Here is a 55,147-nt window from a genome sequence, read left to right as displayed (position 1 = left end):
CGTCGTCGAGTACGGCGTGCCGATCACCGACGTCGCCCACGACGTCCGCGAGAACGTCATCGCCGCCGTGGAGCGCATCACCGGCCTGGAGGTCGTCGAGGTCAACGTCGCCGTCAACGACGTGCACCTGCCCGAGGACGACAACACCGACAACGGCCCGGCCCGCGTGGAGTGAGGGTCCGTGCGCCCGTCGGCCGTGACGTCCTGCCCCTGACATGAGGTGAAGCGTGAGTACAGCCCTGGTGGGTTTGATCGTGGGCATGGCCCTGGGATTCGCCGGCTGGTTCGGCGGCTTCGGCGCCTTCCTGCTGGTGGCCGCGCTCGGCGCGGTGGGCTTCGTGGTGGGGCGGCTGGTGGACGACGGCGTCGGTCTGCACGAGTTCCTCACCGGTCGCGGCTCGGAGCGCCGGTGACCGCGCCGCCGCGCCCCTCGGCGTCCCGTACGCCCGCCACGGCGCGCGGCACGACGACCATTGCCGACCGGGCGGTCCGCCGTGTCGCGCAGCGCGCCGCGACGGAGACACCGCTCCCCGGCGGTGTCCGCGCCGACGGCGGGTCGGCGGCCGTGCGGGGCGCGAACGCCCGCGTCGGCGTCACCGTGGCGCTGCCGTACCCGAGCGGCCTCGACGCCGCGGCCCTGGCGGTGCAGCACCACGTCACCGCGCGCACCGCCGCACTCACGGGCCTGGCCGTGCCGCCCGTCAGCGTGCGCGTACGGGCCCTGGACCGGCCCGCGAGGGGCTCCGAGGAGCCGGGCGGCCCGCCGGGAGTCCCCTCCGCGTCCCCGCCCGTGTCCCCGGCCGGGCCGGGCCCGCACCCCGCGCGCCGGGCCCGGCGGCCCTGGTCCCCGCGCCGCCTGCCCGTCGCCCTGGGCGCACTGGCGGTCGCGTCCGGGTGCGCGGTGCTCCTGTACGACGTGGTGGCCGTGCACGCGGCCGGGCGCGCCCCCGCCGCGTGGCGGGTCCGGCTGGTCGCGTGGCTGTCGGCGCACGGGCCCGACGGCGGCACGGTCACCGGCCTCGCGGCGGCCGGGACCGTCCTGCTCGGCCTGTGGATGGTCGTGCTGGCCCTGACCCCGGGCCGCCGCGCGAGCCTGCCGATGACGCCGCCCGACGCGCACACGCACGCCGATCTCCCTCGGGGCGCGGTCGCCGTACTGCTGCGGGATTCCGTCGCCGCGCTGCCCGGGGTCACCCGGGTCCGGGCGCGCGTCGGCCGCCGTCGGGTCCGGGTGTGCGCGGAGCTGGCCTTCGGCGACCGGCGCGGTGCCGTGGAAGCGGTGACGCGCGCGGCGGAGGACGCCCTGACCGGGTGCGGCCTCGCTCGGCCCCCACGGCTGCGCGTGCGCCTGCGGCCGGGGCCGGGCGCCGCGGCCGATGTAGGGGCGCCGGAATGAGCGGCCTGCGCTCCGCCGCCAACAGGGCGGTTCTCCTGGTGACCGGGGCCCTGGCCGCGCTCGGTGGCGCGGCCCTCGCCTCGACGACCGACGCCGTGCGACGGCGGCTGCCCGAAGCCCTGCCCCGCCTGGACCCCGACCGGGTGTGGCTGGACGGCGCGGCCCTGGACCGGTGGCGGGCACACGGCTGGTGGGCCGCCGCCGTGATCGCCGCGCTCACGCTCGGGGTGCTCGCGACGGCGGCCTGGACGGCGTACGAAGTGCGGGCGGGCCGACTGCGGCACCTGCCCCTCGGAGACCCGGGGCACGCGCGGCACGGTGACATCACCCTCTCCGGTCCGGCCCTCGCCGCGGCGGTCTCCGACCGGGCCCGGTCCACGCCCGGTGTCGACCGGGCCCGGGTGCGCCTCCTCGGCCACCCGCGGCACCTGCGGGCCCACGTCACCGTGACGCTCGCGCCGGGCGCCGCACCGCAGGCCGTCCTCCAGCGGCTCACCCGCGGCGCCATCGCCGAGGCACGGGCGGCCGCGGCGCCCCGGGCGCTCCGCGCCGAGATCCACTTCGAGGTCCGTGCCCACGCCCCGCGCCGACTGCGGTGACCGCGACGCCCTTCAGCGGTCGGGCGCCGGGGCAGGAGGTGCGCGGCCGCTACGGCCGCTTGCCGCGCGCCTGCCGGAAGCGGTCGAGCCCGTACGAGAGCTCGACGATCGGGTCGGGGTAGTCGAGGGCCGCGCGGTCCAGGCCGGGCAGTTTCCACGGCTCGTGCACCGACGGGGCTTCGATACCGGAGAGTTCCGGCACCCAGCGCCGTACGTACGTGCCGTCCGGGTCGTACTTCTTGGCCTGGGTGACCGGGTTGAGGACCCGGTTGGGACGGGTGTCGGTGCCGGTGCCCGCCATCCACTGCCAGTTGAGCTGGTTGTTGGGCACGTCGCCGTCCACCAGCCAGTGCAGGAAGTGCTCGGCTCCCACCCGCCAGTCGACGTAGAGGGTCTTGGTCAGGAAGCTCGCGGTGAGCAGCCGCGCCCGGTTGTGCATCCAGCCCTCGTGGCGCAGTTGCCGCATCCCCGCGTCGATGAGCGGGTAGCCCGTGCGGCCCTCGCGCCAGGCGGCGATGTCGTCGGCGGCGGTGCGCTCCGTACGCCAGCGGTCGTGCTGGGTGCGGTAGTCGGCGTGGGCGGCGTCCGGCCGTGCGGCGAGGACCTGGCGGTGGAAGTCGCGCCAGGCCAGCTGCCGCACGAAGGCCTGCGCGCCCGGACCGCCGTGGCGGTGCGCGCGCCGCACGAGCTCCACCGGGGACAAGGTGCCGAAGTGCAGATGGGGCGAGAAGCGCGAGGTGGCGTCGGCCGCCAGGTCGTCGTGGGCGTCCTCGTAAGTGGCCAGTCCGCGGCGCCAGTACGCGCTCACCCGTTTGCGGGCCTCGCTCTCCCCGGCGGGCGGCAGCGCCGGCGACACCTCGGAACTCGCGTCGCGCGCGCCGACCTTCTCTCCCCTCACCTCGTCGGGTACGGACACCCCGCGCGGGGTGCCGACGACCGGCCGCAGCGGCACCTGCGCCCACTGCCGGTAGTACGGGGTGAACACGGCGAAGTGGTCGGACGCGGCGGGGGTCACCGTGCCCGGCGGCACGGCGACGGTGACCGCGTCGTGCACGAAAAGCCGACGGCCCGCGGTCTCCAGGGCCGAGCGCAGCCGCTCCTCCCGCCGCGCGGCGAACCGGGTGTGCCCCGCCGACATGTGCACCTCGTCGGCGTCCGCCTCGGTCACCACCCGGCACACCTGCTCCACCAGATCGCCGGAGCGCACCACGAGCCGCCCGCCCCGGTCACGCAGCGCGGCGTCCAGATCGGCCAGACAGCCGTCGAGGAACGCGGCGCGGTTGGGCGCCGCGAACCCGGTCGCGTCCACGGCGCTGTCCCGTACGAAGAGCGGCACCACGGCGTCCGCCGCGTCCAGGGCCGCCCGCAGCGGTGGATGGTCGGTCAGGCGCAGGTCGGAGGTGAACAGGACGACCGAGACGTGCATGCGTGTCAGCTTCTTTCGGTGGGCGGGGAGCGGCTACGGGCCCTCAGGAGCCGGACACCCAGGGCTCCGGACCACTCAAGGCTTCGGCCGGAAACCGCTGCCCGGATGCGGGGGGTGTCGTGTCCGGTCAGTGCCGTCGTGCCCGGACGCCGGAGGAGCCGCCCGCTCGGCCGCGCGGACGATGTTGCGGGCCATGCCGCCGAAGACCACCGCGTGGAAGGGCGAGACGCTCCACCAGTACAGCTGACCGAGGAGGCCGTGCGGGTGGAACAGCGCCCGCTGCCGGTAGCGCACGCCCCCGGCCCCGTCGTCGTCCACCCGCATCTCCAGCCAGGCGAGGCCCGGCAGGCGCATCTCGGCGCGCAGCCGAAGGAGTCGGCCGCGCTCGATCTCCTCCACCCGCCAGAAGTCCAGCGAGTCGCCCACCCTGAGCCGGTGCGCGTCACGCCGGCCCCGGCGCAGGCCGACGCCGCCGACCAGCCGGTCGAGCCAGCCGCGCACCGCCCACGCGAGTGGGAAGGAGTACCAGCCGTTCTCCCCGCCGATGCCCTCGACCACGCTCCACAGCGCCTCCGGCGCGACCTCGGTCGCCCGTTCGCGTACGTCGGTGTAGAGGCTGCCGCCCGCCCAGTCGGGGTCGGTGGGGAGCGGGTCGCTGGGCGCGCCGGGCACGGCGGCCGACGACCAGCGGGTGGTGACCTCGGCCTCGCGGACGCGTTGCAGGGCGAGGGCCACGGCACGGTCGAAGCCGAGGGGAGAGCCCGGCGGGGCGGGCACGTACCGCGCGATGTCGTTCTCGCCGCACACCACCTCGTACCGCAGCGACTCCGTCAACGGGCGGGCGATCCGGGTCGGCACCGGTGTCACCAGGCCCACCCAGTGGCTGGACAGACCGGGGGTGAGGACGGGGACGGGCAGGATCAGCCGCCGCGGGAGACCGGCGACGGCGGCGTAACGGCGCATCATGTCGAGGTACGTGAGGACCTCGGGGCCGCCGACGTCGAAGGCGCGGTTCACGTCCGGGGGCAGCCCCGTGGAGCCGACCAGGAGACGCAGGACGTCGCGCACGGCGATCGGCTGGATCCGGGTGTGCACCCAGCGCGGGGTGACCATCACGGGCAACCGTTCCGAGAGGTAGCGCAGCATCTCGAAGCTGGCCGACCCGGAGCCGATGATCACGGCGGCGCGCAGCACGGCCGTCGGCACCCCCGAGTCGAGCAGGATGCGGCCGACCTCCGCTCGGGAGCGCAGATGCGGCGACAGCTCCCGCTCGGGCACCGTGTCGGGGGTGAGGCCGCCCAGGTAGACGATCCGGCCGACACCGGCCCGGCGGGCCTGCTCCCCGAACACGCGGGCCGCCCGCCGGTCGGTCTCCTCGAAGTCCCGCCCGGTGCCGAGGGAGTGCACCAAGTAGTAGGCGACGTCCACGCCGCTCAGGGCGCGCGCGACCGCTGCGGGGTCCGTGACGTCTCCCCGGACCACCTCGGCCCGCCCGGCCCACGGATGGTCCCGCAGCTTCTCCGGAGTACGGGCCAGACAGCGCACCCGGTGGCCCGCGTCGAGGAGCTCCGGGACCAACCGGCCCCCGATGTAGCCGCTCGCGCCGGTCACCAGGCACGTGCGACCAGCGCCCGCCCGCCGCCCGGTCGGGGTGGTGTCGTCGTCACTCATCGTGGCTCCCGCCGCTCGCCCGCTCGTCATCCGTCGTCGCCGTGGCGTCCGTCATTACTTCTACGGTGCGAACGTGCCGGACGGATGCGCCCGGCACAGGGGCCTGCGCGGGTGACCGGGGCACCGCCCGATCGGCCCGGGCCGATCGGGCGGTGCCGCGAAAAAAACGTGCGTCGGGCCAATCCGTCAGGCCGTCGGCTCCGGAATACGGAACAACATCCACCGCTCTCCGGGAGGCCGTCGCGTGAAGGAAGTCGTGCACATCGGGTCCCGGGCGGCGCCGGGGCCCGACCTCCAGGAGCTGATGGCCCGGGTGGCCCGCGGCGACCAGCAGGCGTTCTCGTCCCTGTACGACGCGGTGGCCGCCGCCGTCCTCGGGGTGGTGCGCAGCGTGCTGCGCGACCACGCGCAGTCCGAGGAAGTCACCCAGGAGGTCCTGGTGGAGGTGTGGCGCACCGCGCCGCGCTACCGGCAGGACCGGGGCACGGCCATGAACTGGGTCCTGACCCTCGCGCACCGCCGCGCGGTCGACCGCGTCCGCTCCGTGGAGGCCGCCACCGCCCGCGAGCACAAGGCGGCGCTGCTCACGCACACCCCGGACTACGACGAGGTCAGCGAGCAGGTCGAGACCCGCCTGGAGCGCGAGCAGGTCCGCCGGTGCCTGCGCACGCTCACCGAGGTCCAACGGCAGTCCGTGACGCTCGCCTACTACCGCGGCCTGACCTACCGGCAGGTCGCCGAACTCCTCTCGCTGCCCCTGGGCACCGTCAAGACCCGCCTGCGCGACGGACTCATCCGGCTGCGCGACTGCCTGGGAGCGAACGCATGACCATCGGCGCGGACCCGCACACGCTCACCGGCGCCTACGCCACCGACGCCTTGGACGACGACGAGCGCCGTGCGTTCGAGGAGCACCTGGTCCGGTGCCCGTCCTGCGCCCAAGAGGCGCGGGAACTGACGGCCGCCGCGGCTCGGCTCGGCCTCGCGGCGGCCGTCGCCCCCCGCAGCGCGCTGAAGGACGAGGTGCTGCGGCGCCTCACCACAGTCCGCCAGGAAGCACCGCGGCCGCGGCCGGTACCGCAGTCCGGTACCGCGTGGCACCGGGCCCGCCGCGCGTCCCGGTGGGCCCTGGCCGCCTGCCTCGCCGCGGCCGCCGGTCTTGGCGGCACCGCCGTCTGGCAGCACCGGCAGGCCGACGAGGCGCGCGAGACGGCCCGCCGGGCCGAGGCGCGGTCCGAGGACCTGGCCGCCCTGCTGGCGGCGCCCGACGCGCGGGCGCGCACCGGGAAGCTCCCCGGCGGGGCGAGGGCGACGGTGGTCGTCTCCAGCAGCCGCGACCGGGCCGCGCTCCTGGCGTCCGGCATGGCGAGGCCGCCGCGCGGCAAGGTCTACCAGCTGTGGTTCGACGACAAGGGGTCCATGCGCCCCGCCGGACTCATGGACCCCGACCGCACGACCGCGGCGCTCCTGCTGACGGGCCCGGTCGGCCGGGCCACCGGCATGGGCATCACGCTGGAGCCCGCGGGCGGTTCGCCCGAGCCGACCGCACCGCCCGTGGCCCTGGTGCGCTTCCCCGCCTGACCGCCCCGGCAGGCGTCAGCGGACGGTGACGAGGACGGAGTGCCAGCCGCTCGCACCGTCGGGGATGGTGCGGGTGCGCTCCTCCGTCTGCGGGGTGCCGGTGCGGTCGGTGGCGCGCACGGTCAGGGTGTGGCTGCCGGACGTGGCGTTCCACGGGAGGGACCACTGGCGCCAGGTGTCCCGGGTGTCCTCCGCGGCGAGGTCGGCCCGGCGCCAGGGGCCGTCGTCGACACGGACCTCGACCTCGTCGATGCCGCGGTGCTGGGCCCACGCCACACCGGCGATCACGACCGTGCCGGGCTCGGGGCGGGCGAAGGGCCGGGGGGTGTCGATGCGGGACTGGGTCTTGACGGGGGCCCGCTGGGCCCAGTCCCGCTCGACCCAGTACGTGTCGTAGGCGTCGAAGGTGGTGAGTTCGATGTCCTCGATCCACTTGCAGGCGGACACGTACCCGTAGAGGCCGGGCACGACCATGCGGACCGGAAAGCCGTGGGCGAAGGGCAGCGGTTCGCCGTTCATGCCGAGCGCGAGCAGCGCGTCGCGGCCGTCCAGCACGTCTTCCACGGGTGTGCCGAGGGTCATCCCGTCGACCGAGCGGGCGACCAGCTGGTCGGCGGGCCCGCCCCGGGACGGCGGCTCGACGCCGCATCGGGTGAGGAGTTCTGCCAGCGGTACGCCGAGCCAGCGCGCGGTCCCCGCGTAGGGGCCGCCGACCTCGTTCGAGACGCAGGTGAGGGTGATGTCGCGCTCGATGAGGGGCATGCGTAGCAAGTCGTCGTAGGAGAGCCGCAGTTCGCGGGTGACGCCCTTGCCGTGGATGCGCAGGCTCCAGGACGACGGCACGACCTTGGGCACGACGAGGGCGGTGTCCACCCGGTAGAAGTCCGCGTTGGGTGTGGTGAACGGGCTGATGCCCGGCACGCGCAGCGCCGCTCCCCGGGGCACCGGGGCGGCGGGCGAGGACGGCGGCGGCAGGGTGACGCGGTCGCGGGCCTTCACCGCCCGCTCGGCGCCCGCACCGTGCAGCGCGCGGCCGAGCAGCCCGGCACCCGTCGACGCGGCGGCCGCGGCCGTGGCGGCGACGAGGAACCGGCGACGGTCCAAGCCGGGACCCCCGGACCCGGCGGCGCGCGGCGCGGGCCGAAGCTGCCCGACGAGCCAGTACAGCAGCGCCGCGCCGACCACGGCGCCCACGACGGAAGGAAGCGCGTCCTCCGCGCCCACGGAGTCCGGACGGCTGGTGGCGGCGAGCGCCCCGACGGCTCCGAAGAGGACGACGCCCGCGGAGCCGACCCGCCGGTACCGGGCGGCCAAGGCCCCCAGGACGAGGGCGAACAGGGCCAGGACGCCGAGGATGCCCAGCTGCAGGACGAGCTTGTCGTTCGTGCCGAAGGAGCGGATCGCCCACGTCTTGAGGGACGCCGGGGTCCGGTCGACGGCCGCGCCGCCGACAGCGACCACGGGCCCGGCCTCGGGGCGCACGGCCGCCGACACCAGCTCGGCCACGGCCAGGGCCGTGTAACCCGACAGGAGGCCGCTCAACGCCCCCAAGGCGCCCCGCCCGAGAGCCGATCGGTGCCCGGAGGTTATCAGTTCATCGCTCATACGGGACATCCGTAGCCGCTCCCAGGGGCGGATTGGTGCCGTGCCACGGGCGGAGTACACCGCGCCGCGCCACCCGAATTCCGGTGACGGCTCCCCGCTGACCTGCACGGATCCGGAACGCATTGATCTCCTCGGGTGAATCGCCAAGCCGGAAGGGCCACAGCTTCGAATCACCGGCGTGCGGAGCACACCAGAGGTTCCGCTTCCGCAGGTCCCCCATCGAGGAGCAGATGATGAGCAGCACCTTCCGTATCCGCCGTGTCGCACTGGCCCTGGCCGCGGCGGCCGTTCTGCCGCTGTCCCTCTCCGCCTGCTCGGACGACGGCGGCGGCAAGGACAGCGCCTCCGACAAGAAGTCCACCGCCGCGCGGGACGACGCGAGCAAGGACGCCTCCGCCGAGGGCACGAAGAGCGCGGACGAGCCGTTCGGCCCCGCCTGCGCCTCGGTTCCCAAGGACGGCGCGGGCAGCTTCGACGGCATGGCCAAGGACCCGGTCGCCACGGCCGCCTCGCACAACCCGGCCCTGTCGACCCTGGTCACCGCGGTGAAGAAGGCCGGACTCGGCGACACGCTCAACAACGCGAAGGACATCACGGTCTTCGCGCCCACCAACGACGCGTTCGCGAAGATCCCCAAGGAGGACCTGGACAAGGTCCTCAACGACAAGGCACAGCTGACCAGCATCCTGACCTACCACGTCGTGGGGAAGCGGCTCGCCCCCTCGGACCTCGCGGACGGCTCCTTCCCGACCCTGGAGAAGGGCACGGTCCGCACCTCGGGATCGGGTGAGTCGTACAAGGTCAACGGCTCTGCCGACGTCGTGTGCGGCAACGTACGGACCGCCAACGCGAACGTGTACATCATCGACACCGTCCTGATGCCGAAGAAGTGAGGAGCGTGCGGGCGGCACGCACGGTGTTCCCCGCAGCCGCCGGGCACGGTGATCCCCGTGGTCGGGCAGGGTGATCCCGCGGCCGGGACGGCGGTCAGCCGTCGGCCGCGGGCTCTCCGGGAGCCGCTGGGCCCAGGAGGTCGCCGTACAGGGCGCTGAGCGTCGACGTCGCGTCCCCCAGGCCGTGGCAGCGCACGAGCCCCGGCACGGTCCTGCCCGCCCAGCCGGGGCCCGCGGTCAGGACCGCCGGGCTGCGCCGCGCCCCCTTCACGCCCCACTCCATGGCGGTGAGGTGCTGGGCGAGCGGGACGCTGGCCGTGGAGCGCGCCTGCGACCACAGCACCACGGCCACCGGTCCGACGCGGCGCACCGACGCGAGCAGCGCCTCCACGGGAACGGCGGCGCCGAGGATGCGCGTGGGCACGCCCCGTTCCCCCAGGGCGGCGTGCAGCGCCTCCAGCGGCAGGGTGTGCTGCTCGTCCGGTACGCAGGCCAGCAGCACCGGGGCGGCATCGACGGGCGGCCCCGCCGGGACGAGCAGCGGAACGCTGCGCAGCGTGGTCGAGATGTGCCACGACAGCAGGTGCTCGACCTCTACGTAACGGTCCCCGGACGACGCCCACTTCCGGCCCACGGCCCGCAGGGTCGGCACCATGACCTCGTCCCAGGTGACGGCCAGGCCGTGGCCCCTGACCAGGGCGTTGAGTCGGCTCTGCACCTCCGGCGCGTCGAGCCGCACCGCCGCGCGGGCCAGGCCCCTGTACTCCTGCCGCACGTCCCCGAGCGACAGCCCGCCCCCGCCACGGTCGCCGCGCACGGGGGCGGACGGGGCCGTGCCGCCCGCCCGCTCGGACGGGCCGCGTTCCTTGGCGATGCGGGCCGCCTCCGCCGGTGGCACACCCGTGGCGGTGAGGCGGCACATCTCCTCGACCATCGCGACGTCCTGGCGGCTCCATCTGCGGTGCCTGCCGTCCGCGCGCACGGCGGGGCCCAGACCGTAACGCCGGTCCCAGGAGCGCAGGGTGGTCGGCGAGACGCCGAGGCGCCGTGCGAGGGCCCCGGTCGTCACGGCGGCACCGTCGTCCCCGTCCCGGTCCTCCTGCTGTGCGTCGACCACGCGGCCACCATACGACGCACAAACGACGCATGTTGCTCCGTTCGGCGAGGCCTGCGGACGATGGGAGTCCGGTCGCACCCCTTCGAGTGGACCGAGCCCCGGGCGGCCCGGCCGTGCGCCGCGCCGGTCCAGCCCCCTGCGTAAGGAGCCGCAGCCATGCCCTCCACCCACACCGCCCGGCGGACGCCCGGCACCCACGGCACAGGGGGACCGCGCGCGGCCGACCGACTGCCGCCCCGGCCGCGGCAGTCGGGCGCGGCCGGGGCCGAGGGGCAGCCGTGCGACGAGGACATCGCCCGCGGTTTCGTGTCCGGCGAGGAGGACGCCCTCGCCGCCGCCTTCCACCGCTGGGGGCCGCTGGTCCATGCACGGGGGCGGCGGGCACTGGGCGACGCGCGCGAGGCCGAGGACGTCACCCAGCAGGTGTTCCTCGCCGCCTGGCGGGCGCGCACCACCTACACGGTCGGCAGAGGCACGTTCCCCGGATGGCTCGTCGGGATCACCCGCCACAAGATCGCCGACGCCCTCGCGGCCCGCTCCCGCCGGGCGGACCTCGTCACGCTCGTGGCGACGGTGCCTCCCGCGTGCGCGGACCGGCGCGCCGAGCACCCGGAGGCCGTGCTCGACCGCGTGCTGATCAGCCACGAGGTGAGCCGTCTGTCACCCGCCCAGCGGCGCGTGCTCAGGCTCGCCTTCTACGACGACCTCACCCAGCCGCAGATCGCCGTCGTCACCGGCTGGCCGCTCGGCACGGTGAAGAGCCACGCGCGCCGGGGCCTGGAACAACTGCGCCGCCGACTGCGGGAGAGCGACGCCGTCGAAGCACGGGAGGAGGACGCTGACAGAAACCCGGGAGGACGCTGTCGCGATCATTGAGAACAGATCGGCCACCGTCACGTGCATACCTCAAGCATTGGCCAAGGCATTGGCCGTTAACCCGACATTCGCCGTTAACCGGAGAGAATTCCGCAGAGATGAAGAAGGGGAGAAGTTTCTGCCGGAAGCGTGAGCCCGCGCACAATGCGTGACTGTGCGCCCCTGTGCGCCCCCTATGGAATTCAGCCACACCCGCGTCCTGGTCCGGTGGGCCCACCGGGGACTGGACATCCCCGATCGGTCCATGTCGTGGGATGGAGGGCAAGTGGGCAGTGGGGGTGCGAATTCGGTCAGCATCTTCCATCGCGGCAGTCGTTCATGGCCGGGGCTCGGCTGCTGTTCCTGGTCGAAGGCGTTACTGGCCAGATGCGGGTGGACGGAAGGCGGCGATTTCTATGGTTGGGTGTTTGGCCATGGGGCGGCGGGGCACACGCGTGGCGGCGGTCCGTACTGGATTGTTGAGGCTCGAACGAGACCGTTCGAAAGCTACTCGACGGTTACGCAAAACAGACGGCGGAAGCACCCTTCGTTCAACTTCTGGGGGTTGCTATCGAGTGACCCACCGTGAAGACTGTGGCGAGGGTGCTCTGAATATGCGTGGTGCAAAGCACAGGACCGCATCCATGGGATGTGCGTACGTTCTCGTCCGCAGCTGGGAGTCCCGTCTTCGCGGGCCCGCGCCACCGATTCGTACGAGCAAGGGGAAATCTCGCGCAAAAGCCGCGAGGATCGTTTCACTGGGGGATGAGTGATGTCGGCTTGGTTCGCACACGAGGTGCCGCCCTTCGCCGAAGGGCGGACGGAAAGCCGAAGTGCGAAGGGGCGGACGTGTTGAGCCAGGCCAAGCGGCCCCGGTGACGGCGGAGAGCAGGCGTGCGGGTCGGTGAGGACACCGCCGCCCGCCACTAGGGCCTGCCCGCCCTCCGTGACGGACGCTCCATCGGCCTGCCCGCACACCGCGTTCACCGCGTGGGGCCCTTCGGCGCGCGCGGGGACATGCGGCCCGCGCACGGCCACGGCGGCCCCGCCCCGCGTGCCGGAGTCGACTCAGCCCGAGCGACCGCCCCACCCCCTGCTTTCGTCGTGCCTCCGCATCCCCCCACCCAAGGGAGAGAAGTGACCAGCAATTCGACCAACAGCTCCTCGACACAGGACCACTTACTGTTCGACGCGCTGACCGAACAGTGGCGATCCCTGCGCGAGGCCGGCCCGGTCCGCCACGACGAGGCGCAGGGGGTGTGGCACGTCGTAAACCACGAAGGGGTTGCCGCCGTGCTCGCCGACTCGGCGACGTACTCCTCGGACATGACCCCGATCGCCCCCTCCCAGGAGGACTTCGAAGCCTTCAGGCAGGGCAACTTCGTCGGCATGGACCCGCCCGAGCACCGCAAGTTCCGCACCCTGGTGAGCCAGGCGTTCACCCCGCGCGTGGTGCACGGGCTCGAACCGCGCATCGAAGCCGTGTGCGCCCGACTGCTCGACGCCGTGGCCGACCACGACCGGATCGACATGGTCGACGCGCTGGCCTACCCCCTGCCCATCATCGTGATCGCCGAACTCCTCGGCATCCCCACCGAGGACCACCCGCTGTTCCAGGAGTGGGCGGCCACCCTCTTCGGCGGCGACCAGCTCGGTGAGTCTCCCGACATGGCCGACCTGGAGCGCGCCCTCGAAGCCATCGCCCCGACCGTGCGCGAGATGAACGGCTACGTCCTGGACCACATCCGCCGCCGGCGCGCCGAGCCCGGCGATGACCTCATCAGCAAGCTCATCGCCGCCGAGGTCGACGGAGTCCGCCTGGAGGACCAGGAGATGGTCGGGTTCGTCGCCCTGCTCCTCGTGGCCGGGCACATCACCACCACCGCCCTCCTGGGCAACGCCCTGGTCGCCTTCGACCGCAACCCCGGCACGCTCACCGCCCTGCGCGCCGACCCCGGACGGCTGCCCGACGCCATCGAGGAAGTGCTGCGCTGGCTGCCGCCCTTCCCCGAACTGGGCCGCCGCGTCACCCGCCCCGTGGTCCTCGGCGGTCACGAACTGCCCACCGACACCCTGGTGATGGCCCACCTGGGCGCAGCCAACCGCGACCCCGACCGCTTCACCAAGCCGGACGTCCTGGACGTGACCCGCAGCCCGAACCCCCATCTGACCTTCGGCCACGGCATCCACTTCTGCTTCGGCGCGCCCCTGGCCCGCCTGGAGGCCCGCATCGCGCTGCGGATGCTGCTCGACCGCTTCCGCGACCTCTCCGTCTCCTCCTACGGCGACGTCACGTACCAGAACCCGGCCGTCCTCGTCGGCGTCCGCCACCTGCCGGTCGACGTCGTCAGACCGTAAGCACCCGCGCCCTCACGTCCGGCCCGGAGCCCGCCGGCCGTCGCGCCACCCGCCCTGAGCCACTGTTAACGGGAGCCACCTCGTCATGCCGTACACCACCGCCGCCACGATCATCGAGCGGTCGCCGTCCCGCTTACGCGAAGCCCTGCAGGACCGTCTCGACGTGCTCGCGCGCGCCCACCGGGTCCCCGGTGCCCACCTGACCGTGGACACCGGGACGGACGTGGTCAGCGTGCACACCGGCACCACCGACGCCTCCACCGGCACTCCGTTCACCGCGGACACCGCCGTGCCCCTGGGATCCGTCACCAAGGTCTACACCGCCGCCGCCGTGATGCTCCTCGCCGACGACGGCGATCTGGAGCCCGACGACCCCGCGGCCTCGTTCATACCCGAGCTACGCGCGTTACCTGAGGTAACGATACGTCACCTGCTCAGCCACACCGCCGGGCTGCCCACCGGACCCGACTCGGACACCGCCGCCGGGGCGACCGTCTCGCGCTACCTGGCGGAGGTCTGTGCCGCCCGGGACACGCTGTTCGCGCCCGGGGCCGGATTCTCGTACTCCAACGCCGGTTACATCGCCGCCGGACGGATCATCGAGTCCGTCACCGGCATGACCTGGAAGGAGGCCGTCCGCGCCCTGCTCCTGGAGCCCCTCGGCACCACGGCCGCCTACCTCGGCGAGCCCGCCGCCACCCGCAAGGCCGCCGTCGGCCACGCGCTGAACACCGCGACCGGACAGCCGCGCCCGGCCCGGCAGAACCTCGCCGCCGTCGAGGCACCGGCGGGCGCCCTGCTGGCCAGCGCCCTCGACCTGGCGGCCCTCGGGAGATCCCTGATAGGCCGGTCCGCCGTGCTGCCGCCCGCCGTCGCGGCGCTCATGCGCACCCCCGTGCCCGGCGCCGACCCGGGGGTCCTCGCGGACGCCTGGGGCCTGGGCGTCGCGCTGTTCAAGGAGGACGGCCGCTGGTGGTGCGGCCACGACGGGAACGCCCAGGGCACCTCCTGCCATCTGCGGGCCGAGCCCGACAGCGGCGTGGTCGTCGCCTTCACCGGCAACGCCGGCGGCGCCACCGCCCTCTGGCAGGACCTCGCCGACGACCTCACCCGGCTCACCGGTGTACGCGTGCCGACCGCTCCGGCACCCGCACAGCGGGGCGAACCCATCGCCCTGCCCGAGTGCGTCGGCACCTACCGCAACGGCGCCCTCGAATACCGCATCACCCTCGACGTCGACGGCTCCCCAGTGCTGTCCGTGGACGGCGACCTCCCGCTGCCCCTGGTCTGCTACGCCGACCTGACGTGCGACCTGGTCGACCCGGCCACCGGTCGCCGCGAGCCCGGCGGACGCTTCCACCGCGACGCCGCCACCGGCACCGTCGACCGCGTGCAGATCTCGGGCCGCACCGCCCGCCGCACCCGCACCTCCTGAGCACACCCAGCTCCGGCGTGAGCACGCCCCGGCCCTGCCCTGCCGGGGAGCAACCCGTGCCCGCGCGCACCCGCACCGTCCCCGCGCCGAAGGACATCCCCCCATGACGGACCTGCATGACAAGCCCACCGCGGCGACCAACCCGCCGTCGGCCGACCACGCCGCCGCAGGCGGCGGAGGCGGGAGCTCCGGTGCGCACCCGCACCCGTCGCTCGGTGAGCTGTTCGCCGCATGGGTGGCCCGCACGCCCGACGCGCCCGCGGTCACCGACGGCCGACGGACGTGGTCCTACCGGGAGTTGGCACAGCGAGCCGACCGCCTCGCCGCCGACCTCGTACGTCGCGGGGCCGGACCGGACCGCACGGTGGCGCTCGTCCTGCCGCGATCGATGGAACTGATCGCGGCAGAGATCGCCGTGACACGTGCTAGTGCCGCCTTCCTGCCCGTGGACCCGGGCTACCCCGCCGAGCGGCGCGCGCTGATGCTGGCCGACGCCGCACCCGTGGTGGTCCTCGACGACCCGGCCCGGGTCCGCGCCGTCCTCGACGACGCGACCGCGCCGGTGCCCGACCGGTGGCCCGGGCCGGTGGGCGCCGACCACGCGGCGTACGTCATCTACACCTCCGGCTCCACCGGCACCCCCAAGGGCGTGACCGTCACCCACCGGGGCATCGCGGGCTTCAGCCGCGGCTGCGCCGAGCAGTACGCCGTACGGCCCGGCGACCGGATCCTGCAGTTCTCCTCGCCCAGCTTCGACGCCGCCGTCCTCGAACTGTGCAGCTCCGTCCTGTCCGGAGCCACCCTCGTGGTGCCGCCTGACGGACCGTGGCTCGGCGACGAACTCGCCGCCGTCCTCGACGAGCACCGCATCACCCACGCCCTGATCCCGCCCGCCGCCCTCGCCACCCTGCCCGACCCGGCGCACAGCGCCGCGGGCAGCCACCTGAGCACCCTGATCGTGGGAGCGGAGGCCTGCCCGCCGGCCCTCGTCGACCGCTGGGCCCCCGGCCGCCGGATGATCAACTCCTACGGCCCCACCGAAGCGACCGTCGTCGCCTCCTGGACCGGACCGCTGGCCGCGGGCAGCGGCGCGCCGAGCATCGGCACCCCGCTGTCCGGCACCCGGGTACACGTCCTCGACGCGGCGATGCGCCCCGTCGCACCCGGCGCCGACGGCGAGCTGTACGTGGGCGGGGACGGCGTGGCCCGCGGCTACCACGGCCGCCCCGGCCTGACCGCCACCCGCTTCGTCGCCAGCCCCTTCGGCCCGCCCGGCACCCGGCTCTACCGCACCGGCGACCGCGCCCGCTGGAACGCCGAAGGAGAGCTGGAGTTCCTCGGCCGCGCCGACCGCCAGGTCAAGGTCCGCGGCTTTCGCATCGAACCCGGCGAGATCGAGGCCGTGCTCCTGCGCCACCCCGGCGTGCGCGAGGCCGTCGTCGTGGTGCGCGAGGACGACCCGGGACGGCGACGGCTCGTCGGCTACGTCACGCCCACCGACGCCGCCCGCGCCCCGGAGCCCGCGGCGCTGCGCGCGGCGACCGCCACCGCCCTGCCCGCGCACATGGTCCCGGCCGCCGTCGTCGTCCTGGACGAACTCCCCCTCACCAGCCACCACAAGGTGGACCACCGCGCCCTGCCCGCCCCCGTCCGCGAGACCGGCGACGGCTGGACCCAGCCGCGCACCCCGCAGGAAGAGGCGCTGGCGGCCATCTGGGCCGAGGTCCTCGCCGTCGACGCCGTGGGCGCCGACGACGACTTCTTCGACCTGGGCGGCGACTCCGTCCTCGCCGCCCGGACGCTGTCACGGATCACCGAGGAACTGGGCGTACGCCTCGCGGTGCGCGACGTGTTCACCGCCCGGACCGTCGCCGCTCTCGCCCCGCTCCTCGGCGACCCGTCCGCCACCGCACCGCCCGAGCCGATACCGACCGCCCCGCGCGGCGGCCCGCTGCCCCTGTCCAGCGCGCAGCAGCGGCTGTGGTTCCTGGACGACCTCACCGAGGGCGGCACGGAGTACAACACCGGCGTGGCCCTGCGGCTGCGCGGCGACCTCGACGGCGCGGCCCTGCGCCGCGCCCTGGACCGGCTCGCCGCCCGCCACGACGCGCTGCGCACCACGTTCGCCACGGTCGAAGGACAGGGCGTGCAGCACGTCAGCACGGCAGCCGAACTGCCGCTGCGCACGGCCGACGTGGCGCACGTGCCCGCCGCCCGGCGCGCCGAGGTCGCCGAACGGCTCCTCACCGAGGAGCTCGGCCGCGCCTTCGACCTGGCCACGGGCCCCCTCACGCGGGCGCTCCTCATCCGCGTCACCGACGGGGAACACCTGCTGCTCCTCGCCCAGCACCACATCGTCACCGACGGCTGGTCGGTGGGCCTGCTCACCCGCGAACTGGCCGCGCTCTACCACGCGGAGGCGACCGGAACCCCCGACGGTCTGCCCGCGCCCACCGTGCAGTACCCGGACTTCGCGGTGTGGGAGCGGCGACAGCGCTCCTCCGGCACCGACAGCGACGACCTCGCGTACTGGAAGCGGCATCTGACGGGCATGCAGCAGCTCGACCTGCCCACCGACCGGCCCCGGCCGCCGGTGCGCACCACCGCCGGCGCCGCGCACCGCCACCCGATCCCGGCGGACCTCGTCGAGCGGCTGCGGCAGCTGGCCGCGGGCCGCGGCACGACCTTGTTCACCCTGTTCGCCGCGGCGGCGGCCGTGCTGTTCTCCCGGTACTCCGGCCAGCGGGACGTGGCCTTCGGCACCGTCACCAACGGGCGTGGACGCCGCGACCTGGAGGACGTGACCGGCTTCTTCGCCAACACCGTGGTGCTGCGCGAGGAAGTCGACGACACCACCACCGTCGGCCGGTTCGTGGAACGCATGCGCGCGACCGTCCTGGACGCCTTCGCCCACGACGGGGTGCCCTTCGACCGCGTCGTGGAGGAACTGGCACCGCCTCGCGACCCCAGCCGTACGCCGCTGGTGCAGGCGCTCGTGGTCCAGCAGACGGCCCCCGCCCACCCGCCGCGGGCCGGTGCGGTGCGCGTCGAGGAGCACCCGCTGCCGCGCCCGGCCTCCCGCTTCGACCTGGTCCTTGAGTTCGCGCCGCGCCCGGACGGCGGCCGCGAGCTGACCGTCGAGTTCAACACCGATCTGTTCGACGTGGACACGGTCGCCCGGATGAGCCGCCATCTGCACCGCCTCCTGGAGGACATGGCGGACGGCCCGCACCGGACGCTGGCCGAGCTGCCCCTGCTCCTGGAGGGCGAGCGGCGCACCCTCCTGGAGACCTGGAACCCGCCCGCGCGCACCGGGCACGACGACACCGCGAGCACGCTGCCGACGCTCTTCGAGGCCCAAGTGGCCCGCACCCCCGAGCGCACGGCCGTGGACTGCGGCACCACACGCCTCGACTACGCCGAGGTGAACCGGCGCGCCAACCGCATCGCCCGGCAGCTCGTCGCCCGCGGCGCCGGGCCCGAGACGCTGGTGGCCCTGTGCCTGCCGCGCACCGCCGACCTGGTCCCGGCCCTGTGGGGCGTCCTGAAGTCCGGCGCGGGCTATCTGCCCGTGGACCCCGGCTACCCCGCCGAGCGCATCCGCTTCATGCTCGCCGACGCCGAACCGGCCCTCGTCGTCGCGGGCCGCGCGACCGCGGGCGCGCTGCCCGCGGACTGCGAGCCGCTGCTCCTGGAGGACTGCCTGGCCGACGGCGCGGACCTGCCGGGGGACACGGACCTGACGGCGGCGGACCTGGCACGCCCGCTCGTCCCCGACCATCCCGCGTACGTCATCTACACCTCGGGGTCGACCGGCCGCCCCAAGGGCGTCGTGGTAGCCCACCGCAGCGTGGCGGCGCTCGCCGAGTGGGTGGCGGAGCGGTTCGGGCCCGAGCGCCTCTCCCATGTGATCGCCTCGACGTCGCTCAACTTCGACGTGTCGGTGTTCGAGTTGATCTGCCCCCTGCTCGCGGGCGGCAGCATCGAGGTGGTCGCGGACCTCGCCGCCCTCGCCGAGGCCCCCGACCTGCGCAGCGCCGGACTCGTCAGCGGCGTGCCGTCCGTGATCGCGCGGCTGCTCACCGAGGGCCACACGGCGATCGCCTCGGACACGTTCGTCCTGGCCGGGGAGGCACTGCCCGCGCAGACCGTGCGCGACCTGCGGCGGGCCATGCCGTTCTGCGAAGTGGCCAACATATACGGCCCGACCGAGGCCACGGTCTACGCCACCGCCTGGTTCGCCGACGACACCGAACCCGACCAGGCCCCGCCGATCGGCAGGCCCGTGGCGCGCACCCGCGCCTACGTCCTCGACCACCTGTTGCGCCCCCAGCCCCCGGGCGTGACGGGTGAGCTGTACCTCGGCGGCGGCGGCCTCGCCCGCGGCTATCTGCGCCGCCCCGGTCTGACCGCGACCCGCTTCCTCGCCGACCCCTTCGGCGCCCCCGGGGACCGGATGTACCGCACCGGTGACCTGGTGCGCTGGACCCAGGCGGGTGAACTGGAGTACCTGGGCCGCACCGACCAGCAGGTCAAGGTGCGCGGCTTCCGCATCGAGCTGGGCGAGGTGGAGGAGGCCCTGCTGCGCTGCGAGGGCGTTGCACAGGCGGCCGCCGCCGCCCGCGAGAGCGAAGGACACCGGCGCCTGGTGGGCTACGTCGTGCCCGCCCCGGGCAAGCGGGTGGACCCGGACGCGGTGCGCCGGGAACTCGGCCGCGCCCTGCCCGACTACCTGGTCCCCGCCGTCGTCGTCGGGCTGAGCGCGCTGCCCCTGAACCCCAACGGCAAGCTGGACCGCGACCGGCTCCCCGACCCCGGGCCCGTCGGGCGCGCCGCCCGCCACGTGCCGCCGCGCACCCCCACCGAACGGCTCCTCGCCGGGATCTGGGCGGACGTCCTGCACGTGGAGCGGGTCGGGGCGGACGACAACTTCTTCGCGCTCGGCGGCGACTCCATCCTCAGCATCCAAGTCGTCGCCCGCGCCCGGCAGGAGGGCCTGACGGTCACCTCCCGCGATGTGTACCGGCACCAGACGGTGGCCGATCTCGCCCGCTGCGCGGACGCCGCGGAAGGCGGCAGGACCGCCGCCCCCGTGCAGGTGGCGGCCACCGGACCGGCGCCGCTGACGCCCATCCAGCACTGGCTGTTCGACAGCGTCGGCGACCGGTCCGGCCACTTCGCCCAGACCCTGTCGGCGGAGCTGCGCGAGGCGGTCGACGCGGCGGCCCTGGAGGACGCGCTCAACGACCTGGTCGCCCACCACGACGCGCTGCGCTCCCACTTCGTGACCGACGGCTCCACGGGCTCCGACGGCTCCACAGGCTCTGACGGCTCCACGGGTCCTGACGGCCCCGTCACCGCCCGTTGGCACATCGGTGAACGGACCCCGCGCCTGCGCCTGGCACGCCACACGGGCCCCGACGCCGACGCGCCGCACCTGGGCCCCTTCGACCTGCGCGAGGGCCCGCTGCTGCGCGCCGTCCTGCACGAGCGGGGCAGGGGGCTGCGGCCCGTCCTGCACCTGGCCGTCCACCACCTCGTGGTCGACGGCGTCTCCTGGCGCGTCCTGCTCGAAGACCTCGACCTGGCCTACCGCGCCCGCCGCGAGGGCCGCGACGCCACGGCGGCCCTGCCCGCCAAGTCGTCGCCGCTGCGCCACTGGGCACAGCGTCTTGCCGCGCACGCGGCCGACGGCGGCTTCGCCGACGAGACGGCGTACTGGACCCGCGCGCTCGCGGGCGCCGAGGCGGCCCTGCCCACGGACGGGGCGGGCCCCGACACCTACGCCTCGGCCCGCTCGGTGACCGTACGCCTCACGCCCGAGGACACCACCGCGCTCCTGCGCACGCTGCCCGACACCTACCGCACCCGGGTCAACGACGTGCTCCTGAGCGCGCTCGGCCGCGTGCTGTGCGCGTGGACCGGCCACGAGCGGCTCCTGGTGGACGTCGAGGGGCACGGGCGCGAAGAGCTGTTCGCCGACGTCGACACCAGCCGGACCGTCGGCTGGTTCACCACCCGCCACCCCGTCGCGCTCGCGGTCCCGGCCGATGCCGGCTGGGACGCCGTGCTCAAGCAGGTCAAGGAGCAACTGCGCGCGGTGCCCCGGCACGGCCTGGGGCACGACGCGCTGCGCCACCTGACCGGGCCCGAGACGGCGCCCGCCGGGCCCGCCGCGCAGGTCAGCTTCAACTACCTGGGCCGGTTCGGGCTCCCGGACGCGCCGGACGGCCTGTACGGCGGACCGTTCCGCCCCCTCGAACTGGACGCCGACCCGCTGTCCGCGCGCCCGCACCCGCTGGAGGTCGTGGGGCAGCTGGACGGCGACGCACTGGAGTTCACCTGGTTCTACTCCGACGCGCTGCACCACGAGGCGACCGTCGCGGAGCTCGCCGCCGGGTTCGCGGACGCGCTCGCCGGGATCGCCCGGCACGCGGCCCGGCCCGGCACCGGCGGCCGCACCCCGTCGGACTTCCCGTTGGCGCGGCTCGACCAGCGGGCCGTGGACCGCGTCGTGGGCGACGCCCCCGACGCGGTCGAGGACGTCCACGCGCTGACGCCCACCCAGGCGGGGATGCTCTTCCACGGCCTGTCGCAGGACGACCAGAGCGTGTACTTCCAGCAGGTGTCGTTCGTCCTGGACGGCGTGCCCGACCCCGCCGCCCTCGCGGCGGCCTGGCAGCACGTGACGGACCGCACCCCGGTGCTCCGCTCCCGCGCGGTGTGGCAGGACGTGCCCGAACCGCTCCTCGTGGTGCGGCGCCACGCGACCGTGCCGGTCACGCACCTGGACTGGCGCGAGCTGACCGACGACGAGCGGGCCGACGCGCTGCGGGACCTGCTCGACCGGGACCGCGAGCGCGGCGTCGACCTGGCGTGCGCCCCGCTCCAGCGCATCGCCCTGGCCCGGCTCTCCGAGACCTCCGTACGCGTGGTGTGGTCCTTCCACCACCTGATCCTGGACGGCTGGAGCCTGTTCCAGGTCCTGTCCGACGTGTTCGCCCGCCACGCGCGGCCGTCCGGCTCCGCGGACGAGGGAGACCCGCTGCCCGTGCGGCGCCCCTTCAGCGACTACGTGGCCTGGCTGCGCGACCGCGACGACGACCGGGCCGAGCGGCACTGGCGCGACCGCCTCGGGGGGCTGACCGAGGGCACCGCGCTGCCCTACGACCGCGAGCCGCGCGAGACCCACCACGCGGAGTCCACCGAGGCGGTCCGCGTCACGGTGCCGCAGGCCACGACGCGCGCCCTGGAGGACCTGGCCAAGGCCGCGGGCCTGACCCTGAACACCCTGGTCCAGGGCGCCTGGGCGCTCCTCCTGAGCCGTCTGGCGGGCCGGGACGAGGTCGTCTTCGGCACCACCGTCTCCGGCCGCCCGCCCGAGCTGCCGGGCGCCGACTCCATCACCGGCCTGTTCATCACGACCCTGCCCACCCGCGTCCGGGTGGCGCGCGACGGCACCCTCGCCGACTGGCTGGGCGCCCTCCAGTACGACCAGAGCGAGGACCGCCGCTTCGACCACGTGCCGCTCACACGGATGAAGGCCCTCACCGAACTCCCCGAGCGGGCCAGCCTGTTCGACAGCATCGTCGTCTTCGAGAACTACCCCGTCGACGACGACCTCGCCGCCGCCCACGGGCTGCGCCTGAGCGACCTCGACGGCATCGAGACCACCAACTACCCGCTCAGCCTGGTCGCCTACCCCGGTGCGGAACTCGGCCTGCGCCTGGGCTATGACCCCGCGCTCTTCGACGCCGCCACGGTCGCCCGCCTGGGCGAGTACCTCACCGTGCTCTTCGACGGCATGGCCGCGGGACCCGAGCGCCCGCCCGCGCGGCTGCCGCTGCTCACCCCCGCCCGCCGCCGCCAGGTCGTCGACGAGTGGAACGACACCGCCACCGCCCTCCCCGAGGCGACGGTCGCGGAGCTGTGGAGGGCACAGGCGCGCCGCACGCCCGACGCCGTGGCCCTGGAGGCCGGTGCCGACCGGCTCACCTACCGGGACCTGAACGTCCGGGCCACGGCGCTCGCCGCCCGGCTCGCCGCCCGGGGCGTCACGGCCGAAGTGCCGGTCGGCGTCCTCATGGACCGCTCGGCCGGCCTGGTCGTCGTCCAGCTCGCGCTCGCCCTCGCCGGGGGCGTCTACGTCCCCCTCGACGGCCGGGCTCCGAGCGAGCGGCTGCGGCGCATGCTCGCCGAGGTCGGCGCGGACCTCGTCCTGACGGACGCCGAGTGGGAGCGGACGGCGCGGGACGTGCTGCCCGACGGGACCGTGCTGCGGCCCGACCGCGAGCCCGAGGGCGGAGCGCCGGACGCTCCCACTCGGCGTCCGTCAGGACGAGGTCCGCGCCGACCTCGGCGAGCATGCGCCGCAGCCGCTCGCTCGGAGCCCGGCCGTCGAGGGGGACGTAGACGCCCCCGGCGAGGGCGAGCGCGAGCTGGACGACGACCAGGCCGGCCGAGCGGTCCATGAGGACGCCGACCGGCACTTCGGCCGTGACGCCCCGGGCGGCGAGCCGGGCGGCGAGCGCCGTGGCCCGGACGTTCAGGTCCCGGTAGGTGAGCCGGTCGGCACCGGCCTCCAGGGCCACGGCGTCGGGCGTGCGGCGCGCCTGTGCCCTCCACAGCTCCGCGACCGTCGCCTCGGGGAGGGCGGTGGCGGTGTCGTTCCACTCGTCGACGACCTGGCGGCGGCGGGCGGGGGTGAGCAGCGGCAGCCGCGCGGGCGGGCGCTCGGGTCCCGCGGCCATGCCGTCGAAGAGCACGGTGAGGTACTCGCCCAGGCGGGCGACCGTGGCGGCGTCGAAGAGCGCGGGGTCATAGCCCAGGCGCAGGCCGAGTTCCGCACCGGGGTAGGCGACCAGGCTGAGCGGGTAGTTGGTGGTCTCGATGCCGTCGAGGTCGCTCAGGCGCAGCCCGTGGGCGGCGGCGAGGTCGTCGTCGACGGGGTAGTTCTCGAAGACGACGATGCTGTCGAACAGGCTGGCCCGCTCGGGGAGTTCGGTGAGGGCCTTCATCCGTGTGAGCGGCACGTGGTCGAAGCGGCGGTCCTCGCTCTGGTCGTACTGGAGGGCGCCCAGCCAGTCGGCGAGGGTGCCGTCGCGCGCCACCCGGACGCGGGTGGGCAGGGTCGTGATGAACAGGCCGGTGATGGAGTCGGCGCCCGGCAGCTCGGGCGGGCGGCCGGAGACGGTGGTGCCGAAGACGACCTCGTCCCGGCCCGCCAGACGGCTCAGGAGGAGCGCCCAGGCGCCCTGGACCAGGGTGTTCAGGGTCAGGCCCGCGGCCTTGGCCAGGTCCTCCAGGGCGCGCGTCGTGGCCTGCGGCACCGTGACGCGGACCGCCTCGGTGGACTCCGCGTGGTGGGTCTCGCGCGGCTCGCGGTCGTAGGGCAGCGCGGTGCCCTCGGTCAGCCCCCCGAGGCGGTCGCGCCAGTGCCGCTCGGCCCGGTCGTCGTCGCGGTCGCGCAGCCAGGCCACGTAGTCGCTGAAGGGGCGCCGCACGGGCAGCGGGTCTCCCTCGTCCGCGGAGCCGGACGGCCGCGCGTGGCGGGCGAACACGTCGGACAGGACCTGGAACAGGCTCCAGCCGTCCAGGATCAGGTGGTGGAAGGACCACACCACGCGTACGGAGGTCTCGGAGAGCCGGGCCAGGGCGATGCGCTGGAGCGGGGCGCACGCCAGGTCGACGCCGCGCTCGCGGTCCCGGTCGAGCAGGTCCCGCAGCGCGTCGGCCCGCTCGTCGTCGGTCAGCTCGCGCCAGTCCAGGTGCGTGACCGGCACGGTCGCGTGGCGCCGCACCACGAGGAGCGGTTCGGGCACGTCCTGCCACACCGCGCGGGAGCGGAGCACCGGGGTGCGGTCCGTCACGTGCTGCCAGGCCGCCGCGAGGGCGGCGGGGTCGGGCACGCCGTCCAGGACGAACGACACCTGCTGGAAGTACACGCTCTGGTCGTCCTGCGACAGGCCGTGGAAGAGCATCCCCGCCTGGGTGGGCGTCAGCGCGTGGACGTCCTCGACCGCGTCGGGGGCGTCGCCCACGACGCGGTCCACGGCCCGCTGGTCGAGCCGCGCCAACGGGAAGTCCGACGGGGTGCGGCCGCCGGTGCCGGGCCGGGCCGCGTGCCGGGCGATCCCGGCGAGCGCGTCCGCGAACCCGGCGGCGAGCTCCGCGACGGTCGCCTCGTGGTGCAGCGCGTCGGAGTAGAACCAGGTGAACTCCAGTGCGTCGCCGTCCAGCTGCCCCACGACCTCCAGCGGGTGCGGGCGCGCGGACAGCGGGTCGGCGTCCAGTTCGAGGGGGCGGAACGGTCCGCCGTACAGGCCGTCCGGCGCGTCCGGGAGCCCGAACCGGCCCAGGTAGTTGAAGCTGACCTGCGCGGCGGGCCCGGCGGGCGCCGTCTCGGGCCCGGTCAGGTGGCGCAGCGCGTCGTGCCCCAGGCCGTGCCGGGGCACCGCGCGCAGTTGCTCCTTGACCTGCTTGAGCACGGCGTCCCAGCCGGCATCGGCCGGGACCGCGAGCGCGACGGGGTGGCGGGTGGTGAACCAGCCGACGGTCCGGCTGGTGTCGACGTCGGCGAACAGCTCTTCGCGCCCGTGCCCCTCGACGTCCACCAGGAGCCGCTCGTGGCCGGTCCACGCGCACAGCACGCGGCCGAGCGCGCTCAGGAGCACGTCGTTGACCCGGGTGCGGTAGGTGTCGGGCAGCGTGCGCAGGAGCGCGGTGGTGTCCTCGGGCGTGAGGCGTACGGTCACCGAGCGGGCCGAGGCGTAGGTGTCGGGGCCCGCCCCGTCCGTGGGCAGGGCCGCCTCGGCGCCCGCGAGCGCGCGGGTCCAGTACGCCGTCTCGTCGGCGAAGCCGCCGTCGGCCGCGTGCGCGGCAAGACGCTGTGCCCAGTGGCGCAGCGGCGACGACTTGGCGGGCAGGGCCGCCGTGGCGTCGCGGCCCTCGCGGCGGGCGCGGTAGGCCAGGTCGAGGTCTTCGAGCAGGACGCGCCAGGAGACGCCGTCGACCACGAGGTGGTGGACGGCCAGGTGCAGGACGGGCCGCAGCCCCCTGCCCCGCTCGTGCAGGACGGCGCGCAGCAGCGGGCCCTCGCGCAGGTCGAAGGGGCCCAGGTGCGGCGCGTCGGCGTCGGGGCCCGTGTGGCGTGCCAGGCGCAGGCGCGGGGTCCGTTCACCGATGTGCCAACGGGCGGTGACGGGGCCGTCAGGACCCGTGGAGCCGTCAGAGCCTGTGGAGCCGTCGGAGCCCGTGGAGCCGTCGGTCACGAAGTGGGAGCGCAGCGCGTCGTGGTGGGCGACCAGGTCGTTGAGCGCGTCCTCCAGGGCCGCCGCGTCGACCGCCTCGCGCAGCTCCGCCGACAGGGTCTGGGCGAAGTGGCCGGACCGGTCGCCGACGCTGTCGAACAGCCAGTGCTGGATGGGCGTCAGCGGCGCCGGTCCGGTGGCCGCCACCTGCACGGGGGCGGCGGTCCTGCCGCCTTCCGCGGCGTCCGCGCAGCGGGCGAGATCGGCCACCGTCTGGTGCCGGTACACATCGCGGGAGGTGACCGTCAGGCCCTCCTGCCGGGCGCGGGCGACGACTTGGATGCTGAGGATGGAGTCGCCGCCGAGCGCGAAGAAGTTGTCGTCCGCCCCGACCCGCTCCACGTGCAGGACGTCCGCCCAGATCCCGGCGAGGAGCCGTTCGGTGGGGGTGCGCGGCGGCACGTGGCGGGCGGCGCGCCCGACGGGCCCGGGGTCGGGGAGCCGGTCGCGGTCCAGCTTGCCGTTGGGGTTCAGGGGCAGCGCGCTCAGCCCGACGACGACGGCGGGGACCAGGTAGTCGGGCAGGGCGCGGCCGAGTTCCCGGCGCACCGCGTCCGGGTCCACCCGCTTGCCCGGGGCGGGCACGACGTAGCCCACCAGGCGCCGGTGTCCTTCGCTCTCGCGGGCGGCGGCGGCCGCCTGTGCAACGCCCTCGCAGCGCAGCAGGGCCTCCTCCACCTCGCCCAGCTCGATGCGGAAGCCGCGCACCTTGACCTGCTGGTCGGTGCGGCCCAGGTACTCCAGTTCACCCGCCTGGGTCCAGCGCACCAGGTCACCGGTGCGGTACATCCGGTCCCCGGGGGCGCCGAAGGGGTCGGCGAGGAAGCGGGTCGCGGTCAGACCGGGGCGGCGCAGATAGCCGCGGGCGAGGCCGCCGCCGCCGAGGTACAGCTCACCCGTCACGCCCGGGGGCTGGGGGCGCAACAGGTGGTCGAGGACGTAGGCGCGGGTGCGCGCCACGGGCCTGCCGATCGGCGGGGCCTGGTCGGGTTCGGTGTCGTCGGCGAACCAGGCGGTGGCGTAGACCGTGGCCTCGGTCGGGCCGTATATGTTGGCCACTTCGCAGAACGGCATGGCCCGCCGCAGGTCGCGCACGGTCTGCGCGGGCAGTGCCTCCCCGGCCAGGACGAACGTGTCCGAGGCGATCGCCGTGTGGCCCTCGGTGAGCAGCCGCGCGATCACGGACGGCACGCCGCTGACGAGTCCGGCGCTGCGCAGGTCGGGGGCCTCGGCGAGGGCGGCGAGGTCCGCGACCACCTCGATGCTGCCGCCCGCGAGCAGGGGGCAGATCAACTCGAACACCGACACGTCGAAGTTGAGCGACGTCGAGGCGATCACATGGGAGAGGCGCTCGGGCCCGAACCGCTCCGCCACCCACTCGGCGAGCGCCGCCACGCTGCGGTGGGCTACCACGACGCCCTTGGGGCGGCCGGTCGACCCCGAGGTGTAGATGACGTACGCGGGATGGTCGGGGACGAGCGGGCGTGCCAGGTCCGCCGCCGTCAGGTCCGTGTCCCCCGGCAGGTCCGCGCCGTCGGCCAGGCAGTCCTCCAGGAGCAGCGGCTCGCAGTCCGCGGGCAGCGCGCCCGCGGTCGCGCGGCCCGCGACGACGAGGGCCGGTTCGGCGTCGGCGAGCATGAAGCGGATGCGCTCGGCGGGGTAGCCGGGGTCCACGGGCAGATAGCCCGCGCCGGACTTCAGGACGCCCCACAGGGCCGGGACCAGGTCGGCGGTGCGCGGCAGGCACAGGGCCACCAGCGTCTCGGGCCCGGCGCCGCGGGCGACGAGCTGCCGGGCGATGCGGTTGGCGCGCCGGTTCACCTCGGCGTAGTCGAGGCGTGTGGTGCCGCAGTCCACGGCCGTGCGCTCGGGGGTGCGGGCCACTTGGGCCTCGAAGAGCGTCGGCAGCGTGCTCGCGGTGTCGTCGTGCCCGGTGCGCGCGGGCGGGTTCCAGGTCTCCAGGAGGGTGCGCCGCTCGCCCTCCAGGAGCAGGGGCAGCTCGGCCAGCGTCCGGTGCGGGCCGTCCGCCATGTCCTCCAGGAGGCGGTGCAGATGGCGGCTCATCCGGGCGACCGTGTCCACGTCGAACAGATCGGTGTTGAACTCGACGGTCAGCTCGCGGCCGCCGTCCGGGCGCGGCGCGAACTCAAGGACCAGGTCGAAGCGGGAGGCCGGGCGCGGCAGCGGGTGCTCCTCGACGCGCACCGCACCGGCCCGCGGCGGGTGGGCGGGGGCCGTCTGCTGGACCACGAGCGCCTGCACCAGCGGCGTACGGCTGGGGTCGCGAGGCGGTGCCAGTTCCTCCACGACGCGGTCGAAGGGCACCCCGTCGTGGGCGAAGGCGTCCAGGACGGTCGCGCGCATGCGTTCCACGAACCGGCCGACGGTGGTGGTGTCGTCGACTTCCTCGCGCAGCACCACGGTGTTGGCGAAGAAGCCGGTCACGTCCTCCAGGTCGCGGCGTCCACGCCCGTTGGTGACGGTGCCGAAGGCCACGTCCCGCTGGCCGGAGTACCGGGAGAACAGCACGGCCGCCGCCGCGGCGAACAGGGTGAACAAGGTCGTGCCGCGGCCCGCGGCCAGCTGCCGCAGCCGCTCGACGAGGTCCGCCGGGATCGGGTGGCGGTGCGCGGCGCCGGCGGTGGTGCGCACCGGCGGCCGGGGCCGGTCGGTGGGCAGGTCGAGCTGCTGCATGCCCGTCAGATGCCGCTTCCAGTACGCGAGGTCGTCGCTGTCGGTGCCGGAGGAGCGCTGTCGCCGCTCCCACACCGCGAAGTCCGGGTACTGCACGGTGGGCGCGGGCAGACCGTCGGGGGTTCCGGTCGCCTCCGCGTGGTAGAGCGCGGCCAGTTCGCGGGTGAGCAGGCCCACCGACCAGCCGTCGGTGACGATGTGGTGCTGGGCGAGGAGCAGCAGGTGTTCCCCGTCGGTGACGCGGATGAGGAGCGCCCGCGTGAGGGGGCCCGTGGCCAGGTCGAAGGCGCGGCCGAGCTCCTCGGTGAGGAGCCGTTCGGCGACCTCGGCGCGCCGGGCGGCGGGCACGTGCGCCACGTCGGCCGTGCGCAGCGGCAGTTCGGCTGCCGTGCTGACGTGCTGCACGCCCTGTCCTTCGACCGTGGCGAACGTGGTGCGCAGCGCGTCGTGGCGGGCGGCGAGCCGGTCCAGGGCGCGGCGCAGGGCCGCGCCGTCGAGGTCGCCGCGCAGCCGCAGGGCCACGCCGGTGTTGTACTCCGTGCCGCCCTCGGTGAGGTCGTCCAGGAACCACAGCCGCTGCTGCGCGCTGGACAGGGGCAGCGGGCCGCCGCGCGGGGCGGTCGGTATCGGCTCGGGCGGTGCGGTGGCGGACGGGTCGCCGAGGAGCGGGGCGAGAGCGGCGACGGTCCGGGCGGTGAACACGTCGCGCACCGCGAGGCGTACGCCCAGTTCCTCGGTGATCCGTGACAGCGTCCGGGCGGCGAGGACGGAGTCGCCGCCCAGGTCGAAGAAGTCGTCGTCGGCGCCCACGGCGTCGACGGCGAGGACCTCGGCCCAGATGGCCGCCAGCGCCTCTTCCTGCGGGGTGCGCGGCTGGGTCCAGCCGTCGCCGGTCTCGCGGACGGGGGCGGGCAGGGCGCGGTGGTCCACCTTGTGGTGGCTGGTGAGGGGGAGTTCGTCCAGGACGACGACGGCGGCCGGGACCATGTGCGCGGGCAGGGCGGTGGCGGTCGCCGCGCGCAGCGCCGCGGGCTCCGGGGCGCGGGCGGCGTCGGTGGGCGTGACGTAGCCGACGAGCCGTCGCCGTCCCGGGTCGTCCTCGCGCACCACGACGACGGCCTCGCGCACGCCGGGGTGGCGCAGGAGCACGGCCTCGATCTCGCCGGGTTCGATGCGAAAGCCGCGGACCTTGACCTGGCGGTCGGCGCGGCCGAGGAACTCCAGCTCTCCTTCGGCGTTCCAGCGGGCGCGGTCGCCGGTGCGGTAGAGCCGGGTGCCGGGCGGGCCGAAGGGGCTGGCGACGAAGCGGGTGGCGGTCAGGCCGGGGCGGCCGTGGTAGCCGCGGGCCACGCCGTCCCCGCCCACGTACAGCTCGCCGTCGGCGCCGGGTGCGACGGGGCGCATCGCCGCGTCGAGGACGTGTACCCGGGTGCCGGACAGCGGGGTGCCGATGCTCGGCGCGCCGCTGCCCGCGGCCAGCGGTCCGGTCCAGGAGGCGACGACGGTCGCTTCGGTGGGGCCGTAGGAGTTGATCATCCGGCGGCCGGGGGCCCAGCGGTCGACGAGGGCCGGCGGGCAGGCCTCCGCTCCCACGATCAGGGTGCTCAGGTGGCTGCCCGCGGCGCTGTGCGCCGGGTCGGGCAGGGTGGCGAGGGCGGCGGGCGGGATCAGGGCGTGGGTGATGCGGTGCTCGTCGAGGACGGCGGCGAGTTCGTCGCCGAGCCACGGTCCGTCAGGCGGCACCACGAGGGTGGCTCCGGACAGGACGGAGCTGCACAGTTCGAGGACGGCGGCGTCGAAGCTGGGCGAGGAGAACTGCAGGATCCGGTCGCCGGGCCGTACGGCGTACTGCTCGGCGCAGCCGCGGCTGAAGCCCGCGATGCCCCGGTGGGTGACGGTCACGCCCTTGGGGGTGCCGGTGGAGCCGGAGGTGTAGATGACGTACGCCGCGTGGTCGGCGCCCACCGGCCCGGGCCACCGGTCGGGCACCGGCGCGGTCGCGTCGTCGAGGACGGCGCGGACCCGGGCCGGGTCGTCGAGGACCACCACGGGTGCGGCGTCGGCCAGCATCAGCGCGCGCCGCTCGGCGGGGTAGCCCGGGTCCACGGGCAGGAAGGCGGCACTAGCACGTGTCACGGCGATCTCTGCCGCGATCAGTTCCATCGATCGCGGCAGGACGAGCGCCACCGTGCGGTCCGGTCCGGCCCCGCGACGTACGAGGTCGGCGGCGAGGCGGTCGGCTCGCTGTGCCAACTCCCGGTAGGACCACGTCCGTCGGCCGTCGGTGACCGCGGGCGCGTCGGGCGTGCGGGCCACCCATGCGGCGAACAGCTCACCGAGCGACGGGTGCGGGTGCGCACCGGAGCTCCCGCCTCCGCCGCCTGCGGCGGCGTGGTCGGCCGACGGCGGGTTGGTCGCCGCGGTGGGCTTGTCATGCAGGTCCGTCATGGGGGGATGTCCTTCGGCGCGGGGACGGTGCGGGTGCGCGCGGGCACGGGTTGCTCCCCGGCAGGGCAGGGCCGGGGCGTGCTCACGCCGGAGCTGGGTGTGCTCAGGAGGTGCGGGTGCGGCGGGCGGTGCGGCCCGAGATCTGCACGCGGTCGACGGTGCCGGTGGCGGCGTCGCGGTGGAAGCGTCCGCCGGGCTCGCGGCGACCGGTGGCCGGGTCGACCAGGTCGCACGTCAGGTCGGCGTAGCAGACCAGGGGCAGCGGGAGGTCGCCGTCCACGGACAGCACTGGGGAGCCGTCGACGTCGAGGGTGATGCGGTATTCGAGGGCGCCGTTGCGGTAGGTGCCGACGCACTCGGGCAGGGCGATGGGTTCGCCCCGCTGTGCGGGTGCCGGAGCGGTCGGCACGCGTACACCGGTGAGCCGGGTGAGGTCGTCGGCGAGGTCCTGCCAGAGGGCGGTGGCGCCGCCGGCGTTGCCGGTGAAGGCGACGACCACGCCGCTGTCGGGCTCGGCCCGCAGATGGCAGGAGGTGCCCTGGGCGTTCCCGTCGTGGCCGCACCACCAGCGGCCGTCCTCCTTGAACAGCGCGACGCCCAGGCCCCAGGCGTCCGCGAGGACCCCCGGGTCGGCGCCGGGCACGGGGGTGCGCATGAGCGCCGCGACGGCGGGCGGCAGCACGGCGGACCGGCCTATCAGGGATCTCCCGAGGGCCGCCAGGTCGAGGGCGCTGGCCAGCAGGGCGCCCGCCGGTGCCTCGACGGCGGCGAGGTTCTGCCGGGCCGGGCGCGGCTGTCCGGTCGCGGTGTTCAGCGCGTGGCCGACGGCGGCCTTGCGGGTGGCGGCGGGCTCGCCGAGGTAGGCGGCCGTGGTGCCGAGGGGCTCCAGGAGCAGGGCGCGGACGGCCTCCTTCCAGGTCATGCCGGTGACGGACTCGATGATCCGTCCGGCGGCGATGTAACCGGCGTTGGAGTACGAGAATCCGGCCCCGGGCGCGAACAGCGTGTCCCGGGCGGCACAGACCTCCGCCAGGTAGCGCGAGACGGTCGCCCCGGCGGCGGTGTCCGAGTCGGGTCCGGTGGGCAGCCCGGCGGTGTGGCTGAGCAGGTGACGTATCGTTACCTCAGGTAACGCGCGTAGCTCGGGTATGAACGAGGCCGCGGGGTCGTCGGGCTCCAGATCGCCGTCGTCGGCGAGGAGCATCACGGCGGCGGCGGTGTAGACCTTGGTGACGGATCCCAGGGGCACGGCGGTGTCCGCGGTGAACGGAGTGCCGGTGGAGGCGTCGGTGGTGCCGGTGTGCACGCTGACCACGTCCGTCCCGGTGTCCACGGTCAGGTGGGCACCGGGGACCCGGTGGGCGCGCGCGAGCACGTCGAGACGGTCCTGCAGGGCTTCGCGTAAGCGGGACGGCGACCGCTCGATGATCGTGGCGGCGGTGGTGTACGGCATGACGAGGTGGCTCCCGTTAACAGTGGCTCAGGGCGGGTGGCGCGACGGCCGGCGGGCTCCGGGCCGGACGTGAGGGCGCGGGTGCTTACGGTCTGACGACGTCGACCGGCAGGTGGCGGACGCCGACGAGGACGGCCGGGTTCTGGTACGTGACGTCGCCGTAGGAGGAGACGGAGAGGTCGCGGAAGCGGTCGAGCAGCATCCGCAGCGCGATGCGGGCCTCCAGGCGGGCCAGGGGCGCGCCGAAGCAGAAGTGGATGCCGTGGCCGAAGGTCAGATGGGGGTTCGGGCTGCGGGTCACGTCCAGGACGTCCGGCTTGGTGAAGCGGTCGGGGTCGCGGTTGGCTGCGCCCAGGTGGGCCATCACCAGGGTGTCGGTGGGCAGTTCGTGACCGCCGAGGACCACGGGGCGGGTGACGCGGCGGCCCAGTTCGGGGAAGGGCGGCAGCCAGCGCAGCACTTCCTCGATGGCGTCGGGCAGCCGTCCGGGGTCGGCGCGCAGGGCGGTGAGCGTGCCGGGGTTGCGGTCGAAGGCGACCAGGGCGTTGCCCAGGAGGGCGGTGGTGGTGATGTGCCCGGCCACGAGGAGCAGGGCGACGAACCCGACCATCTCCTGGTCCTCCAGGCGGACTCCGTCGACCTCGGCGGCGATGAGCTTGCTGATGAGGTCATCGCCGGGCTCGGCGCGCCGGCGGCGGATGTGGTCCAGGACGTAGCCGTTCATCTCGCGCACGGTCGGGGCGATGGCTTCGAGGGCGCGCTCCAGGTCGGCCATGTCGGGAGACTCACCGAGCTGGTCGCCGCCGAAGAGGGTGGCCGCCCACTCCTGGAACAGCGGGTGGTCCTCGGTGGGGATGCCGAGGAGTTCGGCGATCACGATGATGGGCAGGGGGTAGGCCAGCGCGTCGACCATGTCGATCCGGTCGTGGTCGGCCACGGCGTCGAGCAGTCGGGCGCACACGGCTTCGATGCGCGGTTCGAGCCCGTGCACCACGCGCGGGGTGAACGCCTGGCTCACCAGGGTGCGGAACTTGCGGTGCTCGGGCGGGTCCATGCCGACGAAGTTGCCCTGCCTGAAGGCTTCGAAGTCCTCCTGGGAGGGGGCGATCGGGGTCATGTCCGAGGAGTACGTCGCCGAGTCGGCGAGCACGGCGGCAACCCCTTCGTGGTTTACGACGTGCCACACCCCCTGCGCCTCGTCGTGGCGGACCGGGCCGGCCTCGCGCAGGGATCGCCACTGTTCGGTCAGCGCGTCGAACAGTAAGTGGTCCTGTGTCGAGGAGCTGTTGGTCGAATTGCTGGTCACTTCTCTCCCTTGGGTGGGGGGATGCGGAGGCACGACGAAAGCAGGGGGTGGGGCGGTCGCTCGGGCTGAGTCGACTCCGGCACGCGGGGCGGGGCCGCCGTGGCCGTGCGCGGGCCGCATGTCCCCGCGCGCGCCGAAGGGCCCCACGCGGTGAACGCGGTGTGCGGGCAGGCCGATGGAGCGTCCGTCACGGAGGGCGGGCAGGCCCTAGTGGCGGGCGGCGGTGTCCTCACCGACCCGCACGCCTGCTCTCCGCCGTCACCGGGGCCGCTTGGCCTGGCTCAACACGTCCGCCCCTTCGCACTTCGGCTTTCCGTCCGCCCTTCGGCGAAGGGCGGCACCTCGTGTGCGAACCAAGCCGACATCACTCATCCCCCAGTGAAACGATCCTCGCGGCTTTTGCGCGAGATTTCCCCTTGCTCGTACGAATCGGTGGCGCGGGCCCGCGAAGACGGGACTCCCAGCTGCGGACGAGAACGTACGCACATCCCATGGATGCGGTCCTGTGCTTTGCACCACGCATATTCAGAGCACCCTCGCCACAGTCTTCACGGTGGGTCACTCGATAGCAACCCCCAGAAGTTGAACGAAGGGTGCTTCCGCCGTCTGTTTTGCGTAACCGTCGAGTAGCTTTCGAACGGTCTCGTTCGAGCCTCAACAATCCAGTACGGACCGCCGCCACGCGTGTGCCCCGCCGCCCCATGGCCAAACACCCAACCATAGAAATCGCCGCCTTCCGTCCACCCGCATCTGGCCAGTAACGCCTTCGACCAGGAACAGCAGCCGAGCCCCGGCCATGAACGACTGCCGCGATGGAAGATGCTGACCGAATTCGCACCCCCACTGCCCACTTGCCCTCCATCCCACGACATGGACCGATCGGGGATGTCCAGTCCCCGGTGGGCCCACCGGACCAGGACGCGGGTGTGGCTGAATTCCATAGGGGGCGCACAGGGGCGCACAGTCACGCATTGTGCGCGGGCTCACGCTTCCGGCAGAAACTTCTCCCCTTCTTCATCTCTGCGGAATTCTCTCCGGTTAACGGCGAATGTCGGGTTAACGGCCAATGCCTTGGCCAATGCTTGAGGTATGCACGTGACGGTGGCCGATCTGTTCTCAATGATCGCGACAGCGTCCTCCCGGGTTTCTGTCAGCGTCCTCCTCCCGTGCTTCGACGGCGTCGCTCTCCCGCAGTCGGCGGCGCAGTTGTTCCAGGCCCCGGCGCGCGTGGCTCTTCACCGTGCCGAGCGGCCAGCCGGTGACGACGGCGATCTGCGGCTGGGTGAGGTCGTCGTAGAAGGCGAGCCTGAGCACGCGCCGCTGGGCGGGTGACAGACGGCTCACCTCGTGGCTGATCAGCACGCGGTCGAGCACGGCCTCCGGGTGCTCGGCGCGCCGGTCCGCGCACGCGGGAGGCACCGTCGCCACGAGCGTGACGAGGTCCGCCCGGCGGGAGCGGGCCGCGAGGGCGTCGGCGATCTTGTGGCGGGTGATCCCGACGAGCCATCCGGGGAACGTGCCTCTGCCGACCGTGTAGGTGGTGCGCGCCCGCCAGGCGGCGAGGAACACCTGCTGGGTGACGTCCTCGGCCTCGCGCGCGTCGCCCAGTGCCCGCCGCCCCCGTGCATGGACCAGCGGCCCCCAGCGGTGGAAGGCGGCGGCGAGGGCGTCCTCCTCGCCGGACACGAAACCGCGGGCGATGTCCTCGTCGCACGGCTGCCCCTCGGCCCCGGCCGCGCCCGACTGCCGCGGCCGGGGCGGCAGTCGGTCGGCCGCGCGCGGTCCCCCTGTGCCGTGGGTGCCGGGCGTCCGCCGGGCGGTGTGGGTGGAGGGCATGGCTGCGGCTCCTTACGCAGGGGGCTGGACCGGCGCGGCGCACGGCCGGGCCGCCCGGGGCTCGGTCCACTCGAAGGGGTGCGACCGGACTCCCATCGTCCGCAGGCCTCGCCGAACGGAGCAACATGCGTCGTTTGTGCGTCGTATGGTGGCCGCGTGGTCGACGCACAGCAGGAGGACCGGGACGGGGACGACGGTGCCGCCGTGACGACCGGGGCCCTCGCACGGCGCCTCGGCGTCTCGCCGACCACCCTGCGCTCCTGGGACCGGCGTTACGGTCTGGGCCCCGCCGTGCGCGCGGACGGCAGGCACCGCAGATGGAGCCGCCAGGACGTCGCGATGGTCGAGGAGATGTGCCGCCTCACCGCCACGGGTGTGCCACCGGCGGAGGCGGCCCGCATCGCCAAGGAACGCGGCCCGTCCGAGCGGGCGGGCGGCACGGCCCCGTCCGCCCCCGTGCGCGGCGACCGTGGCGGGGGCGGGCTGTCGCTCGGGGACGTGCGGCAGGAGTACAGGGGCCTGGCCCGCGCGGCGGTGCGGCTCGACGCGCCGGAGGTGCAGAGCCGACTCAACGCCCTGGTCAGGGGCCACGGCCTGGCCGTCACCTGGGACGAGGTCATGGTGCCGACCCTGCGGGCCGTGGGCCGGAAGTGGGCGTCGTCCGGGGACCGTTACGTAGAGGTCGAGCACCTGCTGTCGTGGCACATCTCGACCACGCTGCGCAGCGTTCCGCTGCTCGTCCCGGCGGGGCCGCCCGTCGATGCCGCCCCGGTGCTGCTGGCCTGCGTACCGGACGAGCAGCACACCCTGCCGCTGGAGGCGCTGCACGCCGCCCTGGGGGAACGGGGCGTGCCCACGCGCATCCTCGGCGCCGCCGTTCCCGTGGAGGCGCTGCTCGCGTCGGTGCGCCGCGTCGGACCGGTGGCCGTGGTGCTGTGGTCGCAGGCGCGCTCCACGGCCAGCGTCCCGCTCGCCCAGCACCTCACCGCCATGGAGTGGGGCGTGAAGGGGGCGCGGCGCAGCCCGGCGGTCCTGACCGCGGGCCCCGGCTGGGCGGGCAGGACCGTGCCGGGGCTCGTGCGCTGCCACGGCCTGGGGGACGCGACGTCGACGCTCAGCGCCCTGTACGGCGACCTCCTGGGCCCAGCGGCTCCCGGAGAGCCCGCGGCCGACGGCTGACCGCCGTCCCGGCCGCGGGATCACCCTGCCCGACCACGGGGATCACCGTGCCCGGCGGCTGCGGGGAACACCGTGCGTGCCGCCCGCACGCTCCTCACTTCTTCGGCATCAGGACGGTGTCGATGATGTACACGTTCGCGTTGGCGGTCCGTACGTTGCCGCACACGACGTCGGCAGAGCCGTTGACCTTGTACGACTCACCCGATCCCGAGGTGCGGACCGTGCCCTTCTCCAGGGTCGGGAAGGAGCCGTCCGCGAGGTCCGAGGGGGCGAGCCGCTTCCCCACGACGTGGTAGGTCAGGATGCTGGTCAGCTGTGCCTTGTCGTTGAGGACCTTGTCCAGGTCCTCCTTGGGGATCTTCGCGAACGCGTCGTTGGTGGGCGCGAAGACCGTGATGTCCTTCGCGTTGTTGAGCGTGTCGCCGAGTCCGGCCTTCTTCACCGCGGTGACCAGGGTCGACAGGGCCGGGTTGTGCGAGGCGGCCGTGGCGACCGGGTCCTTGGCCATGCCGTCGAAGCTGCCCGCGCCGTCCTTGGGAACCGAGGCGCAGGCGGGGCCGAACGGCTCGTCCGCGCTCTTCGTGCCCTCGGCGGAGGCGTCCTTGCTCGCGTCGTCCCGCGCGGCGGTGGACTTCTTGTCGGAGGCGCTGTCCTTGCCGCCGCCGTCGTCCGAGCAGGCGGAGAGGGACAGCGGCAGAACGGCCGCCGCGGCCAGGGCCAGTGCGACACGGCGGATACGGAAGGTGCTGCTCATCATCTGCTCCTCGATGGGGGACCTGCGGAAGCGGAACCTCTGGTGTGCTCCGCACGCCGGTGATTCGAAGCTGTGGCCCTTCCGGCTTGGCGATTCACCCGAGGAGATCAATGCGTTCCGGATCCGTGCAGGTCAGCGGGGAGCCGTCACCGGAATTCGGGTGGCGCGGCGCGGTGTACTCCGCCCGTGGCACGGCACCAATCCGCCCCTGGGAGCGGCTACGGATGTCCCGTATGAGCGATGAACTGATAACCTCCGGGCACCGATCGGCTCTCGGGCGGGGCGCCTTGGGGGCGTTGAGCGGCCTCCTGTCGGGTTACACGGCCCTGGCCGTGGCCGAGCTGGTGTCGGCGGCCGTGCGCCCCGAGGCCGGGCCCGTGGTCGCTGTCGGCGGCGCGGCCGTCGACCGGACCCCGGCGTCCCTCAAGACGTGGGCGATCCGCTCCTTCGGCACGAACGACAAGCTCGTCCTGCAGCTGGGCATCCTCGGCGTCCTGGCCCTGTTCGCCCTCGTCCTGGGGGCCTTGGCCGCCCGGTACCGGCGGGTCGGCTCCGCGGGCGTCGTCCTCTTCGGAGCCGTCGGGGCGCTCGCCGCCACCAGCCGTCCGGACTCCGTGGGCGCGGAGGACGCGCTTCCTTCCGTCGTGGGCGCCGTGGTCGGCGCGGCGCTGCTGTACTGGCTCGTCGGGCAGCTTCGGCCCGCGCCGCGCGCCGCCGGGTCCGGGGGTCCCGGCTTGGACCGTCGCCGGTTCCTCGTCGCCGCCACGGCCGCGGCCGCCGCGTCGACGGGTGCCGGGCTGCTCGGCCGCGCGCTGCACGGTGCGGGCGCCGAGCGGGCGGTGAAGGCCCGCGACCGCGTCACCCTGCCGCCGCCGTCCTCGCCCGCCGCCCCGGTGCCCCGGGGAGCGGCGCTGCGCGTGCCGGGCATCAGCCCGTTCACCACACCCAACGCGGACTTCTACCGGGTGGACACCGCCCTCGTCGTGCCCAAGGTCGTGCCGTCGTCCTGGAGCCTGCGCATCCACGGCAAGGGCGTCACCCGCGAACTGCGGCTCTCCTACGACGACTTGCTACGCATGCCCCTCATCGAGCGCGACATCACCCTCACCTGCGTCTCGAACGAGGTCGGCGGCCCCTACGCGGGGACCGCGCGCTGGCTCGGCGTACCGCTGGCAGAACTCCTCACCCGATGCGGCGTCGAGCCGCCGTCCCGGGGCGGGCCCGCCGACCAGCTGGTCGCCCGCTCGGTCGACGGGATGACCCTCGGCACACCCGTGGAAGACGTGCTGGACGGCCGCGACGCGCTGCTCGCGCTCGGCATGAACGGCGAACCGCTGCCCTTCGCCCACGGCTTTCCGGTCCGCATGGTCGTGCCCGGCCTCTACGGGTACGTGTCCGCCTGCAAGTGGATCGAGGACATCGAACTCACCACCTTCGACGCCTACGACACGTACTGGGTCGAGCGGGACTGGGCCCAGCGGGCCCCCGTCAAGACCCAGTCCCGCATCGACACCCCCCGGCCCTTCGCCCGCCCCGAGCCCGGCACGGTCGTGATCGCCGGTGTGGCGTGGGCCCAGCACCGCGGCATCGACGAGGTCGAGGTCCGTGTCGACGACGGCCCCTGGCGCCGGGCCGACCTCGCCGCGGAGGACACCCGGGACACCTGGCGCCAGTGGTCCCTCCCGTGGAACGCCACGTCCGGCAGCCACACCCTGACCGTGCGCGCCACCGACCGCACCGGCACCCCGCAGACGGAGGAGCGCACCCGCACCATCCCCGACGGTGCGAGCGGCTGGCACTCCGTCCTCGTCACCGTCCGCTGACGCCTGCCGGGGCGGTCAGGCGGGGAAGCGCACCAGGGCCACGGGCGGTGCGGTCGGCTCGGGCGAACCGCCCGCGGGCTCCAGCGTGATGCCCATGCCGGTGGCCCGGCCGACCGGGCCCGTCAGCAGGAGCGCCGCGGTCGTGCGGTCGGGGTCCATGAGTCCGGCGGGGCGCATGGACCCCTTGTCGTCGAACCACAGCTGGTAGACCTTGCCGCGCGGCGGCCTCGCCATGCCGGACGCCAGGAGCGCGGCCCGGTCGCGGCTGCTGGAGACGACCACCGTCGCCCTCGCCCCGCCGGGGAGCTTCCCGGTGCGCGCCCGCGCGTCGGGCGCCGCCAGCAGGGCGGCCAGGTCCTCGGACCGCGCCTCGGCCCGGCGGGCCGTCTCGCGCGCCTCGTCGGCCTGCCGGTGCTGCCAGACGGCGGTGCCGCCAAGACCGGCGGCCGCGGCGAGGCAGGCGGCCAGGGCCCACCGGGACGCGCGGCGGGCCCGGTGCCACGCGGTACCGGACTGCGGTACCGGCCGCGGCCGCGGTGCTTCCTGGCGGACTGTGGTGAGGCGCCGCAGCACCTCGTCCTTCAGCGCGCTGCGGGGGGCGACGGCCGCCGCGAGGCCGAGCCGAGCCGCGGCGGCCGTCAGTTCCCGCGCCTCTTGGGCGCAGGACGGGCACCGGACCAGGTGCTCCTCGAACGCACGGCGCTCGTCGTCGTCCAAGGCGTCGGTGGCGTAGGCGCCGGTGAGCGTGTGCGGGTCCGCGCCGATGGTCATGCGTTCGCTCCCAGGCAGTCGCGCAGCCGGATGAGTCCGTCGCGCAGGCGGGTCTTGACGGTGCCCAGGGGCAGCGAGAGGAGTTCGGCGACCTGCCGGTAGGTCAGGCCGCGGTAGTAGGCGAGCGTCACGGACTGCCGTTGGACCTCGGTGAGCGTGCGCAGGCACCGGCGGACCTGCTCGCGCTCCAGGCGGGTCTCGACCTGCTCGCTGACCTCGTCGTAGTCCGGGGTGTGCGTGAGCAGCGCCGCCTTGTGCTCGCGGGCGGTGGCGGCCTCCACGGAGCGGACGCGGTCGACCGCGCGGCGGTGCGCGAGGGTCAGGACCCAGTTCATGGCCGTGCCCCGGTCCTGCCGGTAGCGCGGCGCGGTGCGCCACACCTCCACCAGGACCTCCTGGGTGACTTCCTCGGACTGCGCGTGGTCGCGCAGCACGCTGCGCACCACCCCGAGGACGGCGGCGGCCACCGCGTCGTACAGGGACGAGAACGCCTGCTGGTCGCCGCGGGCCACCCGGGCCATCAGCTCCTGGAGGTCGGGCCCCGGCGCCGCCCGGGACCCGATGTGCACGACTTCCTTCACGCGACGGCCTCCCGGAGAGCGGTGGATGTTGTTCCGTATTCCGGAGCCGACGGCCTGACGGATTGGCCCGACGCACGTTTTTTCGCGGCACCGCCCGATCGGCCCGGGCCGATCGGGCGGTGCCCCGGTCACCCGCGCAGGCCCCTGTGCCGGGCGCATCCGTCCGGCACGTTCGCACCGTAGAAGTAATGACGGACGCCACGGCGACGACGGATGACGAGCGGGCGAGCGGCGGGAGCCACGATGAGTGACGACGACACCACCCCGACCGGGCGGCGGGCGGGCGCTGGTCGCACGTGCCTGGTGACCGGCGCGAGCGGCTACATCGGGGGCCGGTTGGTCCCGGAGCTCCTCGACGCGGGCCACCGGGTGCGCTGTCTGGCCCGTACTCCGGAGAAGCTGCGGGACCATCCGTGGGCCGGGCGGGCCGAGGTGGTCCGGGGAGACGTCACGGACCCCGCAGCGGTCGCGCGCGCCCTGAGCGGCGTGGACGTCGCCTACTACTTGGTGCACTCCCTCGGCACCGGGCGGGACTTCGAGGAGACCGACCGGCGGGCGGCCCGCGTGTTCGGGGAGCAGGCCCGCCGGGCCGGTGTCGGCCGGATCGTCTACCTGGGCGGCCTCACCCCCGACACGGTGCCCGAGCGGGAGCTGTCGCCGCATCTGCGCTCCCGAGCGGAGGTCGGCCGCATCCTGCTCGACTCGGGGGTGCCGACGGCCGTGCTGCGCGCCGCCGTGATCATCGGCTCCGGGTCGGCCAGCTTCGAGATGCTGCGCTACCTCTCGGAACGGTTGCCCGTGATGGTCACCCCGCGCTGGGTGCACACCCGGATCCAGCCGATCGCCGTGCGCGACGTCCTGCGTCTCCTGGTCGGCTCCACGGGGCTGCCCCCGGACGTGAACCGCGCCTTCGACGTCGGCGGCCCCGAGGTCCTCACGTACCTCGACATGATGCGCCGTTACGCCGCCGTCGCCGGTCTCCCGCGGCGGCTGATCCTGCCCGTCCCCGTCCTCACCCCCGGTCTGTCCAGCCACTGGGTGGGCCTGGTGACACCGGTGCCGACCCGGATCGCCCGCCCGTTGACGGAGTCGCTGCGGTACGAGGTGGTGTGCGGCGAGAACGACATCGCGCGGTACGTGCCCGCCCCGCCGGGCTCTCCCCTCGGCTTCGACCGTGCCGTGGCCCTCGCCCTGCAACGCGTCCGCGAGGCCGAGGTCACCACCCGCTGGTCGTCGGCCGCCGTGCCCGGCGCGCCCAGCGACCCGCTCCCCACCGACCCCGACTGGGCGGGCGGCAGCCTCTACACCGACGTACGCGAACGGGCGACCGAGGTCGCGCCGGAGGCGCTGTGGAGCGTGGTCGAGGGCATCGGCGGGGAGAACGGCTGGTACTCCTTCCCACTCGCGTGGGCGGTGCGCGGCTGGCTCGACCGGCTGGTCGGCGGCGTCGGCCTGCGCCGGGGCCGGCGTGACGCGCACCGGCTCAGGGTGGGCGACTCGCTGGACTTCTGGCGGGTGGAGGAGATCGAGCGCGGCCGACTCCTTCGGCTGCGCGCCGAGATGCGCCTGCCGGGCCTCGCCTGGCTGGAGATGCGGGTGGACGACGACGGGGCCGGGGGCGTGCGCTACCGGCAGCGGGCGCTGTTCCACCCGCACGGCCTCCTCGGTCAGCTGTACTGGTGGAGCGTCTCGCCCTTCCACGCGGTGGTCTTCGGCGGCATGGCCCGCAACATCGTCCGCGCGGCCGAGCGGGCGGCTCCTCCGGCGTCCGGGCACGACGGCACTGACCGGACACGACACCCCCCGCATCCGGGCAGCGGTTTCCGGCCGAAGCCTTGAGTGGTCCGGAGCCCTGGGTGTCCGGCTCCTGAGGGCCCGTAGCCGCTCCCCGCCCACCGAAAGAAGCTGACACGCATGCACGTCTCGGTCGTCCTGTTCACCTCCGACCTGCGCCTGACCGACCATCCACCGCTGCGGGCGGCCCTGGACGCGGCGGACGCCGTGGTGCCGCTCTTCGTACGGGACAGCGCCGTGGACGCGACCGGGTTCGCGGCGCCCAACCGCGCCGCGTTCCTCGACGGCTGTCTGGCCGATCTGGACGCCGCGCTGCGTGACCGGGGCGGGCGGCTCGTGGTGCGCTCCGGCGATCTGGTGGAGCAGGTGTGCCGGGTGGTGACCGAGGCGGACGCCGACGAGGTGCACATGTCGGCGGGGCACACCCGGTTCGCCGCGCGGCGGGAGGAGCGGCTGCGCTCGGCCCTGGAGACCGCGGGCCGTCGGCTTTTCGTGCACGACGCGGTCACCGTCGCCGTGCCGCCGGGCACGGTGACCCCCGCCGCGTCCGACCACTTCGCCGTGTTCACCCCGTACTACCGGCAGTGGGCGCAGGTGCCGCTGCGGCCGGTCGTCGGCACCCCGCGCGGGGTGTCCGTACCCGACGAGGTGAGGGGAGAGAAGGTCGGCGCGCGCGACGCGAGTTCCGAGGTGTCGCCGGCGCTGCCGCCCGCCGGGGAGAGCGAGGCCCGCAAACGGGTGAGCGCGTACTGGCGCCGCGGACTGGCCACTTACGAGGACGCCCACGACGACCTGGCGGCCGACGCCACCTCGCGCTTCTCGCCCCATCTGCACTTCGGCACCTTGTCCCCGGTGGAGCTCGTGCGGCGCGCGCACCGCCACGGCGGTCCGGGCGCGCAGGCCTTCGTGCGGCAGCTGGCCTGGCGCGACTTCCACCGCCAGGTCCTCGCCGCACGGCCGGACGCCGCCCACGCCGACTACCGCACCCAGCACGACCGCTGGCGTACGGAGCGCACCGCCGCCGACGACATCGCCGCCTGGCGCGAGGGCCGCACGGGCTACCCGCTCATCGACGCGGGGATGCGGCAACTGCGCCACGAGGGCTGGATGCACAACCGGGCGCGGCTGCTCACCGCGAGCTTCCTGACCAAGACCCTCTACGTCGACTGGCGGGTGGGAGCCGAGCACTTCCTGCACTGGCTGGTGGACGGCGACGTGCCCAACAACCAGCTCAACTGGCAGTGGATGGCGGGCACCGGCACCGACACCCGTCCCAACCGGGTCCTCAACCCGGTCACCCAGGCCAAGAAGTACGACCCGGACGGCACGTACGTACGGCGCTGGGTGCCGGAACTCTCCGGTATCGAAGCCCCGTCGGTGCACGAGCCGTGGAAACTGCCCGGCCTGGACCGCGCGGCCCTCGACTACCCCGACCCGATCGTCGAGCTCTCGTACGGGCTCGACCGCTTCCGGCAGGCGCGCGGCAAGCGGCCGTAGCGGCCGCGCACCTCCTGCCCCGGCGCCCGACCGCTGAAGGGCGTCGCGGTCACCGCAGTCGGCGCGGGGCGTGGGCACGGACCTCGAAGTGGATCTCGGCGCGGAGCGCCCGGGGCGCCGCGGCCGCCCGTGCCTCGGCGATGGCGCCGCGGGTGAGCCGCTGGAGGACGGCCTGCGGTGCGGCGCCCGGCGCGAGCGTCACGGTGACGTGGGCCCGCAGGTGCCGCGGGTGGCCGAGGAGGCGCACCCGGGCCCGGTCGACACCGGGCGTGGACCGGGCCCGGTCGGAGACCGCCGCGGCGAGGGCCGGACCGGAGAGGGTGATGTCACCGTGCCGCGCGTGCCCCGGGTCTCCGAGGGGCAGGTGCCGCAGTCGGCCCGCCCGCACTTCGTACGCCGTCCAGGCCGCCGTCGCGAGCACCCCGAGCGTGAGCGCGGCGATCACGGCGGCGGCCCACCAGCCGTGTGCCCGCCACCGGTCCAGGGCCGCGCCGTCCAGCCACACCCGGTCGGGGTCCAGGCGGGGCAGGGCTTCGGGCAGCCGCCGTCGCACGGCGTCGGTCGTCGAGGCGAGGGCCGCGCCACCGAGCGCGGCCAGGGCCCCGGTCACCAGGAGAACCGCCCTGTTGGCGGCGGAGCGCAGGCCGCTCATTCCGGCGCCCCTACATCGGCCGCGGCGCCCGGCCCCGGCCGCAGGCGCACGCGCAGCCGTGGGGGCCGAGCGAGGCCGCACCCGGTCAGGGCGTCCTCCGCCGCGCGCGTCACCGCTTCCACGGCACCGCGCCGGTCGCCGAAGGCCAGCTCCGCGCACACCCGGACCCGACGGCGGCCGACGCGCGCCCGGACCCGGGTGACCCCGGGCAGCGCGGCGACGGAATCCCGCAGCAGTACGGCGACCGCGCCCCGAGGGAGATCGGCGTGCGTGTGCGCGTCGGGCGGCGTCATCGGCAGGCTCGCGCGGCGGCCCGGGGTCAGGGCCAGCACGACCATCCACAGGCCGAGCAGGACGGTCCCGGCCGCCGCGAGGCCGGTGACCGTGCCGCCGTCGGGCCCGTGCGCCGACAGCCACGCGACCAGCCGGACCCGCCACGCGGCGGGGGCGCGCCCGGCCGCGTGCACGGCCACCACGTCGTACAGGAGCACCGCGCACCCGGACGCGACCGCCAGTGCGCCCAGGGCGACGGGCAGGCGGCGCGGGGACCAGGGCCGCCGGGCCCGGCGCGCGGGGTGCGGGCCCGGCCCGGCCGGGGACACGGGCGGGGACGCGGAGGGGACTCCCGGCGGGCCGCCCGGCTCCTCGGAGCCCCTCGCGGGCCGGTCCAGGGCCCGTACGCGCACGCTGACGGGCGGCACGGCCAGGCCCGTGAGTGCGGCGGTGCGCGCGGTGACGTGGTGCTGCACCGCCAGGGCCGCGGCGTCGAGGCCGCTCGGGTACGGCAGCGCCACGGTGACGCCGACGCGGGCGTTCGCGCCCCGCACGGCCGCCGACCCGCCGTCGGCGCGGACACCGCCGGGGAGCGGTGTCTCCGTCGCGGCGCGCTGCGCGACACGGCGGACCGCCCGGTCGGCAATGGTCGTCGTGCCGCGCGCCGTGGCGGGCGTACGGGACGCCGAGGGGCGCGGCGGCGCGGTCACCGGCGCTCCGAGCCGCGACCGGTGAGGAACTCGTGCAGACCGACGCCGTCGTCCACCAGCCGCCCCACCACGAAGCCCACCGCGCCGAGCGCGGCCACCAGCAGGAAGGCGCCGAAGCCGCCGAACCAGCCGGCGAATCCCAGGGCCATGCCCACGATCAAACCCACCAGGGCTGTACTCACGCTTCACCTCATGTCAGGGGCAGGACGTCACGGCCGACGGGCGCACGGACCCTCACTCCACGCGGGCCGGGCCGTTGTCGGTGTTGTCGTCCTCGGGCAGGTGCACGTCGTTGACGGCGACGTTGACCTCGACGACCTCCAGGCCGGTGATGCGCTCCACGGCGGCGATGACGTTCTCGCGGACGTCGTGGGCGACGTCGGTGATCGGCACGCCGTACTCGACGACGACGTCCAGGTCGATGGCGGTCTGCCGCTCGCCGACCTCCACCTTCACGCCGCGCCCCACGTTCGAGCGGCCGCCGGGGACGCGGTCGCGCACGGCGCCGATGGCGCGGGACAGGCCGCCGCCCATGTCGTACACGCCGGGGATCTCACGGGTGGCCATGCCCGCGATCTTCACCACGACCACGTCGGCGATGGACGTCCTGCCGCGCGTGGCGGCCGGCTCGTCGGCTCCGGTGCGGCCGGTGAGGGTGGTGACGCCCGGCGCGTTCTGCCGGGTGCCGCCGGTGTGCTCCGCGGTCTGGGGGGTGTTCGCCTTCGCGGCCAGCTCTTGTGTCGCCATGGGGGCCGTCTCCTCGTCTCACGGTGTCCGTAGGTGCCTTCCTTCTGCTCTGACCCGTGTGCCCGGCCGGTTGTTACGCATCCGCGCGCACTTCTTCGACCGAATAGGAATCGGTCAGGGTCGCGTAACATCCGCGCCCCCGGCCGTGTCGTAAGGAGAGGACCACCAGAGAGGAGCGAGCGTGCCCGGGGACGAGGACGGGACACCGTGGGAGGCCGGCCCTTCCCCCCGGCACGACGACGCGTTGCTCGCGGTGCGTGCGGCGGAAGGGGACGAGGAGGCCTTCGAGGCGCTCGTCCTGCGCCACGGACCCCGGCTGCTGCAGCTGGCCACCCGGCTGCTCGGCAGCCCGACGGAAGCGGAGGACGCCGTGCAGGAATCGTTCGTGAGCGCCTGGCGCAAGCTGCCCGAATTCCGCCGCGACGCCCGCTTCGGCACCTGGATGCACCGCATCGTGACGAACCGGTGTCTCAATCTGCTCCGCGCCCGGCCGCGCGTCGCGGGCCTCGACGACGTGCCCGAGCCCGCCGCGCCCGAGCACCAGGTCTCGCCCCCGCGGGCCGTGGAGGGCATCGCCGCCGTCGAGGACCTGACGAAGGCCATGGAGGGCCTGTCGGTGGAGCAGCGCGTGTGCTGGGTCCTGCGCGAGCTCGACGACATGCCGTACGAGTCCGTGGCCGAGACGGTCGGCATCACGACGGGAGCGGCCCGCGCCCGGGTCTTCCGGGCGCGCCGCCACTTGATGGAGACGATGGCGGCATGGCGGTGAACGAGCACGGCGGGCCCGGAGCGGGCGAGGGGACACCGGTCCCGTACGAGGGTGACGGGCTTGGGCCCTCGTACGACAGGGGCGGTCCGCTGCCCTCGTACGACGGCGCGCGGGACGACGACGAGGCGCCCGAGGACGAGCGGCTGCCCTGCGGCCGCCGACTGGCCGCCGTGTGGGAGGCCGGGGAGGCGGGCGAGCCGGATCCGCACATCGCGGACTGCCCGTACTGCCTCCCGGCTCTCGACGGCTTCTACGAGTTGCAGCACGTGGTCTGGCGGGCCCGCGACGCGCAGCGCTCCGCGTGGCCCGCGGACGCCTCGGCGCTCAGTGCCCGGATCATGGACGTGGTCCGCCTCGAACTGCGGCCCGGCCGCACGCTCCCCTTGGGCGAGGCGGACGAGGACGCGTGGATCGTCGAGGCGGCGGCCGCGCGCACCTTCCGCGCGGCCGCCGAAACGCTGCCGGGCGTGCGGGCGGGCAGCTGCCGCGTGACCCCGGCGGGGCCGGGCGGCGCCGCGCGCGCGCCGGTGACCGTGCGCGTCGAGGTCCAGGTCGCCCCGTCCTGGGACCTGCCGGACGTCGCCGACCGCGTACGGCACCGGATCGCCGACGCGGCCGCGGACGCCCTGGGCCTGCGGGTGGCGGCCGTCGACGTGGTCATCACCGATCTGCTCGACGGGAACGGAGACGGCACATGGTGACCCGGGCACACGACGAACGGCGGCTCGTCGAGGCCGTCGCCGCGGCCGTGGGTGAGGTCCCCGGGGTGGCCTTCCTGCGGCCGGGCCTCGCGGCACGCCTGCGCGCCACCGCGGCGTCGGCGCGCCGCGTCAACGGCGCACCGACGGCGTCGACTTCGGGCATACGCGTCCGTGGCACGGGCAGCACCCGCGACGCCGACGGGCTCGCCCTGGAGGTGTTCGTGGTGGTGCACCGGGGCCACCGTGCCCTCGACGTGACCCGCGCGGTCCGCGAGGCGGTGACGCGAGCCGCGCGGACCACGCCGGCGGGACCGGTCCCGGTACGCGTGACGGTGACGGTCAGCGGCATCGTGTGACGGCTGCGGCGCATCACCTCCAGCCCGTTCGTCCCGCACACCGACTCCGTCCGCGGCTTCGTCCTCGACGTCGCCACGGGCCGCCCGGCCGAGGTCGGGCAGGGCGGTGTTCCGCCGGGCGGAACGCCGCTCCAGGGCCGGTGCGAGCCGAGGTCAGTGACGCTCGGCGGCCAGCCACCCGGCGAGCCCCAGCATCGCGGCCCCGGTGCACGCGTCCAGGGCCCGCCGGGTCCGCTGGGTGATTCCCAGGCTCTTCAACCGCCCGCCCAGGGCGGCGTAGCCGCACGCGCAGAGGAACTCCACGGCGATGTACGCGGCGCCGAGGAGCAGCAGCGGCACCGCCGCCTCTTCGACGCCGTCCCCCAGGAACTGCGGCAGGAACACGGCGAACAGGAGGAGCGCCTTCGGGTTGGACGCCGCGACGGCGAACTCCTGCCGGGCGAGCCGTCGGCCCGTGCGCCCACCGCCGTCCTCGGCCGGAGCGGCTTCCCGCTCCGTGTACGGGGTGGGGCTCGCGCCTCGCTGTCGGCGCACCGCCGTGTGCAGCGTGCGTCCGCCGAGCCAGACGAGACAGACCACGCCGCACCACTTGATGACGTTGAAGGCCACCGCGGAGCCGGTCAGTACGGCCCCGAGGCCGGTGGCGACGGCGACGACCATCAGCGCGAACGCGCCGAAGCGGCCCGCGAGCGCGCCCACGGCGGGACGCGGACCGTGCCGCAGTCCGTTGCGCAGGGCCAGCAGTTGGTTCGCCCCGGGGGTGGCGGCGAGCAGCAGCGCGGCGGGAAAGAAGGAAGCCCACTGGATACCGGAGACCATGCGACTCCGTGTACCCCCGCGGGCGCGTGGGACGTCACCCGGGCCGCGGCGGACGCCCCGGCCGTGACGTTCAGCCGTCGCGCGCGGGGTCGTGGTCGGTGTGCGGCGCGGCCGTGTGCGGGGTGTCGACCTGGGCGAGCAGGCCGAGCAGGGAGGCCACGGTGAGCCCCGCCTCGGCGGGGTGGCGCAGAATCGTTCCCGGCTCGATCTGGTACGCGTTGGTGCGCCCCTCACGGGTGTGGGACAGATAACCGCTGTGCTCCAGATCGGAGATGATCTTCTGCACGGCGCGTTCCGTGAGTCTGCAGTGAGCAGCGATGTCCCGGACCCGTGCGTTCTGGTTGTCGGCAATGACAGCGAGTACCCGCGCGTGGTTGGTGATGAACGTCCATCCCGTGTGCGGCTCCGGTGCTCCACCCATGGGCAGATCGTACGCCAGCCAGTTCAGGCAAGAAAATACGTGAACCATATTTCGTGTATCCGTTGACGTGGATCCACCGGGCGGCGAACCTGGTGGCGGCAGAGACACAGGTGCTCCACCCCAGGGGAGAAGACCATGCCGCAGGCGGCGCAGTCAGGGACCGGGCAGGCCGACAGCCGCACGGGACTCGCCGACCCTCGCAGCCCGGCACCACGGTCCGAGCTGACGGTCCACCTCCGCCCCGAGGGCGACCGCCTGGTGGTCGCCGTCGGCGGCGATCTCGACCTCGACACGGACCAGGAGCTGCACCGTGAGCTGCGCTCGGCCCTCACCCGCTCCGTCCGGGGCATCGACGTGGACCTCAGTGGCGTCGCGTTCTGCGACTGCTCCGGGCTCAACACCCTGCTGACCATGCGCCAGCAGGCCCTGGACGAGGCGAAGACGGTGGCGATCCGCGCGCTGAGCCCGGCCGCGGAGCGGGTCTTCTCGCTCACCGACGCCCTGCCCCTGTTCACGCCGGAAGCCGGCGCCGAGGCGGGTGACCCGCCCGCCACCGACGCCTCGGACGACTCCGAGAACGGCCTGCGCGTCAAGGTCGTACAGCTGCGGCGCGCGATGCAGACCCGGGGACCCATCGACACGGCCCGCGGCATCCTGATGGCCGTCTTCGCCCTCGGCGAGGAGGAGGCGTGGGACGTCCTGGTCATGACCTCGCAGAACACCAACGTCAAGCTGTACTTGCTGGCTCAGCAGGTGGTGGGGTCCATCAAGGGCGCCCCGCTGCCGGACACCGTCCAGGCCCAGCTGTCCGCCGCCGTCACCCACGTCACGGCCGTGAACGACCGCGCCGGGCGTGAGGAGTGAACCGGCGCTCCGGCACGGCTGACGGGCCGAGGCCGCGCACCTCGCGGGCTTACGCGGCGCCGACGATGCGGGCCGAGACGCAGAGGTCCTCGTCGCGGTAGCCGAGCCGGTCGTACAGCCGCCGCGCGGGGACGTTGTCGGCGATCTGCCACAGGGTGCAGAAGCCGTGCTCGCGGACCGCGTACCTGGTCAGCCAGGCGGTGAGCGCGGCGCCCAGGCCCTGGCCGCGCTGGGCCGCGTCAGTGGCGACGGACGCCATCAGCGGCGCACCGCTGTCGCGCAGGCTGCTCAGGGCGCCGCAGGCGACGAGCCGCCCGTCGGCGTCGCGGATCCCGGCCCAGAGGCTGACGTCGGCGGATCCGGGGCCCGTGGAGTGGCTCGGGCTGTGTGCGCGGAGGAAGGCGGCCAGTTCCTCGTGGTGCTCCGCGCCGAGCTCGACCACGCGCTCCTCATTGCGCATCACGGGCGGCTCCACGAGCGTCCAGCGGAAGACCCACTCCACCACATCGGAGAGCTCGCGGCGCTCCCCCACCAGCGCGTCGCTGCCGCGCGGCCCGGTGAACTCATGTACGGCACCGGGCAGTTCGCGCTCGGCGTTCAGCACGAGTTCCGCGGCCGCCGCCGCGTCGCCGACGCTCCACACGTGTCCGCGCCCGGCGTCCAGCCAGGCGACCGCGCCGTCGCCGGACCAGCCGGTCCGGTCGTCCTGGCGGCTCCGGGCGGCGCCGAAGCGCAGCAGGGCGGCACCGGACCGACGCTCCAGGCCCTGGTCGAACAGGTCGGCGGTCCGGGAGACAAGGGTCGTAGCCTGCATCGTTCTCTGCCAAGGAAGGGGGTACGGGTACACGGGAACGTCAGGCGCGCGGCCGACAGGACGGCCACTGTGACATACGGGCCCCGGGGTGGGGCAAATCTGCTCTGACGTGGCCTTATGTGAGATCGACCGCAGCGGAACGGTGCACGGGCGGCCCCGTTTGGACCCACCCCCGCTCGACCGTGCGTTCCCGCCCTCGAATGGTGTGCGAACTGCCTTACCCACACGGGTGATGACAGGAGTCGGCCCTTCAAAAGACCTTGAAATCAGCGGACTCTCGCGGACATAGGGCCTTTCGTACGGACGAAGGCCCAGAAAGGGGGAACACGCCATGGACACCCCGAGGCGTACCGGGCGACGTGCCGCGAGGGCCGTCGCGGCCGTCGGCGGCGCACTCGCACTCGTCATCGGCCTCTCCGCCCAGGCACAGGCGGCCAACGGCACGCTGAGCTTCCGCGACGCGAGCGGGATCGACCACGCGAGAGACAACCCGACCAACGGCGTCTGCTACAGCTTCACGGCGGAAGCGGTCAGCGTCGCCAACCTCACCGACACCGACGGCAGGCTCTTCACCGGCAGCCTCTGCGAGGAGAACACCTTCCTCATCCCCATCCACGCGGGATCGTCCCTGGTCTTCGGTGCGACGAAGCCCCGCAGCGCCAAGTTGGGAGCGTGACGGCCATGGGCGCCACCCTGCGACGCGCGGGCCGGGCGGCCCTCGCCCCGGCCCTGTCCTTCGCGCTCCTCGCCGGTTTCCCCGGTGAATCCGCCGCGGCCGTCGGCGTCCTCAAGTACACGGACGCACAGGGCGTGGAGCACCGCAAGGAGAATCCGTCGGACGGAGTCTGCTCCTACTTCGAGTCCCCGGCGGTGAACGTCACCAACGGCACGGGAACGGACGCCGCGCTGTACCGGGACCAGGAATGCACCGACTTCCTGATCTACATCTTCAAGGGGACGCGCCTTGACTTCGGCGGCGACCGGCCGCAGGGCATCAGGTTCGGCTGACCGCACCGACGGAGCCGTCGGCTTCGGTGAGCTTCGCCAGGCGCTGGCGCACGTCCTCACGGGCGCCGTCGCTGCCGGTGACCCGGGTCCGCAGGCTGAGCAGTTCGGTGCCCAGCTCGCGGATCCGACCGGTGTCGGTGACCCGGTGCCAGGCCTGGTGGGCGCGGTCGACGGCCTCCACGACGGCCGGGTCGCTCTCGGGCTGCTCGGCCATCAGGCGCGTCACGGCCCCGCGCATCCACAGCTCGCAGGCCCGGTCGAAGGCGCCCTCGGCGAAGGCCAGGAAGGCGCGGACCTCGATCCAGTGCGCCACCTCCGGCGAGGTCGCGCCGTGGCCGCGCAGGGCGTTCTGCTCGCACGCGGCGGCGATGGCGGCGGCCTCGGCGTGCCGCCCGGCCCGGCTCGCCTCACTGATGGCGCGGTGCGGATCCGCGACGGCCAGGGCCGCGGCGGGCGGCGCAGGGGCGGCGGCCATGAGCGGCGCGGCGGGCGCCACCGGTGCCGTCCCGGGCGCGGGGACACCGAGCGGGGGCTGCGGCGCCGCGCCTGCCGGAGCGATGCCTCCCAGCCAAAGAGTGGCGGCGGCGTCGACATCGGGGGCGGCCGCCTCCACGGCCAGCTCGTGCAATACGGGCGCGGGAGGCGTGGCCGGAACCGTGCGCAGGAGGTGCGCGAAGGCCCGCGTGTAGGCAGGGGCCGGCCGGTGGTGGCGGTCCTCCCACTGCACGGCTCCGTACAGGGCGTAAGGGCCGTCGAGCACCTGCTCACGGCGGACGAGCGCCTGCCAGACGGCGGTGTCGGCGGCCAGGTCGGCGACCACGGTCGTCGTGCCCGGCGGCCGGTGCCGCAGCTCGGCGGTGAGCCAGTGCCACGGCAGGGCCGTGTAGCGCACCGTACGTGCCGTGGTGCGGGCGAGCGCCAGGTGGAGCAAGTGCTGGCGGGTGTCGACGACCAAGTGCCCGGCGACGTGGACGAGCAGGTGCCCCTCGGCGGCCGCGGCCGTCCGCAGACACGTCAGCACGGTCTGGGGATCCTCGGGATTGGCCAATTGGACCGCGCTCGCCTGCCGGGTGCCGACGAGCCGCGCCGGCGGCAGAGCGGCGAGGGGCGGCAACTGGGCGGTGACGGCGAACGGGTGGCGCACCGGTGGCTCGGCGGCAATCAGCAAGGCGTATCCGGGCAGGTCGTAGTCGGTGCTCGTGCTGTTCGCCATGCCCAGCACCGTATCTGGCCAGCCAGTCGGCGCCAGGGCCTTTCGTGCGACTCCCCCGCCGCGAGCGCGCCACTTGTCTCCTTCCAGGCCGAATGGTCCAGAACGCGGCGGGCCCGGCACCGGAGACACTCGGCCAAATCCGAAACCCGGGGCGCATGGCCGGCGCTCGCTCGGGCACACTGATGGCCGGGCCCGCCGTGCTCCCCCGTCGCGGCGGGCCCACCTCTCGGCCCGGCTCTCCTGCGGGCAGCACGGGCGTCGGCGCCCCGGAGGACCGACCGTCTCAGTCCGCTTCGTAGGCCGCCCTCGCCGCGACGATGTCCGGCACGTGCGTGCGCGCCCAGTCGCAGGCGACGTCCAGCGGCTCCAGGAGCGAACGCCCCAGGGCGGTCAACTCGTACTCCACGCGCGGCGGGTTCTCGTCGTGCACGGTCCGGCTCAGGAAGCCGTTGCGCTCCATCGAGCGGAGGGTCTCGGTGAGCACCTTGGGGGTGACCCAGTGCAGCGGGACCCGCAGCTCGGTGAACCGGCGCGGGCCGCCCTCCAGACAGCGCAACACCATTCCCGTCCACTTGTCACCGACGCGGAACGGCGCCGCGCGGTCGGAGCAGCCGGGATCGTCGAACATCTCCGCGGACAACGGCGTCTGTGCAGGCAGGGGGATCCGCGCGGGCAAGGGCTGGTTCATCCGCCCGACGCTAACCCAGTACCTTTGCAGTAACCAGCCACCCCCGTCCTAACGTCGGCGCCATGAACAACGACCTCATCATTTTCGGAGCGGGTGGACGCGTCGGCCGGGCAGCGGTGGCCGAGGCGGTGGCGCGCGGCCACCACGTGACAGCCGTGGTCCGCGACCCCGCCAAGTACCAGGACCTGAGCGGCGAGCGGGTCACCGTCGTCCAGGGTGACGTGACCGATCCGCGCTCGGTGGCGGCGCTGGCCCCGGGTCACCGTGCGGCGGTCAACGCGTCGGCACGCCTCGACATCGGCTCCGAGGACTACTTCACCGCGGCGGCGAACGCGCTCATCGCGGGGCTCGTGGAAGCGGGGGTGCGACGGCTGCTGGTCCTGGGCATCGCCACGACACTGGAGACCTCCCCCGGCGTACGGATCATGGACGGCCCGGACTTCCCCGCGGAATGGCGGGCCTTCGCCCAGGGGCACGTCGCGGAGTTCGAGCTCCTGTCCACGGCGGGGCCGGAGCTCGACTGGCTGATGGTCGTGCCACCGCTCGACCTGAACGCCGACGCCGAACCCACCGGCGGCTACCGAACAGCTGTCGGCACCGTCCTCGAAGGGCCCGGGCGGATCTCCCACGCGGACCTCGCGATCGCCCTGCTCGACGAGATCGACACGCCCCGCCACAGCCGCGTGCAACTGGCGGTGACGGCGGCCACCGCCCACGGGGCCTGACGCCCA

Annotated in this window: 41 protein-coding genes and 1 pseudogene; 22 read left to right on the top strand and 20 right to left on the bottom strand. The window is 74.5% G+C overall.

The window, feature by feature from the left end; translation table 11 throughout:
* The 4 genes from MQV74_RS40260 to MQV74_RS40245 form a co-directional block, all read left to right on the top strand.
* The coding region (locus tag MQV74_RS40260) for an Asp23/Gls24 family envelope stress response protein (RefSeq protein ID WP_242729390.1) at positions 1-175 on the top strand (175 nt) is incomplete at its 5' end.
* Between the two features lie 52 nt (positions 176-227).
* Positions 228-413 (top strand): hypothetical protein, encoded by a 186-nt coding sequence (locus MQV74_RS40255; RefSeq protein ID WP_030677279.1) that lies wholly within the window; start codon positions 228-230, stop codon positions 411-413.
* On the top strand, positions 410-1,396 hold the full coding sequence (locus tag MQV74_RS41275; protein WP_242728445.1) for a DUF6286 domain-containing Asp23/Gls24 family envelope stress response protein: 987 nt from the start codon (positions 410-412) through the stop codon (positions 1,394-1,396). The genes MQV74_RS40255 and MQV74_RS41275 overlap by 4 nt, the downstream gene beginning before the upstream one ends.
* On the top strand, positions 1,393-1,995 hold the full coding sequence (locus tag MQV74_RS40245) for an alkaline shock response membrane anchor protein AmaP (RefSeq protein WP_242728446.1): 603 nt from the start codon (positions 1,393-1,395) through the stop codon (positions 1,993-1,995). The genes MQV74_RS41275 and MQV74_RS40245 overlap by 4 nt, the downstream gene beginning before the upstream one ends.
* A gap of 49 nt (positions 1,996-2,044) precedes the next feature.
* On the opposite strand, the gene MQV74_RS40240 is transcribed toward MQV74_RS40245, so the two are convergent.
* Together MQV74_RS40240 and MQV74_RS40235 are read right to left on the bottom strand one after the other, a co-directional pair.
* A complete protein-coding gene (locus tag MQV74_RS40240; RefSeq protein WP_242728447.1) occupies positions 2,045-3,421 on the bottom strand; it encodes a cryptochrome/photolyase family protein in 1,377 nt (458 codons plus the stop codon).
* A 75-nt stretch (positions 3,422-3,496) separates the two neighbouring features.
* Positions 3,497-5,092: an SDR family oxidoreductase gene (locus MQV74_RS40235; RefSeq protein ID WP_242728448.1), complete on the bottom strand. Its 1,596-nt coding sequence runs from the start codon at positions 5,090-5,092 to the stop codon at positions 3,497-3,499.
* Positions 5,093-5,336: 244 nt separating this feature from the next.
* Here MQV74_RS40235 and MQV74_RS40230 point away from each other — a divergent pair, with 244 nt between their 5' ends.
* Positions 5,337-5,921 (top strand): sigma-70 family RNA polymerase sigma factor, encoded by a 585-nt coding sequence (locus MQV74_RS40230; protein WP_242728449.1) that lies wholly within the window; start codon positions 5,337-5,339, stop codon positions 5,919-5,921.
* Positions 5,918-6,673: an anti-sigma factor gene (locus tag MQV74_RS40225; protein ID WP_242728450.1), complete on the top strand. Its 756-nt coding sequence runs from the start codon at positions 5,918-5,920 to the stop codon at positions 6,671-6,673. Before MQV74_RS40230 ends, MQV74_RS40225 begins: the two co-directional genes overlap by 4 nt.
* Positions 6,674-6,688: 15 nt before the next feature.
* Here the strand turns inward: MQV74_RS40225 and MQV74_RS40220 are convergent, their stop codons facing one another.
* The gene (locus MQV74_RS40220; RefSeq protein ID WP_242728451.1) at positions 6,689-8,278 is read right to left on the bottom strand and encodes a molybdopterin-dependent oxidoreductase; all 1,590 of its coding nucleotides are present in this window, start codon (positions 8,276-8,278) and stop codon (positions 6,689-6,691) included.
* Positions 8,279-8,511: 233 nt separating this feature from the next.
* On the opposite strand from MQV74_RS40220, the gene MQV74_RS40215 reads away from it, so the two are divergent.
* A complete protein-coding gene (locus tag MQV74_RS40215; RefSeq protein WP_242728452.1) occupies positions 8,512-9,171 on the top strand; it encodes a fasciclin domain-containing protein in 660 nt (219 codons plus the stop codon).
* Positions 9,172-9,265: 94 nt separating this feature from the next.
* On the opposite strand, the gene MQV74_RS40210 is transcribed toward MQV74_RS40215, so the two are convergent.
* Complete coding sequence (locus MQV74_RS40210) at positions 9,266-10,288, bottom strand: MerR family transcriptional regulator (RefSeq protein ID WP_242728453.1); 1,023 nt, start codon at positions 10,286-10,288, stop codon at positions 9,266-9,268.
* 156 nt (positions 10,289-10,444) lie between these two features.
* Between MQV74_RS40210 and MQV74_RS40205 the strand changes: the two genes are divergently transcribed.
* From MQV74_RS40205 to MQV74_RS40190, 4 genes are all read left to right on the top strand, one after another.
* Entirely contained in the window at positions 10,445-11,164 is a 720-nt protein-coding gene (locus MQV74_RS40205; RefSeq protein WP_242728454.1) for an RNA polymerase sigma factor, read from the top strand.
* A 1,116-nt stretch (positions 11,165-12,280) separates the two neighbouring features.
* Positions 12,281-13,501 carry a cytochrome P450 gene (locus MQV74_RS40200; protein WP_242728455.1) on the top strand — a complete coding sequence of 407 codons (1,221 nt, stop codon included), beginning with the start codon at positions 12,281-12,283 and terminating at the stop codon, positions 13,499-13,501.
* A gap of 85 nt (positions 13,502-13,586) precedes the next feature.
* A complete protein-coding gene (locus tag MQV74_RS40195; RefSeq protein ID WP_242728456.1) occupies positions 13,587-14,936 on the top strand; it encodes a serine hydrolase domain-containing protein in 1,350 nt (449 codons plus the stop codon).
* A 103-nt stretch (positions 14,937-15,039) separates the two neighbouring features.
* On the top strand, positions 15,040-23,409 hold the full coding sequence (locus MQV74_RS40190) for an amino acid adenylation domain-containing protein (protein ID WP_441349350.1): 8,370 nt from the start codon (positions 15,040-15,042) through the stop codon (positions 23,407-23,409).
* Here MQV74_RS40190 and MQV74_RS40185 read toward each other — a convergent pair.
* The 4 genes and pseudogenes from MQV74_RS40185 to MQV74_RS40170 all read right to left on the bottom strand — a co-directional run.
* Positions 23,306-31,387, bottom strand: a pseudogene (locus tag MQV74_RS40185) (amino acid adenylation domain-containing protein); the annotation flags it as partial. The gene MQV74_RS40190 and the pseudogene MQV74_RS40185 overlap by 104 nt on opposite strands.
* A 103-nt stretch (positions 31,388-31,490) precedes the next feature.
* Positions 31,491-32,840 carry a serine hydrolase domain-containing protein gene (locus tag MQV74_RS40180; protein WP_242728456.1) on the bottom strand — a complete coding sequence of 450 codons (1,350 nt, stop codon included), beginning with the start codon at positions 32,838-32,840 and terminating at the stop codon, positions 31,491-31,493.
* Positions 32,841-32,925: 85 nt separating this feature from the next.
* A complete protein-coding gene (locus MQV74_RS40175; RefSeq protein ID WP_242728455.1) occupies positions 32,926-34,146 on the bottom strand; it encodes a cytochrome P450 in 1,221 nt (406 codons plus the stop codon).
* Between the two features lie 1,116 nt (positions 34,147-35,262).
* Positions 35,263-35,982: an RNA polymerase sigma factor gene (locus MQV74_RS40170; RefSeq protein WP_242728454.1), complete on the bottom strand. Its 720-nt coding sequence runs from the start codon at positions 35,980-35,982 to the stop codon at positions 35,263-35,265.
* Positions 35,983-36,138: 156 nt separating this feature from the next.
* Here MQV74_RS40170 and MQV74_RS40165 point away from each other — a divergent pair, with 156 nt between their 5' ends.
* Positions 36,139-37,161: a MerR family transcriptional regulator gene (locus MQV74_RS40165; RefSeq protein ID WP_242728453.1), complete on the top strand. Its 1,023-nt coding sequence runs from the start codon at positions 36,139-36,141 to the stop codon at positions 37,159-37,161.
* 94 nt (positions 37,162-37,255) lie between these two features.
* Here the strand turns inward: MQV74_RS40165 and MQV74_RS40160 are convergent, their stop codons facing one another.
* Entirely contained in the window at positions 37,256-37,915 is a 660-nt protein-coding gene (locus tag MQV74_RS40160) for a fasciclin domain-containing protein (RefSeq protein WP_242728452.1), read from the bottom strand.
* A 233-nt stretch (positions 37,916-38,148) separates the two neighbouring features.
* Between MQV74_RS40160 and MQV74_RS40155 the strand changes: the two genes are divergently transcribed.
* Positions 38,149-39,738 (top strand): molybdopterin-dependent oxidoreductase, encoded by a 1,590-nt coding sequence (locus MQV74_RS40155; RefSeq protein ID WP_242728451.1) that lies wholly within the window; start codon positions 38,149-38,151, stop codon positions 39,736-39,738.
* A 15-nt stretch (positions 39,739-39,753) separates the two neighbouring features.
* Here the strand turns inward: MQV74_RS40155 and MQV74_RS40150 are convergent, their stop codons facing one another.
* The gene (locus MQV74_RS40150; RefSeq protein WP_242728450.1) at positions 39,754-40,509 is read right to left on the bottom strand and encodes an anti-sigma factor; all 756 of its coding nucleotides are present in this window, start codon (positions 40,507-40,509) and stop codon (positions 39,754-39,756) included.
* Complete coding sequence (locus MQV74_RS40145; protein WP_242728449.1) at positions 40,506-41,090, bottom strand: sigma-70 family RNA polymerase sigma factor; 585 nt, start codon at positions 41,088-41,090, stop codon at positions 40,506-40,508. Before MQV74_RS40145 ends, MQV74_RS40150 begins: the two co-directional genes overlap by 4 nt.
* A 243-nt stretch (positions 41,091-41,333) precedes the next feature.
* On the opposite strand from MQV74_RS40145, the gene MQV74_RS40140 reads away from it, so the two are divergent.
* Together MQV74_RS40140 and MQV74_RS40135 are read left to right on the top strand one after the other, a co-directional pair.
* On the top strand, positions 41,334-42,929 hold the full coding sequence (locus MQV74_RS40140) for an SDR family oxidoreductase (RefSeq protein ID WP_242728448.1): 1,596 nt from the start codon (positions 41,334-41,336) through the stop codon (positions 42,927-42,929).
* A gap of 75 nt (positions 42,930-43,004) precedes the next feature.
* A complete protein-coding gene (locus MQV74_RS40135) occupies positions 43,005-44,381 on the top strand; it encodes a cryptochrome/photolyase family protein (protein WP_242728447.1) in 1,377 nt (458 codons plus the stop codon).
* A gap of 49 nt (positions 44,382-44,430) precedes the next feature.
* Here MQV74_RS40135 and MQV74_RS40130 read toward each other — a convergent pair whose 3' ends face one another.
* From MQV74_RS40130 to MQV74_RS40115, 4 genes are read right to left on the bottom strand one after another with little or no spacing between them, the layout of a single operon-like run.
* Positions 44,431-45,033: an alkaline shock response membrane anchor protein AmaP gene (locus MQV74_RS40130; protein ID WP_242728446.1), complete on the bottom strand. Its 603-nt coding sequence runs from the start codon at positions 45,031-45,033 to the stop codon at positions 44,431-44,433.
* On the bottom strand, positions 45,030-46,016 hold the full coding sequence (locus MQV74_RS41270) for a DUF6286 domain-containing Asp23/Gls24 family envelope stress response protein (protein WP_242728445.1): 987 nt from the start codon (positions 46,014-46,016) through the stop codon (positions 45,030-45,032). The genes MQV74_RS40130 and MQV74_RS41270 overlap by 4 nt, the downstream gene beginning before the upstream one ends.
* Positions 46,013-46,198 carry a hypothetical protein gene (locus MQV74_RS40120; protein ID WP_030677279.1) on the bottom strand — a complete coding sequence of 62 codons (186 nt, stop codon included), beginning with the start codon at positions 46,196-46,198 and terminating at the stop codon, positions 46,013-46,015. The genes MQV74_RS41270 and MQV74_RS40120 overlap by 4 nt, the downstream gene beginning before the upstream one ends.
* 52 nt (positions 46,199-46,250) lie before the next feature.
* Positions 46,251-46,763 (bottom strand): Asp23/Gls24 family envelope stress response protein, encoded by a 513-nt coding sequence (locus MQV74_RS40115; protein ID WP_242728444.1) that lies wholly within the window; start codon positions 46,761-46,763, stop codon positions 46,251-46,253.
* 181 nt (positions 46,764-46,944) lie between these two features.
* On the opposite strand from MQV74_RS40115, the gene MQV74_RS40110 reads away from it, so the two are divergent.
* From MQV74_RS40110 to MQV74_RS40100, 3 genes are read left to right on the top strand one after another with little or no spacing between them, the layout of a single operon-like run.
* Positions 46,945-47,532 (top strand): RNA polymerase sigma factor, encoded by a 588-nt coding sequence (locus MQV74_RS40110; protein WP_242728443.1) that lies wholly within the window; start codon positions 46,945-46,947, stop codon positions 47,530-47,532.
* A complete protein-coding gene (locus MQV74_RS40105) occupies positions 47,523-48,233 on the top strand; it encodes an Asp23/Gls24 family envelope stress response protein (protein WP_242728442.1) in 711 nt (236 codons plus the stop codon). The genes MQV74_RS40110 and MQV74_RS40105 overlap by 10 nt, the downstream gene beginning before the upstream one ends.
* Positions 48,227-48,589 carry an Asp23/Gls24 family envelope stress response protein gene (locus MQV74_RS40100; RefSeq protein WP_242728441.1) on the top strand — a complete coding sequence of 121 codons (363 nt, stop codon included), beginning with the start codon at positions 48,227-48,229 and terminating at the stop codon, positions 48,587-48,589. The genes MQV74_RS40105 and MQV74_RS40100 overlap by 7 nt, the downstream gene beginning before the upstream one ends.
* Positions 48,590-48,742: 153 nt before the next feature.
* Here MQV74_RS40100 and MQV74_RS40095 read toward each other — a convergent pair whose 3' ends face one another.
* Both MQV74_RS40095 and MQV74_RS40090 read right to left on the bottom strand, forming a co-directional pair.
* Positions 48,743-49,408 carry a LysE family translocator gene (locus MQV74_RS40095; protein WP_242728440.1) on the bottom strand — a complete coding sequence of 222 codons (666 nt, stop codon included), beginning with the start codon at positions 49,406-49,408 and terminating at the stop codon, positions 48,743-48,745.
* 70 nt (positions 49,409-49,478) lie between these two features.
* Positions 49,479-49,829, bottom strand: coding sequence for a helix-turn-helix transcriptional regulator (locus MQV74_RS40090; RefSeq protein WP_242728439.1), 351 nt, complete (start codon positions 49,827-49,829; stop codon positions 49,479-49,481).
* Positions 49,830-49,964: 135 nt separating this feature from the next.
* Here MQV74_RS40090 and MQV74_RS40085 point away from each other — a divergent pair, with 135 nt between their 5' ends.
* Entirely contained in the window at positions 49,965-50,693 is a 729-nt protein-coding gene (locus tag MQV74_RS40085; RefSeq protein ID WP_242728438.1) for an ANTAR domain-containing protein, read from the top strand.
* Between the two features lie 49 nt (positions 50,694-50,742).
* Here MQV74_RS40085 and MQV74_RS40080 read toward each other — a convergent pair whose 3' ends face one another.
* The gene (locus MQV74_RS40080) at positions 50,743-51,507 is read right to left on the bottom strand and encodes a GNAT family N-acetyltransferase (protein ID WP_242728437.1); all 765 of its coding nucleotides are present in this window, start codon (positions 51,505-51,507) and stop codon (positions 50,743-50,745) included.
* A gap of 331 nt (positions 51,508-51,838) precedes the next feature.
* Between MQV74_RS40080 and MQV74_RS40075 the strand changes: the two genes are divergently transcribed.
* On the top strand, positions 51,839-52,183 hold the full coding sequence (locus MQV74_RS40075) for a hypothetical protein (RefSeq protein WP_242728436.1): 345 nt from the start codon (positions 51,839-51,841) through the stop codon (positions 52,181-52,183).
* 5 nt (positions 52,184-52,188) lie between these two features.
* On the top strand, positions 52,189-52,515 hold the full coding sequence (locus MQV74_RS40070) for a hypothetical protein (protein WP_242728435.1): 327 nt from the start codon (positions 52,189-52,191) through the stop codon (positions 52,513-52,515).
* On the opposite strand, the gene MQV74_RS40065 is transcribed toward MQV74_RS40070, so the two are convergent.
* Complete coding sequence (locus tag MQV74_RS40065) at positions 52,502-53,728, bottom strand: hypothetical protein (RefSeq protein WP_242728434.1); 1,227 nt, start codon at positions 53,726-53,728, stop codon at positions 52,502-52,504. The genes MQV74_RS40070 and MQV74_RS40065 overlap by 14 nt on opposite strands.
* A 283-nt stretch (positions 53,729-54,011) precedes the next feature.
* Positions 54,012-54,416 carry a winged helix-turn-helix transcriptional regulator gene (locus MQV74_RS40060; RefSeq protein ID WP_374120764.1) on the bottom strand — a complete coding sequence of 135 codons (405 nt, stop codon included), beginning with the start codon at positions 54,414-54,416 and terminating at the stop codon, positions 54,012-54,014.
* A 62-nt stretch (positions 54,417-54,478) separates the two neighbouring features.
* Between MQV74_RS40060 and MQV74_RS40055 the strand changes: the two genes are divergently transcribed.
* On the top strand, positions 54,479-55,141 hold the full coding sequence (locus tag MQV74_RS40055) for an NAD(P)-dependent oxidoreductase (RefSeq protein WP_242728433.1): 663 nt from the start codon (positions 54,479-54,481) through the stop codon (positions 55,139-55,141).
* The last annotated feature ends 6 nt before the right edge of the window (positions 55,142-55,147 follow it).

The sequence above is a fragment of the Streptomyces sp. AN091965 genome (assembly GCF_022698285.1).
Taxonomy (GTDB): domain Bacteria; phylum Actinomycetota; class Actinomycetes; order Streptomycetales; family Streptomycetaceae; genus Streptomyces.
The sequence above is the reverse complement of the archived record's forward strand: the minus strand, read 5'-3'. Positions and strand labels throughout refer to the sequence as shown.

Coding starts and splice junctions, on each gene's coding strand:
- MQV74_RS40245 (WP_242728446.1), top strand. CDS start 1,393: ATGAGCGGCCTGCGCTCCGCCGCCAACAGGGCGGTTCTCCTGGTGACC.
- MQV74_RS40240 (WP_242728447.1), bottom strand. CDS start 3,421: ATGCACGTCTCGGTCGTCCTGTTCACCTCCGACCTGCGCCTGACCGAC.
- MQV74_RS40235 (WP_242728448.1), bottom strand. CDS start 5,092: ATGAGTGACGACGACACCACCCCGACCGGGCGGCGGGCGGGCGCTGGT.
- MQV74_RS40225 (WP_242728450.1), top strand. CDS start 5,918: ATGACCATCGGCGCGGACCCGCACACGCTCACCGGCGCCTACGCCACC.
- MQV74_RS40220 (WP_242728451.1), bottom strand. CDS start 8,278: ATGAGCGATGAACTGATAACCTCCGGGCACCGATCGGCTCTCGGGCGG.
- MQV74_RS40215 (WP_242728452.1), top strand. CDS start 8,512: ATGAGCAGCACCTTCCGTATCCGCCGTGTCGCACTGGCCCTGGCCGCG.
- MQV74_RS40205 (WP_242728454.1), top strand. CDS start 10,445: ATGCCCTCCACCCACACCGCCCGGCGGACGCCCGGCACCCACGGCACA.
- MQV74_RS40195 (WP_242728456.1), top strand. CDS start 13,587: ATGCCGTACACCACCGCCGCCACGATCATCGAGCGGTCGCCGTCCCGC.
- MQV74_RS40190 (WP_441349350.1), top strand. CDS start 15,040: ATGACGGACCTGCATGACAAGCCCACCGCGGCGACCAACCCGCCGTCG.
- MQV74_RS40180 (WP_242728456.1), bottom strand. CDS start 32,840: ATGCCGTACACCACCGCCGCCACGATCATCGAGCGGTCGCCGTCCCGC.
- MQV74_RS40170 (WP_242728454.1), bottom strand. CDS start 35,982: ATGCCCTCCACCCACACCGCCCGGCGGACGCCCGGCACCCACGGCACA.
- MQV74_RS40160 (WP_242728452.1), bottom strand. CDS start 37,915: ATGAGCAGCACCTTCCGTATCCGCCGTGTCGCACTGGCCCTGGCCGCG.
- MQV74_RS40155 (WP_242728451.1), top strand. CDS start 38,149: ATGAGCGATGAACTGATAACCTCCGGGCACCGATCGGCTCTCGGGCGG.
- MQV74_RS40150 (WP_242728450.1), bottom strand. CDS start 40,509: ATGACCATCGGCGCGGACCCGCACACGCTCACCGGCGCCTACGCCACC.
- MQV74_RS40140 (WP_242728448.1), top strand. CDS start 41,334: ATGAGTGACGACGACACCACCCCGACCGGGCGGCGGGCGGGCGCTGGT.
- MQV74_RS40135 (WP_242728447.1), top strand. CDS start 43,005: ATGCACGTCTCGGTCGTCCTGTTCACCTCCGACCTGCGCCTGACCGAC.
- MQV74_RS40130 (WP_242728446.1), bottom strand. CDS start 45,033: ATGAGCGGCCTGCGCTCCGCCGCCAACAGGGCGGTTCTCCTGGTGACC.
- MQV74_RS40115 (WP_242728444.1), bottom strand. CDS start 46,763: ATGGCGACACAAGAGCTGGCCGCGAAGGCGAACACCCCCCAGACCGCG.
- MQV74_RS40105 (WP_242728442.1), top strand. CDS start 47,523: ATGGCGGTGAACGAGCACGGCGGGCCCGGAGCGGGCGAGGGGACACCG.
- MQV74_RS40100 (WP_242728441.1), top strand. CDS start 48,227: ATGGTGACCCGGGCACACGACGAACGGCGGCTCGTCGAGGCCGTCGCC.
- MQV74_RS40095 (WP_242728440.1), bottom strand. CDS start 49,408: ATGGTCTCCGGTATCCAGTGGGCTTCCTTCTTTCCCGCCGCGCTGCTG.
- MQV74_RS40090 (WP_242728439.1), bottom strand. CDS start 49,829: ATGGGTGGAGCACCGGAGCCGCACACGGGATGGACGTTCATCACCAAC.
- MQV74_RS40085 (WP_242728438.1), top strand. CDS start 49,965: ATGCCGCAGGCGGCGCAGTCAGGGACCGGGCAGGCCGACAGCCGCACG.
- MQV74_RS40080 (WP_242728437.1), bottom strand. CDS start 51,507: ATGCAGGCTACGACCCTTGTCTCCCGGACCGCCGACCTGTTCGACCAG.
- MQV74_RS40075 (WP_242728436.1), top strand. CDS start 51,839: ATGGACACCCCGAGGCGTACCGGGCGACGTGCCGCGAGGGCCGTCGCG.
- MQV74_RS40070 (WP_242728435.1), top strand. CDS start 52,189: ATGGGCGCCACCCTGCGACGCGCGGGCCGGGCGGCCCTCGCCCCGGCC.
- MQV74_RS40065 (WP_242728434.1), bottom strand. CDS start 53,728: ATGGCGAACAGCACGAGCACCGACTACGACCTGCCCGGATACGCCTTG.
- MQV74_RS40060 (WP_374120764.1), bottom strand. CDS start 54,416: ATGAACCAGCCCTTGCCCGCGCGGATCCCCCTGCCTGCACAGACGCCG.
- MQV74_RS40055 (WP_242728433.1), top strand. CDS start 54,479: ATGAACAACGACCTCATCATTTTCGGAGCGGGTGGACGCGTCGGCCGG.